51 protein-coding genes and 1 rRNA gene (1 of these 52 running past the window's edge) are annotated in these 57,671 nt (G+C 42.8%); 22 read left to right on the top strand and 30 right to left on the bottom strand.

What is annotated here, in order from left to right; genetic code table 11:
- Positions 1–1,669: the 5' portion of a ferrous iron transporter B gene (locus FTU39_RS08320; RefSeq protein ID WP_131260988.1), read on the bottom strand. The gene continues 188 nt to the left of window position 1, outside the view; the window shows 1,669 of its 1,857 coding nt (coding positions 1–1,669); its start codon is at positions 1,667–1,669; the stop codon falls past the left edge of the window.
- Positions 1,666–1,926, bottom strand: coding sequence for a FeoA family protein (locus FTU39_RS08315; protein WP_004975713.1), 261 nt, complete (start codon positions 1,924–1,926; stop codon positions 1,666–1,668). Before FTU39_RS08315 ends, FTU39_RS08320 begins: the two co-directional genes overlap by 4 nt.
- Before the next feature lie 185 nt (positions 1,927–2,111).
- On the opposite strand from FTU39_RS08315, the gene xerD reads away from it, so the two are divergent.
- The 4 genes from xerD (at position 2,112) to thrC (ending at position 6,696) form a co-directional block, all read left to right on the top strand.
- The gene (gene xerD / locus FTU39_RS08310; protein ID WP_004975712.1) at positions 2,112–3,029 is read left to right on the top strand and encodes a site-specific tyrosine recombinase XerD; all 918 of its coding nucleotides are present in this window, start codon (positions 2,112–2,114) and stop codon (positions 3,027–3,029) included.
- A 150-nt stretch (positions 3,030–3,179) separates the two neighbouring features.
- Complete coding sequence (locus FTU39_RS08305) at positions 3,180–3,995, top strand: DsbC family protein (protein ID WP_004975709.1); 816 nt, start codon at positions 3,180–3,182, stop codon at positions 3,993–3,995.
- A gap of 199 nt (positions 3,996–4,194) precedes the next feature.
- On the top strand, positions 4,195–5,499 hold the full coding sequence (locus tag FTU39_RS08300) for a homoserine dehydrogenase (RefSeq protein ID WP_004975708.1): 1,305 nt from the start codon (positions 4,195–4,197) through the stop codon (positions 5,497–5,499).
- Positions 5,500–5,556: 57 nt separating this feature from the next.
- Entirely contained in the window at positions 5,557–6,696 is a 1,140-nt protein-coding gene (gene thrC / locus FTU39_RS08295; protein WP_004975706.1) for a threonine synthase, read from the top strand.
- A gap of 120 nt (positions 6,697–6,816) precedes the next feature.
- Here thrC and FTU39_RS08290 read toward each other — a convergent pair whose 3' ends face one another.
- Complete coding sequence (locus FTU39_RS08290; protein ID WP_131260992.1) at positions 6,817–7,908, bottom strand: serine hydrolase; 1,092 nt, start codon at positions 7,906–7,908, stop codon at positions 6,817–6,819.
- 216 nt (positions 7,909–8,124) lie between these two features.
- On the opposite strand from FTU39_RS08290, the gene FTU39_RS08285 reads away from it, so the two are divergent.
- The 3 genes from FTU39_RS08285 to FTU39_RS08275 all read left to right on the top strand — a co-directional run bounded on the left by FTU39_RS08285 (position 8,125) and on the right by FTU39_RS08275 (position 11,866).
- Positions 8,125–8,760 carry a response regulator gene (locus FTU39_RS08285; RefSeq protein ID WP_004975702.1) on the top strand — a complete coding sequence of 212 codons (636 nt, stop codon included), beginning with the start codon at positions 8,125–8,127 and terminating at the stop codon, positions 8,758–8,760.
- A 40-nt stretch (positions 8,761–8,800) separates the two neighbouring features.
- Positions 8,801–10,363, top strand: a complete 1,563-nt coding sequence (locus tag FTU39_RS08280; protein ID WP_004975700.1) for a PAS domain-containing sensor histidine kinase — start codon at positions 8,801–8,803, stop codon at positions 10,361–10,363.
- A gap of 69 nt (positions 10,364–10,432) precedes the next feature.
- Positions 10,433–11,866, top strand: a complete 1,434-nt coding sequence (locus FTU39_RS08275) for a sigma-54 dependent transcriptional regulator (protein WP_178318308.1) — start codon at positions 10,433–10,435, stop codon at positions 11,864–11,866.
- Positions 11,867–11,915: 49 nt separating this feature from the next.
- Here FTU39_RS08275 and FTU39_RS08270 read toward each other — a convergent pair whose 3' ends face one another.
- The 4 genes from FTU39_RS08270 to lptF all read right to left on the bottom strand — a co-directional run bounded on the left by FTU39_RS08270 (position 11,916) and on the right by lptF (position 16,969).
- Positions 11,916–13,079: a S41 family peptidase gene (locus FTU39_RS08270; protein ID WP_004975690.1), complete on the bottom strand. Its 1,164-nt coding sequence runs from the start codon at positions 13,077–13,079 to the stop codon at positions 11,916–11,918.
- 24 nt (positions 13,080–13,103) lie between these two features.
- Positions 13,104–14,651, bottom strand: a complete 1,548-nt coding sequence (gene gpmI, locus FTU39_RS08265) for a 2,3-bisphosphoglycerate-independent phosphoglycerate mutase (protein ID WP_180051996.1) — start codon at positions 14,649–14,651, stop codon at positions 13,104–13,106.
- 145 nt (positions 14,652–14,796) lie between these two features.
- Positions 14,797–15,867 carry an LPS export ABC transporter permease LptG gene (gene lptG / locus FTU39_RS08260; RefSeq protein ID WP_004975683.1) on the bottom strand — a complete coding sequence of 357 codons (1,071 nt, stop codon included), beginning with the start codon at positions 15,865–15,867 and terminating at the stop codon, positions 14,797–14,799.
- Between the two features lies 1 nt (position 15,868).
- Positions 15,869–16,969: an LPS export ABC transporter permease LptF gene (gene lptF / locus FTU39_RS08255; RefSeq protein ID WP_004975682.1), complete on the bottom strand. Its 1,101-nt coding sequence runs from the start codon at positions 16,967–16,969 to the stop codon at positions 15,869–15,871.
- Positions 16,970–17,127: 158 nt separating this feature from the next.
- On the opposite strand from lptF, the gene FTU39_RS08250 reads away from it, so the two are divergent.
- The 4 genes from FTU39_RS08250 to FTU39_RS08235 all read left to right on the top strand — a co-directional run bounded on the left by FTU39_RS08250 (position 17,128) and on the right by FTU39_RS08235 (position 20,012).
- Positions 17,128–18,576, top strand: a complete 1,449-nt coding sequence (locus tag FTU39_RS08250) for a leucyl aminopeptidase (RefSeq protein ID WP_180052005.1) — start codon at positions 17,128–17,130, stop codon at positions 18,574–18,576.
- Entirely contained in the window at positions 18,569–18,979 is a 411-nt protein-coding gene (locus tag FTU39_RS08245; protein WP_180051995.1) for a DNA polymerase III subunit chi, read from the top strand. The genes FTU39_RS08250 and FTU39_RS08245 overlap by 8 nt, the downstream gene beginning before the upstream one ends.
- Positions 18,980–19,027: 48 nt before the next feature.
- A complete protein-coding gene (locus FTU39_RS08240; RefSeq protein WP_004975677.1) occupies positions 19,028–19,648 on the top strand; it encodes a hypothetical protein in 621 nt (206 codons plus the stop codon).
- Positions 19,649–19,793: 145 nt separating this feature from the next.
- The gene (locus FTU39_RS08235) at positions 19,794–20,012 is read left to right on the top strand and encodes a hypothetical protein (RefSeq protein WP_096901968.1); all 219 of its coding nucleotides are present in this window, start codon (positions 19,794–19,796) and stop codon (positions 20,010–20,012) included.
- A 108-nt stretch (positions 20,013–20,120) separates the two neighbouring features.
- On the opposite strand, the gene FTU39_RS08230 is transcribed toward FTU39_RS08235, so the two are convergent.
- The 7 genes from FTU39_RS08230 to glnK all read right to left on the bottom strand — a co-directional run bounded on the left by FTU39_RS08230 (position 20,121) and on the right by glnK (position 26,322).
- Entirely contained in the window at positions 20,121–20,666 is a 546-nt protein-coding gene (locus FTU39_RS08230) for a VTT domain-containing protein (RefSeq protein ID WP_004975673.1), read from the bottom strand.
- A gap of 123 nt (positions 20,667–20,789) precedes the next feature.
- Positions 20,790–21,449: a riboflavin synthase gene (locus tag FTU39_RS08225; protein WP_104852910.1), complete on the bottom strand. Its 660-nt coding sequence runs from the start codon at positions 21,447–21,449 to the stop codon at positions 20,790–20,792.
- A 34-nt stretch (positions 21,450–21,483) separates the two neighbouring features.
- Positions 21,484–22,776, bottom strand: coding sequence for a DNA adenine methylase (locus FTU39_RS08220; RefSeq protein ID WP_004975669.1), 1,293 nt, complete (start codon positions 22,774–22,776; stop codon positions 21,484–21,486).
- Positions 22,773–23,876 carry a bifunctional diaminohydroxyphosphoribosylaminopyrimidine deaminase/5-amino-6-(5-phosphoribosylamino)uracil reductase RibD gene (ribD, locus tag FTU39_RS08215; protein WP_154321290.1) on the bottom strand — a complete coding sequence of 368 codons (1,104 nt, stop codon included), beginning with the start codon at positions 23,874–23,876 and terminating at the stop codon, positions 22,773–22,775. The genes FTU39_RS08220 and ribD overlap by 4 nt, the downstream gene beginning before the upstream one ends.
- A 36-nt stretch (positions 23,877–23,912) precedes the next feature.
- Complete coding sequence (nrdR, locus tag FTU39_RS08210) at positions 23,913–24,371, bottom strand: transcriptional regulator NrdR (RefSeq protein ID WP_096902237.1); 459 nt, start codon at positions 24,369–24,371, stop codon at positions 23,913–23,915.
- 139 nt (positions 24,372–24,510) lie between these two features.
- Positions 24,511–25,920, bottom strand: coding sequence for an ammonium transporter (locus FTU39_RS08205; RefSeq protein ID WP_167845702.1), 1,410 nt, complete (start codon positions 25,918–25,920; stop codon positions 24,511–24,513).
- Positions 25,921–25,983: 63 nt separating this feature from the next.
- A complete protein-coding gene (glnK, locus tag FTU39_RS08200) occupies positions 25,984–26,322 on the bottom strand; it encodes a P-II family nitrogen regulator (RefSeq protein WP_004650081.1) in 339 nt (112 codons plus the stop codon).
- A 276-nt stretch (positions 26,323–26,598) separates the two neighbouring features.
- On the opposite strand from glnK, the gene FTU39_RS08195 reads away from it, so the two are divergent.
- Complete coding sequence (locus FTU39_RS08195; RefSeq protein ID WP_096902239.1) at positions 26,599–26,826, top strand: accessory factor UbiK family protein; 228 nt, start codon at positions 26,599–26,601, stop codon at positions 26,824–26,826.
- A 72-nt stretch (positions 26,827–26,898) separates the two neighbouring features.
- Positions 26,899–28,386: a YifB family Mg chelatase-like AAA ATPase gene (locus FTU39_RS08190; RefSeq protein ID WP_180051994.1), complete on the top strand. Its 1,488-nt coding sequence runs from the start codon at positions 26,899–26,901 to the stop codon at positions 28,384–28,386.
- A gap of 154 nt (positions 28,387–28,540) precedes the next feature.
- Here FTU39_RS08190 and FTU39_RS08185 read toward each other — a convergent pair whose 3' ends face one another.
- Complete coding sequence (locus FTU39_RS08185; protein ID WP_373686609.1) at positions 28,541–29,296, bottom strand: TorF family putative porin; 756 nt, start codon at positions 29,294–29,296, stop codon at positions 28,541–28,543.
- Between the two features lie 473 nt (positions 29,297–29,769).
- On the opposite strand from FTU39_RS08185, the gene FTU39_RS08180 reads away from it, so the two are divergent.
- Positions 29,770–29,961 (top strand): hypothetical protein, encoded by a 192-nt coding sequence (locus FTU39_RS08180; protein WP_179989575.1) that lies wholly within the window; start codon positions 29,770–29,772, stop codon positions 29,959–29,961.
- Between the two features lie 489 nt (positions 29,962–30,450).
- A complete protein-coding gene (locus FTU39_RS08175) occupies positions 30,451–31,773 on the top strand; it encodes an OprD family outer membrane porin (RefSeq protein ID WP_180051992.1) in 1,323 nt (440 codons plus the stop codon).
- 98 nt (positions 31,774–31,871) lie between these two features.
- Here the strand turns inward: FTU39_RS08175 and ppa are convergent, their stop codons facing one another.
- Together ppa and FTU39_RS08165 are read right to left on the bottom strand one after the other, a co-directional pair.
- A complete protein-coding gene (ppa, locus tag FTU39_RS08170; RefSeq protein ID WP_004975651.1) occupies positions 31,872–32,408 on the bottom strand; it encodes an inorganic diphosphatase in 537 nt (178 codons plus the stop codon).
- Positions 32,409–32,532: 124 nt separating this feature from the next.
- Positions 32,533–32,931, bottom strand: coding sequence for an MAPEG family protein (locus FTU39_RS08165; RefSeq protein WP_096902243.1), 399 nt, complete (start codon positions 32,929–32,931; stop codon positions 32,533–32,535).
- Between the two features lie 104 nt (positions 32,932–33,035).
- Between FTU39_RS08165 and FTU39_RS08160 the strand changes: the two genes are divergently transcribed.
- Positions 33,036–33,416: a hypothetical protein gene (locus FTU39_RS08160; protein ID WP_180051991.1), complete on the top strand. Its 381-nt coding sequence runs from the start codon at positions 33,036–33,038 to the stop codon at positions 33,414–33,416.
- A gap of 99 nt (positions 33,417–33,515) precedes the next feature.
- On the opposite strand, the gene FTU39_RS08155 is transcribed toward FTU39_RS08160, so the two are convergent.
- The 7 genes from FTU39_RS08155 to FTU39_RS08125 all read right to left on the bottom strand — a co-directional run bounded on the left by FTU39_RS08155 (position 33,516) and on the right by FTU39_RS08125 (position 42,322).
- On the bottom strand, positions 33,516–35,192 hold the full coding sequence (locus tag FTU39_RS08155; RefSeq protein WP_180051990.1) for an AMP-binding protein: 1,677 nt from the start codon (positions 35,190–35,192) through the stop codon (positions 33,516–33,518).
- Positions 35,193–35,340: 148 nt separating this feature from the next.
- Positions 35,341–37,560, bottom strand: coding sequence for a DNA topoisomerase IV subunit A (gene parC, locus FTU39_RS08150; RefSeq protein WP_180051989.1), 2,220 nt, complete (start codon positions 37,558–37,560; stop codon positions 35,341–35,343).
- Positions 37,561–37,734: 174 nt separating this feature from the next.
- On the bottom strand, positions 37,735–39,054 hold the full coding sequence (locus FTU39_RS08145) for an MFS transporter (RefSeq protein ID WP_104852902.1): 1,320 nt from the start codon (positions 39,052–39,054) through the stop codon (positions 37,735–37,737).
- Positions 39,055–39,210: 156 nt separating this feature from the next.
- Complete coding sequence (locus FTU39_RS08140) at positions 39,211–39,855, bottom strand: trimeric intracellular cation channel family protein (RefSeq protein ID WP_004975638.1); 645 nt, start codon at positions 39,853–39,855, stop codon at positions 39,211–39,213.
- A gap of 65 nt (positions 39,856–39,920) precedes the next feature.
- On the bottom strand, positions 39,921–40,388 hold the full coding sequence (locus FTU39_RS08135; protein ID WP_004975636.1) for a YchJ family protein: 468 nt from the start codon (positions 40,386–40,388) through the stop codon (positions 39,921–39,923).
- 141 nt (positions 40,389–40,529) lie between these two features.
- A complete protein-coding gene (locus tag FTU39_RS08130) occupies positions 40,530–42,113 on the bottom strand; it encodes a TerC family protein (protein ID WP_178318297.1) in 1,584 nt (527 codons plus the stop codon).
- Positions 42,110–42,322, bottom strand: coding sequence for a hypothetical protein (locus tag FTU39_RS08125; protein ID WP_165492541.1), 213 nt, complete (start codon positions 42,320–42,322; stop codon positions 42,110–42,112). Before FTU39_RS08125 ends, FTU39_RS08130 begins: the two co-directional genes overlap by 4 nt.
- A 124-nt stretch (positions 42,323–42,446) precedes the next feature.
- On the opposite strand from FTU39_RS08125, the gene FTU39_RS08120 reads away from it, so the two are divergent.
- Positions 42,447–43,067 (top strand): TIGR00730 family Rossman fold protein, encoded by a 621-nt coding sequence (locus FTU39_RS08120; RefSeq protein WP_096902251.1) that lies wholly within the window; start codon positions 42,447–42,449, stop codon positions 43,065–43,067.
- Between the two features lie 151 nt (positions 43,068–43,218).
- On the opposite strand, the gene FTU39_RS08115 is transcribed toward FTU39_RS08120, so the two are convergent.
- On the bottom strand, positions 43,219–45,105 hold the full coding sequence (locus FTU39_RS08115) for a choice-of-anchor I family protein (RefSeq protein WP_180051988.1): 1,887 nt from the start codon (positions 45,103–45,105) through the stop codon (positions 43,219–43,221).
- A 183-nt stretch (positions 45,106–45,288) separates the two neighbouring features.
- Here FTU39_RS08115 and mdtD point away from each other — a divergent pair, with 183 nt between their 5' ends.
- From mdtD to FTU39_RS08090, 5 genes are all read left to right on the top strand, one after another.
- Positions 45,289–46,680, top strand: coding sequence for a multidrug transporter subunit MdtD (mdtD, locus tag FTU39_RS08110; RefSeq protein WP_180051987.1), 1,392 nt, complete (start codon positions 45,289–45,291; stop codon positions 46,678–46,680).
- Between the two features lie 79 nt (positions 46,681–46,759).
- Positions 46,760–47,551: a GH25 family lysozyme gene (locus FTU39_RS08105; protein WP_179997336.1), complete on the top strand. Its 792-nt coding sequence runs from the start codon at positions 46,760–46,762 to the stop codon at positions 47,549–47,551.
- Positions 47,552–47,585: 34 nt separating this feature from the next.
- Positions 47,586–48,596 (top strand): MBL fold metallo-hydrolase, encoded by a 1,011-nt coding sequence (locus FTU39_RS08100; RefSeq protein ID WP_179993468.1) that lies wholly within the window; start codon positions 47,586–47,588, stop codon positions 48,594–48,596.
- A 45-nt stretch (positions 48,597–48,641) separates the two neighbouring features.
- Positions 48,642–49,697: a DNA polymerase IV gene (gene dinB, locus FTU39_RS08095; protein ID WP_180051986.1), complete on the top strand. Its 1,056-nt coding sequence runs from the start codon at positions 48,642–48,644 to the stop codon at positions 49,695–49,697.
- Between the two features lie 463 nt (positions 49,698–50,160).
- A complete protein-coding gene (locus FTU39_RS08090; protein ID WP_179994878.1) occupies positions 50,161–50,532 on the top strand; it encodes a RidA family protein in 372 nt (123 codons plus the stop codon).
- Between the two features lie 97 nt (positions 50,533–50,629).
- Here FTU39_RS08090 and FTU39_RS08085 read toward each other — a convergent pair whose 3' ends face one another.
- The 5 genes from FTU39_RS08085 to rrf all read right to left on the bottom strand — a co-directional run bounded on the left by FTU39_RS08085 (position 50,630) and on the right by rrf (position 57,462).
- Entirely contained in the window at positions 50,630–51,172 is a 543-nt protein-coding gene (locus FTU39_RS08085) for a DUF2726 domain-containing protein (RefSeq protein ID WP_180050123.1), read from the bottom strand.
- A gap of 342 nt (positions 51,173–51,514) precedes the next feature.
- Positions 51,515–53,887, bottom strand: coding sequence for a YgiQ family radical SAM protein (locus FTU39_RS08080; RefSeq protein ID WP_180051985.1), 2,373 nt, complete (start codon positions 53,885–53,887; stop codon positions 51,515–51,517).
- 194 nt (positions 53,888–54,081) lie between these two features.
- Positions 54,082–55,290 carry an MFS transporter gene (locus tag FTU39_RS08075; RefSeq protein WP_131261665.1) on the bottom strand — a complete coding sequence of 403 codons (1,209 nt, stop codon included), beginning with the start codon at positions 55,288–55,290 and terminating at the stop codon, positions 54,082–54,084.
- Positions 55,291–55,713: 423 nt separating this feature from the next.
- Positions 55,714–57,063 carry an MFS transporter gene (locus tag FTU39_RS08070; RefSeq protein WP_096902259.1) on the bottom strand — a complete coding sequence of 450 codons (1,350 nt, stop codon included), beginning with the start codon at positions 57,061–57,063 and terminating at the stop codon, positions 55,714–55,716.
- Positions 57,064–57,347: 284 nt separating this feature from the next.
- A 5S ribosomal RNA gene (gene rrf / locus FTU39_RS08065) occupies positions 57,348–57,462 on the bottom strand.
- Positions 57,463–57,671: the final 209 nt, after the last annotated feature.

The raw sequence follows: 57,671 nt of genomic DNA, 5'->3' as shown, positions 1-57,671 counted from the left end.
ACCAGCCCAGTTCACCACCACCACTAATTAAAGCAGCCAAACCTTGGGACATGGCATCTTCATCCACTGCAGATAAGGCATAGACTGTGCCTAATGCAGCCACCACCACTTCACGCGCTGCCATCGCAGGAATCAAGGCAATCACGATCTGCCAGTTAAAGCCCACAGGAGCAAAAATTGGCTGTAATACATGCCCCAGCATCCCTGCAAAACTATAGTCAATTGCAGGCATGGTCGCGCCTTCAGGCGGCTGCGGGAACGTACACAAGAACCACAATAAAATCGACAGTGCAAAAATAATGCCACCGACACGCTTTAAGAAAATTTTGGCGCGATCTAGCAAACCAATCCAAACACTTTTTAGGTCTGGAAAACGGTAACTTGGTAGCTCCATCAACAAGACATGCTCAGATTTATCTTTTTGCAAAAATTTAAGCACAAAAGATACGCCCAAGGCACTCACAATGCCTGCCATATACAGACCGAACAAGACCAGACCTTGTAAATTAAACATGCCCCATACGGTTTGATTGGGAATGAATGCTGCGATGAGTAAGGCATATACAGGCAAGCGCGCAGAACAAGTCATTAACGGCGCAACCATAATCGTGGTTAAACGATCACGTGGGTCAGCAATACTACGTGTTGCCATAATGCCCGGCACTGCACAGGCAAAACTAGACAGCAATGGAATAAAGGCACGACCACTCAAACCTGCGCTAAACATCAGCTTATCGAGCAAGAATGCGGCACGTGGCAAATAACCCGATTCCTCTAAAATTAAAATAAACAGGAACAGAATTAAAATTTGCGGCAAGAACACCACCACACCGCCTGCGCCCGCAATAATGCCATCCACAATCAAGCTGTTCAGCAAGGGATGGCTAATGTTTTCGCCAATCACTTCACCTAGCCAGCCAAATAAACTTTCGATGCCATCCATAAACGGTGCAGCCCAAGCAAATACCGCTTGGAAGACAACAAACATCATCACCGCAAGGCTGACTAAACCGAATACAGGATGTAAAAAAATTTTATCGAGGAAGTCGGAGCGTTTGTCTTCTTGATCTACAAAGTGCACCACATCATGCAAAATGGTTTGAATCCGTTGATGCTGACTGCCTGTTAAGCCTGTCAATTCTGTCTGCGGAACAGCAAATTTGCCCTGATCTAAGGCATGCATTAAGTTTTGAATACCTGAATCACGCACTGCCACGGTTTCCACCACAGGTACACCCAAACGCTCAGACAATTTTTGCGTGTTGATTTGCATGCCACGACGACGCGCCTCATCCATCATGTTGAGTACCAACAAAATCGGACGACCCAGTGCAATCATTTCCAAAACCAAGCCCAAATGCAATTTCAGGTTGGTGGCATCCACGACACAAAGAAAGGCATCTTGCTGACCTTCTTCGGCTATTTTGCCTTGTACCACATCTCGAGTAATGGCTTCGTCGGGACTGGTGGCTTCTAAACTATAAGTTCCAGGCAAATCCAACACCCGCACCGCCTGTCCCGAAGGCAAGGTGAATTGCCCGACTTTACGCTCTACGGTCACGCCTGCGTAGTTGCCAACTTTTTGACGTGTCCCTGTCAAATGGTTAAATAAAGATGTTTTACCGCAGTTTGGATTCCCTACAAGTGCGATACGTAAGGCATCGCTCATGCGGACACCCCTTGTTCAATTTCAATGCGTTCAGCTTCTACTTTGCGCAAAGCAAAACGGGTAAATCCCACTTGAATCAAGATTGGATCACCACCAAAAATACCTTTGGTAATCACCTGCACCTGCGTACCCGGCACAAAACCCAGTGTTTCTAAGCGGTTTGCCACTAAGTCACTAAGGGATGTTCCACCATCGGCGGTACGTAATACCTGACGGATGATGGCTGTTTGTTTTGCTTTAAGTTCTGACAAACGCACCGTGAAATTCCTATACCATTTTGCATATTATAACATGCAAATGAGAACAATTAACAAATAAGGTCGACTTACATTTAAATGCTTTATATCACATCGACAGCCTTGCTGAATTGGATTAGAGTAGAAAATAACGCTGCTTATTATCGAATTTCTCAATTAATTTTGTGATTTCGTCTGTGATTCCTATGCTGAACAAAAAACCTCGTATTCCTGCTGCAATACAAATTCCAGAAGCTTTGAGCTTTTTGGAAGGCTATCGCAACGATTTAATCGCGCAAAGTGTCAGCCCGCATACCCGCAATGCCTATCTGTCCGATTTAATTCAATGCAGTGACTATGTCAGCAAACCCATGCCTGAATGGAATCATGACGATATTTCAGATGTACTCATCGAACTCACCAAACAACAAAAAAGCCCCCGCTCTATTGCACGCTGCCTGTCTGCACTACGTTCTTTTTATAAATTTTTAAGAGAGCACAAACTGCGCTCTGACAACCCTGTTGCTGCGCATAAAACCCCAAAATTAGGTCGTGCCTTACCCAAAGATTTATCTGAAGCCGATGTTGAAGCCTTAATTCACGCTCCTGACATCAACACTGCACTCGGATTACGAGATCGTGCCATGCTTGAAGTCTTATATGCTTGCGGTTTACGAGTGACGGAATTGCTGAATTTACGTTTAGAATTAATCAACCTAAAACAAGGCTATTTACGAATTGTAGGTAAAGGCAATAAAGAGCGTTTGGTGCCTATGGGACAAGTCGCTTGTGAATGGATAGAAAAATATTTAACCGAGTCGCGTCCGCAACTGTATAAAAGTGCCACCGATTATCTATTTTTAACGGTGCATGGCGGCATTATGAGCCGACAAAATTTTTGGTATGCCATTAAACGCTATGCCCTGCAAGCAGGCATTCAAGCCGAGTTATCGCCACACACGTTAAGACATGCCTTTGCCACACACTTACTCAATCATGGGGCAGATTTACGTGTGGTACAAATGCTGCTCGGGCACAGCGATTTATCCACTACACAAATTTATACCCACGTTGCACAAATCCGTATGCAGCAATTGCATGCCCAACATCATCCACGGGCTTAAAAAAACAAAAACGACGTAGAAGCATAGGGTCTGTTGACACTTCATCTATGAACGTAAGCCATTTATGAAATGGCAACAGACCCTAACGATCACGAATATTTTTTGTTATGCTAACGCTCTATTTTTTATGCCAACAAGAAAGGGTTGTTTATGACATTTACCCGCTCGACACTTTTGATTGCCTGTTCACTGGCAAGTGCTTTTGCAATCACCGCATGTTCAAATGCAAACAATGAAGATAAAAAGCAAACCACACTCACCGCCAGTGCGCCTGCAACGGGTGAAGCATCAACCCTAATTGAACGCAATGCACAACAGCGTTTAAGTACAACCTTGCAGCAACATTTTAAAACTGCAGGTATCAACGCCAAAATTACCGACATTAAAGCCACTGAAGTTCCAAATTTATTTTGGGTGAGTCTTGAAGGCATGTCATCGGTCTATGCCACCAGTGATGGCAAATACATTATTCAGGGCGATGTGATCCGTTTAGGTGACAAAGAACTGCATAACGTCAGTGAAAACCTGCAAGCAGGCGTGAACAAGAAAATTTTTGCTGAATTAAAACAGGAAGATTTATTGGTATTCCCTGCCAAAGGCAAAACCAAACACGTCATTTATGTATTTACCGATGTCAGCTGTCCATATTGCCATCGTCTACATGAACAAATGGATGAAATGAATGGTAAAGGCATTGAAGTCCGTTACATTGCTTGGCCGCGTGGTGAACAGCACATGCCTGCTATGGAAGCAATTTGGTGTAGCGAAGATCGTCACGCTGCCTTTAATCAGGTCATGAATGGCGCACAAATTGCACCTGCCAACTGTAAAAACCCTGTTCGTGCTCAGTATCAATTGGGCTTAAATATGGGCGTCAATGGCACACCTGCGATTTATAATGCCGAAGGCGTATATTTAGGCGGCTATCTGTCTACCGCTGAATTGATCAAGCGCTTAGACAAATAAAAATAGCGGATCTGTGGATGCTGCATCATCCCAATACACCAAGACGTAGCATCTATGAAGCCAATATAAATAACGATTTTTTATGCGTTATTTTACTTTTTTTTATACTGTGAAGATAAGTGAGATCTGCCCTAGAGTCAGCGCGTTTTTTTAGCTATGATCTAGGCTTGCTTAAAGTTATTAAAATATGGAGTGTGACGTGAAACCAGTTCGTCTGGCAATCCTCGGTCTTGGTACTGTGGGTGGTGGTGCCCTTAAACTATTAAAAGAAAATGCTGCTGAGATTAGACGTCGCACCGGTCGTGAAATTGAAATCACTTATGTGGGAACACGTCGTCCGCGTCCTGACCTAAACTTGCCTGAATCGGTCAAGCAAAGCTCCGACTTGATGGACATTGTCCGTCAACCCGATGTAGACGTGGTGGTTGAAGTGATGGGCGGTATTCACCCTGCTTATGACGTGATCATGGAAGCCATGAAGCACGGCAAACAAGTAGTGACAGCCAACAAAGCCCTACTTGCAGAACACGGCAATGAGCTATTTAAAGCAGCTGAAGACAATGCCGTACAAATTGCCTATGAAGCTGCGGTTGCAGGTGGTATTCCAATTATTAAAGTCATCCGTGAAGGTTTGGCTGCCAACAAAATTGAATGGTTGGCAGGCATCATCAACGGTACAGGCAACTTCATTTTAAGTGAAATGCGTGAAAAAGGTCGTGCATTTGAAGACGTACTGAAAGAAGCACAAGAATTAGGCTATGCCGAAGCCGATCCGACTTTTGACGTCGAAGGTATTGATGCTGCACACAAACTGACTATTTTGGCTTCATGTGCATTTGGTATTCCGCTACAGTTTGACAAAGTCTTTACCGAAGGTATTGGCAAAGTGACCGCGCAAGATGTGAAATATGCCGAAGAACTCGGTTTCCGCATCAAACACTTGGGTATTGCCCGTCGTACCGACAAAGGCATTGAACTGCGTGTTCACCCAACTTTAATTCCTGAAGAAGAATTGATTGCCAATGTTAATGGCGTGAAAAACGCGGTCTTGGTACAAGCCAATGCGGTTGGTCCAACGCTCTATTATGGCGCAGGTGCAGGTGCAGGCCCAACAGCCTCTGCAGTAGTTGCAGATGTCGTTGATATTGTCCGTGACATTTCTTATACCGAAGATGGCGCAGGTACAATTCCGCAATTGGCATTTGAAGCCTTAACCGACTTGCCAATTTTAAGCCGTGAAGAAATGACCACGGGTTACTACATTCGCATTAATGCCGAAGACCAAACTGGCGTACTTGCTGATGTAACCACTATTTTAAGCCGTGCGGGAATCAGTATTGATGCCATCATGCAGCAATCACGCTTAAAAGACCTTATTCCTATCGTGATTCTGACTGACCCAGTCCTAGAATCGAAAATGGATGAAGCGTTACAACAAATTCAAGCATTGCCAACCATTCATGGCGAAATTGTACGAATTCGTTTAGAATCGCTTGATAATTAATCGGGTGAAGGGGAGTATTTCCCCTTGCCAAGCTCTACACACAATTGGAACATCATCATGTCGAATGCCAATCGTTATACTGGTTTAGTTGACCGTTATCGTGACCGTTTACCAGTGTCTGCAACCACACGTGCAATCTCTCTAGGCGAAGGAAACACGCCACTGATTAAGCTTGAGAATATTCCACGCATTATTGGTAAAGATGTTGAAATTTATGTGAAGTATGAAGGCTTAAACCCGACAGGTTCATTTAAAGACCGTGGTATGACCATGGCAGTTACTAAAGCAGTTGAAGAAGGTTCAAAAGCCATTATCTGTGCATCTACAGGTAATACTTCTGCTGCTGCTGCTGCCTATGCTGCACGTGCAGGCATCAAAGCATTCGTTTTAATTCCTGAAGGCAAAATTGCCATGGGTAAAATGGCACAAGCGATGATGTACGGTGCCATCACCATGCAAATCCGCGGTAACTTTGACGATGGTATGCGTCTAGTTAAAGAAGTTGCTGACCAAGCACCTGTGACCATTGTGAACTCGATCAACCCTTACCGCCTACAAGGTCAAAAGACCATTGCGTATGAAATTGTAGATGAGTTAGGTCGTGCACCAGATTACCACTGCTTACCTGTAGGTAACGCAGGTAACATTACTGCACACTGGATGGGTTATACCGAAGCGGTTGCCAACCAATCTGCCGATCAATTCGAGCAAGTGGTCTATGACGCAGCAACGGACAAATTCACAGGTCCAAACCCTGAAGGCCGCCCAATCATGGTGGGTTATCAAGCGTCTGGCGCTGCGCCATTCTTACGTGGTGCGCCTGTAGAAAACCCTGAAACTGTTGCAACTGCAATTCGTATTGGTAACCCACAAAGCTGGAACCATGCCAAAGCCGTTGTACGCGATTCAGAAGGTTGGTTTGATGAGCTAACTGATGCTGAAATCTTAGAAGCACAACGCATGCTTTCAATGTATGAAGGCGTATTTGTTGAGCCTGCATCTGCTGCGTCTATTGGTGGTGCAATGCGCGACATCAAAGCAGGTAAAATCAAAGAAGGTTCTGTGATTGTATGTACCGTAACAGGTAACGGTCTGAAAGATCCTGACACTGCAATGAAACAATGTGCAGATGCGGTGATGCTCTCTATTGATGCTACAATGCAACAAGTAAAAGACTCTATCCTTTCAAACATGTAAGTTTTGAATCGTGATCAAAAAAACCTGCATTAGCAGGTTTTTTTGTATTTGGAATCATGCAACTTTAACGGAAGTTGAGTCATACGATTGATAACTCAACGCTCCAAGCTGAATGTGCTCTTAAATACGTTTAGGTAACTGGCTTGCCCAACTCATTAAGCGAGTTGCATCATTGGTACGTGCTTGTGAAGTATCTGCACCCAAAAGCACCACCACTGCAGGACGGTTATTCAAAGTGGTATGCATCACCACACAACGCCCTGCTTCATTGATATAGCCTGTTTTAGACAGATTAATATTCCAACCACCATTACGTACCAGTGCATTGGTATTGTTAGATTTTAAAACACGATAACCCAAGTTAAAGTCATAGGTTGGCGTGGTTGAGAATTGGCGAATCAAACCATATTGCGAAGCGGTGCTGACCAAAATACCCAAATCACGCGCAGAAGATACATTACGTGGGTCTAAGCCTGTTGCTTCGGTAAAACGGGTAGAATGCATGCCCAATTCACGCGCTTTAGCATTCATTGCGGCTACAAAGGCATTTTTCCCACCTGGATAAGTACGTGCCAACGCTGCTGCTGCAGGATTTTCAGATTTCATTAATGCAAACAGTAACGCTTCGGCACGGTTTAACTTGTCGCCCACACGCAAAGTTGAGCTTGAGTTTTTACCTGCTGCACCTGCAAAATCAATCGATTGCAAAGTGATTTGTTCAGACATATTCAAACGTGCATCAGAAGTCACCACGGCAGTCATCACCTTGGTCACAGATGCAATAGGTAATGCCACATTGGTATTTTTGCTATACAGCACTTCACCTGTTTGCGCATCCATCACCAAAGCCGCACGTGCATTAACTGATGGTTGGTTGCTATAAGCAGAGGTATCTAAAATACGGACTGTTTTAGGCGCAGTGGAAGCAGGTGCAACACCATTGCTACTACGCACTGTAGTGGTAATTTTCGTTGAACCTGGCGGAGTAGGTTCAGCAACATAGCTCTCTGGCGCAGCCTGAGCGCTCGCACTGGTACTTTCCAGATCACCATTTAAGAATTGATCGGCTTGCTCCGAAGACCAACTTAAGGTCGCCTGACCGTCGCTCCCAGAGGAAGGATTGATGACAAGTTCAGCAAAACTGACAGAACTTAGGCTGAACATCATAGATGCGACCAGCACATGCATGAACGACTTCTTAGAATTTTTCACGACTGCTTACTCAACTCAGGGAGGTAAGATACATTTGCGTATTACCTCAAATATGCCTTACATTTAAAAATACAACAATGAATCGTTTTTGACACCATAATTGTGCAGAACTTTTCATTCTAGATTAAGAATAGCATTGCTAATTTTGTCGTTTCATTGCAAGCTAATTTTGCTTTATGTAACAAAAAAGATGATTTTTTCAAAGGGAGAGTGTAGGTGATCACAGTTTTAGTAGTCGACGATCATGAATTGGTACGTACTGGGATTTGCCGTATGCTCGAAGACCATGCCGATGTGCAGGTGATTGGACAAGCTGAATCGGGTGAAGAAGCGATTACCTTAGTGCGTCAGCATCATCCCAATGTGGTGTTGTTAGATGTGAACATGCCTGGGATTGGAGGCGTAGAAACCACACGTCGTCTATTGCAAACTGCACCAGACACTAAGGTCTTGGCGGTGAGTGGTTTGGCAGAAGAACCCTACCCTTCTTTATTGCTGAAAGCAGGTGCAAAAGGCTATATCACCAAAGGCGCACCTGTCAGTGAAATGGTACGTGCCATTAAAAAAGTCATGCAGGGCGGTAAATACTTCAGTGCCGACATTGCCGAACAACTGGCAAGTTCATACTTATCTGACACACAACAATCGCCTTTTGATAGTCTTTCAGAACGTGAAATGCAAGTGGCGATGATGGTGGTGAATTGTATTAGCGCACAGGAAATTGCCGATAAGTTGTTTGTCAGTGTAAAAACCGTAAATACCTATCGTTACCGTATTTTTGAAAAATTAAATATTGATAGTGATGTCAAACTGACTCACCTTGCCATTCGTTATGGACTGATTAAACCCTAAATTTTCAACGCTGTTGATGCACAAATAAGACCTTTACGATATGCCAGATTTAAAACAACATTCTGAGTTAAATCAGTATCATCTTGGCATGTGGTATGGTACTTACCGACTGCTGATTGCCTTTTGTTTGCTGCTGATTACCCTACTCACCTTTCAGCAGCTTGGCACACAATATCAGCACCCGGGTTTATATCTATACACCTTGGTCTGCTATTTTATTTTTAGCTGCCTGCAACTGATCAGCTATAAATATATTCCTTTTAAAAGCACGCAACAACTGACCCTGTTTTTTGCAGTCGATATTATCGCGCTCAGTAGCCTGACTTTTGCCAGCGATGGCCCTAATTTATATTTAAGTCTGCTGTTTGCGATCACGATTTTTGCAGCATCACTCTTGCTGCAAAAGCGTAAAGCCTTAGCCATTACCCTCATCGCGATGATTATGGTGATTTACCAACACTTTGTTGGGAGTTTGCTGGACTTTTCATCGCTAAATAATATTGGTCAAAGTGCGCTATTGGCATTTTTATTTTGGGTGGTTTATGGCAGTGGACGTATTGCAGTACGGCGTTTCCAAATTTTAGAAAATCTAAATTTTTCGCAATCTTTGGAATTAAACCGCCTACAAAATATCAACCGTTATATTTTAGAACAAACCGAAATGGGCTATTTGGTTTTAGATGAAAATTGCTATGTCGTCCTCAGCAACCCTGCAGCCTGTCATCTGTTGGGGATTCATCCTAAATATGCGCACGCGACCTATCCATTGTATAAAATTCAGCCCGATTTATTTGATCTGTTCAAATTTGATCAATTGCAAGATGGAGAAAAATTTCAATTCGAGTCGCAACTAAGTCATTTTCATGTGCATATTCAGGTACAAAAACTCAAAGTGCCACATCAAACGCTGACTTTATTGGCGCTGCAGGATGGACGTAAAATCAATCAGCAAGTCCAGCAACTCAAATTAGCCGCCTTAGGACAACTCTCTGCCAGTATTGCGCACGAAATTCGCAACCCGTTGGCAGCCATTGTACAAGCCAACAATTTATTTACAGGCAGTGATGCTGCACAGCAACAATTGCTGTCGGACATGATCAGCAAACAAGCGACACGGATTGATAAGATTATTCACGACACGCTGAGTATGGTCAAAAATAAACAAACCACGCCTGTCGCGATTCAGCTCAATCAATTTTTGCCACAATTCATTCAGGAAGATTTACCTGATGCAGCGAGTCAAATTCAGCTTACACTGACCGAACCACTGAGCATCCAGTTTGATGAATCACAGTTTCGCCAAGTGCTGATTAACCTGATTCGTAACGCCATTCGACACAATGCTGCACAGCAGCCCATTGAGATTACGGTCTACCCGCAAACAACTTATATTTATATTGATGTGCGGGATTTTGGTGCAGGTGTCGCCAGTCAAGATCTCCTCTATCTGTTCCAGCCATTTTTCAGTACCGAAATCAATGGAACTGGTTTAGGATTGTATCTATCGCATAGTTTTTGCGAGGCGAATCAAGCCAAGCTGAGCTATGTAGAACAAGAACAAGGCGCATGTTTCAGGATGAAATGTCTACGTGCCATTGAATAAACGCGATTGATATTGGATCAATCTTGTTGCTGTGGTTTTGATTTAATTTTGTGTGGTTTTGGGGAAAATATGCACGCTGTTCAACCTTTGGTTTTATTGGTCGATGACGAAGAAGACCTTTGTACCCTCATGCAGATGACTTTGGCACGTATGGGGATTCAAACCCATGTCGCGTATCGTTTAGTGCAAGCCAAGCAGTTATTAGCAGAACATCAGTACGATGCTTGCTTAACCGACTTAAACCTGCCCGATGGCAATGGCTTGCAACTGGTTGAATGGATTTCCGAACAATATCCGAATGTGCCTGTTGCCGTATTGACCGCTTACGGCAATATGGATATTGCGATTGCTGCTTTAAAAGCAGGTGCATTTGACTTTGTCAGCAAGCCTGTCAATCAAATACATTTACAGCAACTCCTTGAAAAAGCACTGAATAAACCTTTCGACACCACCGATCATCACAGCCAAGATCAGCTTGAATATAAAATGTTGATTGGGCAATCTTTGCCTATTCAGCAATTGCGCAGCACCATCAAAAAAATTGCGCGCTCGCAAGCGCCTGTATTTATTACAGGCGAATCAGGTACGGGGAAAGAAGTTGTCGCCAATTTGGTTCACCGTTTAAGTAACCGCAACGAAGGACCATTTATTGCAATTAACTGTGGTGCAATCCCCACCGAACTCATGGAAAGCGAGCTATTTGGACACAAAAAAGGTAGCTTTACAGGAGCGACTCAAGACAAACAAGGTCTGATTCAATCTGCACATGGTGGCAGCTTATTTTTAGATGAAATTGCCGAACTGCCACTGAGCATGCAAGTCAAACTGCTGCGTGCCGTTCAGGAAAAGCGCATCCGTCCTGTGGGTTCAGATAGTGAAATTGATGTCGATTTTCGTGTGATCAGCGCCAGTCATCAGGACTTAGAAAGTTTGGTTCAGCAAGGACGTTTCCGTCAGGATTTATTCTTCCGTATTCACGTGATGGATTTGGTCTTGCCTGCCTTGCGTGAACGTGGACAAGATATTCTGTTATTGGCAGACCACTTCATTCAAAAAGTTGCACAAGAATGGGACATTCCTGCCAAACAACTGACACCTCGTGCCCAGCAATTTTTATTAGAACAGTACTATCCGGGTAATGTGCGTGAGTTACGCAATATTATTGAACGTGCCATTACCCTGAGTGATGATGATGTTATTGATCTCAAACACTTACAAACCGCACCCTTGCGCCAATTCAGTATGAGCAATACAGCAACCACTGAATCACAACCTACAGCAGAAACACCACAGCAGATCGTGACAGATGTATTGCTGACAGGACGCAAACTGCCTGAAGAAGGTTTAGAAGCCTACTTGGAAAAAGTAGAAAAAGACATTTTACTGAATGCGCTGCACCTGACCCACTGGAACCGTACGTTGGCAGCAAAAAAATTGGGCATGTCTTTCCGTTCTTTGCGCTATCGTCTGAAAAAGTTTGGATTAGATACTGAAGATGAGTAAACGCTAAACAATGAAGACTGTCTAAAAATACGTGTTACTCAGATGAGACTTAACGGCGGCTCAGCAGTAAATCTGCCACATGCTCAAGATAAGCCTCTTCTTTCATTTCAGGACTTTGAATATATTGCTGATTCGGCTGAATCCCAACCCCTTCAATCATTTGCTCGCGTGGGGTGTAATAATGCGAAACCGTCATTTGTAAGGCAGCACCATCGCTAAGTGGGAACAGCTTTTGCACCACCCCCTTGCCATAACTTTTTTCGCCCATCACCCAAGCGCGTGAATGGTCTTTTAAAGCACCGGTAAAGACTTCTGCCGCAGATGCAGAGCGATGATTAATCAGTACTCCGACTTTTAAATTTTGAAATTCAAAGCTAGGTAACGCCTGAAATTGTTGATCGCCTTCAGAACGACTTTTGGTCGATACAATCACACCCTGATTTAAAAATAAATCGGCAGATTCCACCGCAGCAGACAGTAAGCCTCCTGGGTTATTACGCAGATCAATCAATACGGCTTTTAAGCGTGGCGTGCTATGTTCTTCAATTAAGCGTTTAATTTCATTGGCGGTGTCTTGCTGAAACACACGTACTTTTAACAACAAGACCTGATTAGAAAGCATCTGCGCCTGAATATCGGTTTCTACTTTTTTGTTGCGTACCAACATAATTTCAGGCTGATTGGCTGCACGTTGTACGCTTACAGTCGATCCCACTGAGCCTGTGAGCAGGTTATTGACCTGATCTGCACTCAGCTTTTTCAGTTCTTGGTTATCAATTTTAAATAGGCTGTCGCCATTCTTCAGCCCTTGTTTAGCCGAGTCGGCATTGGCACTTAAATTTTGAATGACCCAATGTTGCTGGGCAGCGTCATAGCGCAAAGTAAAATCAACCGAGGCCAAGTCGCCTTCGGTATATTGTAAAAGTTGTTTATATTCTTCAGCAGTTAAATAGCGTGAATAACGGTCTAAACCGCTCACCAAGCCACGAATGGCTTGCTGAAACAAGGCATCATCACTTTTTTCAGTCACATAGTTGTCTTTGACAATGCCATAGATTTGTACAAATTCCTGTATCGACTCTACAGGCACATCGACATAGTCCTGTTGTAGTGTAGGGCCATCTAACTCCCAATCTGGCGCAGCCCAAACACTCGAATGACTGGCACACAACACGCTTGCCAACACAACCGCATAAATTTTGTGAGCCGTCATTCCATCATCTACCTGTATCGAGGGTTATGCCTGTAAGCGAATTAAGTTGCGACCTTGCATATCTGCTGGCACTGGCAATTGCATCAAATTCAATAAAGTTGGTGCAACATCTGCCAACACACCACCTTCCAAAATGGTGGCCTGAGTTGGGCCTACATAAATGAATGGCACCAATTCAGTGGTGTGCTGAGTATGTACCTGACCACTGTCATAGTCTTGCATTTGCTCGACGTTACCATGATCAGCTGTAATAATCATGTGACCTTGTTTCGCCATCACCGCTTCATAAACGCGACCTAAGCAGGTATCTACCGCTTCAACTGCTTTGACAGCTGCATCAAACACACCAGTATGACCAACCATATCGCCATTGGCATAGTTCACCACCAACAAGTCATATTCACCTGAGTTAATGGCTGCAACCAGTTCATCAGTCACTTCATAAGCGCTCATTTCAGGTTTTAAGTCATAGGTTGCTACATTTGGCGATGGGATCAGGATGCGTTTTTCACCCGGATATTCATCTTCACGGCCACCACTAAAGAAGAACGTCACGTGTGCGTATTTTTCAGTTTCAGCAATACGCAATTGCGTTTTGCCCAAGTCTGATAAATATTCACCAATGGAGTTTTTCAAATCTTCTGGCATGTACGCCACTGGTGCAGCAATGCTGGCTTGATAACGGGTTAGCATCACAAATTTAGACAATTGCGGCACAACTTTACGTTCAAAACCAGCAAAGTCTTGTTCCACAAAAGCTTTGATCAATTCACGCGCACGGTCAGCACGGAAGTTCATAAACACCACGCTGTCGCCATCTTGAATTTTGGCAATTTCACCAATACAGGTGGCTTTCACAAACTCATCACTTTCCTCTGCCGCATAAGCCGCTGCCAAGCCTTCTACCGCGGTTGCCGCAGTACGTACTGCCTCACCTTCGGTAAGTAAACGATAGGCTTGTTCTACACGATCCCAACGGTTGTCACGATCCATCGCATAGTAACGACCAATCAGGCTGGCAATACGACCTTGATTTGGATATTGTGCAAATAATGCGTCCAGTTTTTCCAAAGAAGGCTGCGCGCTTTTTGGTGGCGTATCACGGCCATCTAAAAAGGCATGTAGATAAACTTTTGCACCACGTTTTAATGCCAATTCTGCCATCGCCACGATATGATCTTCATGCGAATGCACACCGCCTTCAGACAATAAACCAAGCAGATGCACTGCACCGTTGGCTGCTTTGGCTTTTTCTACCGCATCGACCAACACTTCATGTTCAAAGAAAGCGCCTGTACGAATGTCTTTGGTAATACGGGTAAAGTCTTGGTACAACACACGTCCTGCACCCAAGTTCATGTGACCAACTTCAGAGTTACCCATTTGACCATCTGGCAAGCCCACATCTTCACCTGAACCAGAGATCAAACCATGCGGATGCTTTTCCTGCATAGCAGTCAAATTTGGTCGTTTCGCTGCTAAAAACGCGTTGTCTTCGACCGCTTCGCGATGACCCACACCATCCATAATCACCAATACGTGAGGGATTTTGCCAGCAGTTGCATCCGCCATAATCAATACTCTTTTTCGTCTACAAATTAATCATGCTATCTTAACGAATTTTGCGTCAAGACTCTATGTTCAGAAGATGGTTTCCGCCACTGATTCAGATAGGTTTACCCAATCATACGGAAAAAGCAGCAGCATCGGCCCGCACTTAACGCGCACGATGCAGTAAGTAACCGCCGATGACAAACATCAGAATAATAGGAATAAATACGAACCACGCAGGCGATGGTGCATAGACCAAGCTGGCATAGCCCAAGAAATCCTGTAAATAAAAGAAGGTTAAGCCGACAAATAAAGCAATCACCAAACGGAAACCCATAGATTGCTGACGTAACGGCCCAAAAATAAAGGAGCAAGCAATCACCACCAAAGCAATCAGCGCAAAGGGTGCACCAAGTTTTTGCCAGAACGCCAGTTGGTAGGTTTTGGGTACTTGGCTGTATTCATGCATATAACTCATGAAACTGACCAATTGACTTGGGGATAAATCTTCAGGGTCGATGGTGACCATGTGCACATATTTCGGTTGCAATGCTAAAGCCAAAGCCTGTTCGCTGTTTTTAGCTAAAGTCGCGTTGCCCGCCTGCAAAATATCCATCTGTTCAGTTTGATTGAGCAACCAACTACCGTCTTTAACAAACTGTCCCTGATCTGCAGACAATGTACCACGCAAGCGATAATTATCATCAAAATCGACCACCTGCACATTTTTGAGCTGCCCTTGGGCATTGGCGTAGTCAATATAAATAAAACGATTGCCTTCACGTGACCAATAGCCACGAACTTCACCCAGCTCAGCGACGCTACGGTGACTTTTAACACTTTTGGCTTGTTCATTGGTGTATGGAATCACCCATTCACTGAGCACAAAAGACAGCAGTACCAACACCATGGCGGAACGAATCACCCATCCCACAATACGCCACAGGCTAATCCCTGCAGAACGCATCACAATCAATTCGCTGTTGGATGCCAACGTACCCAAGCCTAACACTGCGCCAATCAGGGCAGAAATCGGCAAAATTTCATAGAGATAATTTGGCGCACCCCACAATACATACAGCAATGCCTGCCATGCACTATAGTTTTCATTGAGTGAACCCAATTCGCCCAAATAGGTAAACAACACCTGCAAACCAGACAAAATTGCCGTTGCACCAAACATAGCCAGTGCTGTGGTCTTGGTGACGTGTTTTGCAACTATACGACGTGCCAACATCTTAAGACCTCACTCGCTGAATTTGCTGCTTAATTTTAGGTGCTAGTTTTTGTTTACGTGAGAACAAGGCTGCCGCAATCGCATAAGCCAACAACACCAACGGATAAGCAATCATGCCCATTTCTTGTTTGCTGATACGGGTTTTAACCGCCATGAGCGCCACAATCAAACTGGCGAAAATTAACAAGGCAGGAAACAGTTTTAAATAACGCCCCTGACGCGGACTAACTTCTGACAATGCCACGGCTAAAAACAACGCCACCACAATCGCAAAAGGCACAAAAATACGCCATCCCAGTTCACTTGCGACCACAGGGTCTGCACGGTTTTTCCAAAGTTGCGAGGTGGTTAAGGCTTCTACTTCGGCACTTTCAAATTTAGCTTCTTTGTCATTCTCTAAACGTAAACGATAACTTTGGAATTCTGCCTGTGAATATTTGGCTGTGCCCGGAAATATTTCATAACGACGCCCTTCGACCAAATCCACCACATTGGCAGGATCATTTTCCAGCTCTACCCGTGTCGCTTCTTTTGCCAGAATCATGACATCAGGACGACCTGCTTTTTCTGCACGTTGATAAAAGAAAATATCTTTCAGGTTTTTACGATCTTCGGACAGATCGCCTGCGTAAATGGTATATGGCCCTGAAGAAATAAATTCTTTGGGTCGCACCAAATCAAAACCTGTGCGTACTGCCTGACTGGTGGTCAATGCTTCAAACTGACGCAGTCCCCACGGTGATGCCCACAGCATTAAAAAGCCTTGGACAATTAGAAATACCAGCGTCATTGGCACCAATAAACGTGCCAATTGATGCCGACTCACGCCACTGCTGTTGAGCACTGCCATTTCATGGTCGACATATAAACGACCAAATACCAACATCAAGCCAATAAAGAAACCCAAAGGTAAGATCAGCGTCAAAAATTCAGGCAAGCGATAGCCAATGATGCTGAATAAAATACTCGCATCCAAACGCCCTTGTGCCGCCACGCCAAAATACTTGATCAAGCGACCACCCATCATGATCAAAGTCAGTAAGGCAATCACAACCAAGGATGTCGACACAACTTGCTTGACCAAATAACGCCGAATAATCAAATTATTTCTTCCAAAATGTGAGGGAATCCAATTCGCGTTAGTTTACCTGAATGTTGAAAATATAAAACCTATCGCCTTGTTATACATTGAAACTCGACGCATAAAAATGTTTCAATGGTTGCATAGTTTGCACATTTAGATAGGCATAAAATCCAGTGATTAAATTTAGCTTAAGTCCCGCATTCCAAGAACACAGCGCGAGTGAATCTTTGTCAATTTTAGTGGCTGCAGAACAGGTGCCACAGGCAACTGCTGCTTATCAAATCAAGGATTTAGACAGCATTATTCAAGCGACACAATTTAAAGCAGGCTTTAATGAAAGTTTAAGTTTGGTGGCTAGCGTTGCTGAATGCGCCAATAGCAACCTGATCGGTTTGGGTAAAACCGAAGAATTACCAGCCGCAAAGCTGGCAAAAATTGCACAAAGCATTATCAAATCTTCACAAAAAAAATTTAAACAGATCAGCATTGACTTGTCTGCCCTGCCTAGCGAGCTGCATTATGTATTTGCACTCAGCCTGACCCAAGCAGCCTATGCTTTTGATGAATACAAAAGCAAAAAGAATGAATTTCAGCTTGAACAAATCCATTTCATTGCCAATAACAGCCCACTCAGCGCAGATCAACTTCAATTGATTGAAGCCATGCAATCGGGGCAAAACATGGCACGCGACTTGGGCAACCGTCCGGGCAACATTTGTTTCCCTGAATATTTGGCAGAACAAGCCCAAGCACTTGCGGCAGAATATCCAGACCTACTCAAAGTCACCATTTTAGATGAAGCAGAAATAGCGGAATTGGGCATGGGTGCTTTCCTTGCAGTCAGTCAGGGTTCAGACCGTCCAGGACGCATCATTAGCCTCGAATACCAAGCACAGCGTGATGAAGCACCTGTGGTATTGGTTGGTAAAGGCATCACCTTTGATACAGGCGGCATTTCACTCAAACCCGGCTTAGGGATGGATGAAATGAAATTTGATATGTGTGGTTCTGCTTCAGTTTTAGGCACCATGCGCGCGCTGTGTGAAGCACGTTTACCTATCCATGTGGTCGGCACGATTGCCGCTGCAGAAAATATGCCGTCAGGCAAAGCCACTCGCCCGGGTGATATTGTGACCAGTATGAGCGGCCAAACCATCGAAATTTTAAATACCGATGCCGAAGGTCGTTTGGTGCTGTGCGATACCCTAACCTATGTGAAACGCTTCAACCCTGCTTTGGTGATTGATATTGCGACTTTAACAGGCGCTTGCGTGGTTGCACTCGGTTCGGTACTGACAGGCATGTTTACCCCAGATGACCAACTTGCGGCGGAATTGGATGCTGCGGGACACACTGCATTTGACCGTGTATGGCGTATGCCCGTGATTGACGATTACCAAGAACAACTGGATTCACCATTTGCCGATATTGGCAATATTGGTGGGCCTAAAGCAGGTTCAGTTACTGCAGCATGCTTCTTGCAACGCTTTACCCGTGACTATCGCTGGGCGCATCTAGACATTGCAGGCACTGCATGGAATTCAGGCAGCAATAAAGGCGCAACAGGTCGTCCTGTACCATTATTGATGCAGTTCCTCGCGCAACGTGCAAGCAATAATGGCTAAAGTCAGCTTTTATTTGTTTGAAAAAAGTCCAGAGCGGCAGGTGGAAAGCACTTGCCGCTTATGCCGCAAAATTTTGCGGCAACAGGCCGCCCGCATTTGGCTGCATTGCCCTGACCCAGAGTTACAGCAAATATTGGATGAACATCTGTGGAGTTTTGATGCCAGTAGTTTTATTCCGCATGGTATTAACCAAAAACAGGCTAGCGTATGTATTTCTGCCGAACTACCGCAGCAATCAGACTGGATTGTGTTTAATTTTAACAGTCAGGCACTTGAAGCCTATGCAAAATTTAGTCACATTATTGAGATTATTGAAAATCACGAAGCAGCTAAAGTGCTTGGACGTGAAAAATTTAAACAATATCGACGTTTGGGCATAGAACCACAGACGTTTAAGCTTTAATTTTAAAACGTTTTTTTAAAAATACTGCTCAAAATAAGGAGAGATGCGGTGACTTTAAATGTCGGCTCAGATTTTAAACAGCGCTGGTTAACCGCGCCTCAGGCTGTGCGCCAGACATTTATGGATGATCTGCATCGAATTTGTGAGGTCTTGCAACCTGAAACGCAATTACACAACTGGATTGCAGAAGATCAGCGCGCTCAGCAACAATCACAGGAAAAAATTGAACAAGCCTATGCTGACCTGAAAGCACGTTTGATTGAAGAAGCACGGCAACGTCGCCAATTGGCACTCGAACTCAAATTAGAACAGCAACGTGCAGAACAAGCCGCTTATGCTGCACAGCTACAGCAAGATGAAGCGCAACGCTTTGCAGAACAAACTCAAGCACTTGAGCTGATGCGTCAAAGTCTGGATCAGGAAATTTCAAACTATACTGCACGTTATGAGCAAAATCCTGAATTACCTGCAGTGACTTTTAATCAAGCCGCAACTGCGGTAAGTGATGATCAAATTGTTTCTGAACTTGAAAGTGTACGTTTGCGTTTAGAGCTAGAAGCCGAAACTCAAATTGAGCAGGCGGTAACGATCTTTCGTGCGCGACTACATGCTGCAGCCCAAGAAGAAATTGACTATATCTTAAAAAATTCAAATTTTTCTAAAGAATAATTTTACTTTTTATCCCCAATTAGCCCAAAGTCTTAAACCCAATGTCATCAAAATGAAATAATTTTGTCACATGATAATCATCCAGAAAAAGTTGAATTCTCAACTTTTATCTCCTTTAAATGACTTTTGTAATCATGGGTTTCAAATGGATATCTTGACGAAAATTTCAGGCAAAATCGACCATCTTAATGCGGGCGAACAGTGGAGTATTCGTGCTCAGGATTTATGGATCAGTCGTGCAGATTTCCAATCATTAAGCATGTACTTGTCTAAAGAAGCGGAAAAGGGTGAGTTTTCAATTCAAAGTAACGATACTTTTAGCCCGCGCTTGGGTGGCACAGAATTAATTGTCACCAAACACTAAAACTGAACAATATCAAAAGTCCACACGGTGGGCTTTTTTTGTGGCCATCAATCCACTTTTTTAGTTATCGCGGTGGATTTAGAAGAAGAAAATAGAAAAATGAGGAATTTAAATCCAATCACCCAACCAAGACAAAATATTACCCAAGCCATAACCTATTGCCATTAAAGAAAAAATCCATACGGCAGCACCCACCACATTATAAAAACTAAAGGTCGCCAAAGGCATGTGCCCTGACCCTGCAGCAAATGGTGCAAATGAACGAACAAACGGTATAAAACGCGCCATTAAAATAGTTTTGCCACCATGTTTCATAAAATAATGGTTGGTTTTGACAATATATTCAGGTTTGAAATAACGTGAATGTTGATGAAAATACTTCACCCCTAGAATTCGTCCAGTGTAATAGTTGACGCTATATCCCAAGACCGCAGCGACAAAAAGTAAAATCCCCATATAGTGCAAATGCACCACATCGGTGGTGGAACACAAGGCACCAATTGCGATCAGCAAACTATCGCCTGGTAAAAAGAACATGAACACAGAACCTGTTTCTGCAAAAATAATCAGAAACAAAATGGCATAGATCCACAGACCATAATTATCGAGTAATAATGGCAGCCAGTGTTCCAAATTCATTAAAAAATCAATCATCTACATTAAACCAAAGGGGTGTTTATGATGAAAAAAACATCTTTATCTTTTTAATTATCCCTAAAAACAAAAAAACAGTCTAATTTTTCAATCAGACTGTTTAAATTTCATTCGGCTCTGTGCTTATTTTAAAAAGCCATTTTCAGCCAAGAATTCCATGCTAATTTTAGATTGCTGCGTAGTTTCTGCAGCTTTATCACCCAAGAGCAAACGCTCAATATAACGCGCCAAGACATCCACTTCTAAATTGACCTTGCTGCCAACTTTCCATGTGCCAATATTGGTACGCTCTGCCGTGTGTGGAATTAAATTCAGACTGATAACACTGCCGCGTAAATGGTTAATGGTCAGGCTGATGCCATCGACGGTCACCGAACCTTTTTCTGCCAAATATTTGGCAATTTCTGCAGGTGCAGTCACTTCATAGTAAATTGAACGTGCATCTTCACGTACCAGCGTAATTTCACCGACTGCATCAACATGGCCACTTACGATATGTCCACCAAAACGTGTGGTCGGCAACATGGCTTTTTCGACATTGACAGGCTGACCCACTTTCCATGTGCCTAAAGTGGTACGGTTCAAACTTTCACGGGACACATCTGCGGCATACCAATTGTCGCCCCACTCGATCACAGTCAGGCAAATACCATTGGTGGCAATTGAATCCCCCAAATGCACATCTGACATATCTAAATCGGTCTGAATACGCAAACGTACATCACCGCCCACACTTTGCAGGCTTTCTACTTTACCTAAACTTTCAATAATGCCTGTAAACATAATCTTTTCTCTCATTCACTGAGGATTTGTGGATTTACCACAACGCCAATTGGGTACTCACACCTGAGGTATCTACACCACCCAATTCTGCAAAATGGTAAAGTTGCCCTAACAACTGGCGAATAGGTGGGCCTGACTTGGCATGCGTATCGGTAATCACAATAAATTCCAGCACGCGCGCACGCTCGGACTGACGCTGTTTACTCACGCGATAACGCGGAACATCTTGCGTCAATAACGTCACTCGACCGCGTTTTAAATTGGCTTGCAACAAGTCTGTGGCACTAATATTACCATCGGTAGAATAACTGGTCAGAATAAAACGTGCATTAATGGTGTCCAATAAGGTTTCATACGCCTCTTTGGCGTACTTAGATGAGTTGTATGGACTTGGACGTTCTTTGCGCCATGCACGGTCAATACCACTTTTAAAGCCTTTGGTGTCTGGGGTTGGTAAATCGACCTGATCCCACAAGGTTAAGGCATTTAAGACATGATAGTTACTGCTATAAGCATGTTGATTATACGGTGGGTCTAAATAAGCCACATCCACCTCAAAACCACTCATTTGATTGGCAAGATGCTGTGCATCGACACACCACATTTCTGCAGCAGGTTTATTTGGTTCACCAATGTCACAAAAACGACTTGGCGTGAGCCACAATAATGATTCTATTCGTTCGAGTGCAGTTTGAGTTTTGCCACCCCAGCCGTGGTGGAAGCTTTTAAACACCCCACTGGTATTACTGACAAAACTGGCAGAGTACAACAACGGCGCCAACAATGCCGACATCTCAACATCATCAATGGCACCCTGCGCTTGCCACGTAGCAATTTGCTGACGAATCGCATCTATGCGCATACCGTTACGACGTTTAAAGAATAAACGGTCACGACTTGGGTCATAAATTTCGTCATTGCGCGGACACAAATTATGCGTCACCCAGCCTTTGACTTCAGGCAAACGGTTCAAATAATCAATGGCTTTTTGATAGCCGCCTAATTCTTTAAACGCAGGTGCTTCAGTGCAGGCCAAAATCGCATGGTTTAAGGCATGGCTGTACGGTTCCCAGTCATTGGCAATCACCCGATAACCATTTTGACGCGCCAAACGTGATACCACTCCTGAACCTGCAAAAAAATCGGCAAAAATTGGTGCACGACCATTTTTAGGATGTAGCGTTCCTGTCTGTTCAAGTGCTTCTAAAATCAGATGCAGTAAACGGCGTTTATTGCCCAAATAAGGCACTAACTGATGGAATAAGTATTCATCAGTGGTGCGTGCCGCATGACGACGTTTGTGATAAACCGTTGACTCTGAACTCATAGTGTCTCTTGAGAAGGAATTAACCTAAGGCGCACGTCATCACCCAATTGAGTGACATCGCAAAGTTTAAATCGAAGTTGCTCTGCCATCTGTTCAAATTCTGCATTAAACATGGCACGAGCCGAGCGCCCTAACAATGTAGGTGCCACATAGCTGATCACTTCATCAACCCAACCTTCCTGTAAGAAAGCGGTCGATAAGGTTGCACCCGCTTCAACCAACACATCATAAATTTGATGTTGCTGTACCAATTGGGCAAGTAAGGTGGCTAAAGGTTGCGGTTCCAATTGTAACACGCCCAAAGCAGCCAACTCTGCACGATACGGTCCCATCACCATCACCGTTTCAGGCTGCTGCAAAATTTGTGCGCTCAAAGGCAAACGACCTTGGCGATCTAAAATAATCCGTTTGGGTTGTACTACGCTGTGGATGTCATCTACACCCTCTAAGTGGCGTACATTAAGCAGACAGTCATCGGCCAGTAACGTGTCGATCCCCGTTAATACTGCAGCAGAAATTGCCCGCCAATGCTGCACATCGGCACGTGCAGCCGTGCCTGTGATCCATTTGGATTCACCCGAAGCCATTGCCGTACGACCATCCAAACTAGAAGCAATTTTTAAACGCACATAAGGCATGCCTGTAGCCATGGCTTTTAAAAAGCCTGCATTTAACTGCGCTGCTTCAGCTTCTGCCACGCCCACGCTAACCTGAATACCTGCATCCTGTAAAATCTGAACGCCTTTACCTGCCACCAATGGATTCGGGTCTGGACAAGCCACAACCACTTTAGCCACGCCTGCATCGACCAAGGCTTTGGCACATGGTGGTGTGCGCCCATAGTGTGCACAAGGTTCCAAAGTCACATAAGCAGTTGCACCCTGCGCTTGTTCAGCGGCCTGACGCAAAGCAAAGACTTCGGCATGTGGCTGTCCTGCACGAGGATGGAAACCTTCGCCCAATAATTGGGCATCTTTAACAATAACGCAGCCCACGTTCGGATTTGGCTTAGTGCTGTATTGCCCCAAACGTGCCAGTTCAATGGCACGACGCATCCAAAAAAGATCATCGGGTTGCGCGTCAGTATTGAGTTCAATCATGGATGGTTGCTGTGGAATAGATGATGGCATTGCGCTTTATTGCTCACGCGACTGCATTTGTTCAATTTGGCGACGGAATGCTTCGACATCCTGAAAGTCTTGATACACCGAGGCAAAACGTACATAAGCAACATGATCCAATGCAAATAAAGCCTGCATAACAACCTCACCAATGGTACGTGATTTCACATCACGCTCTCCCAAACGGCGAATTTGTAATTGGATGTCGCTGAGTACCGTTTCAATTTGCTCTTGGGTCACGGGACGTTTTTGCAAAGCATGCATTAACGAACGACGTAACTTGGCTTCATCGAAAGGCTCACTTTTACCATCGGATTTAATCACCCGTGGCATAACCACTTCATAACTTTCAAAGGTGGTAAAGCGTTCACCACAGCCAATACACTCACGACGTCGGCGAATTTGGCAGCCTTCTGCCGCCAAACGTGAGTCAATCACTTTACTGTCTGCAGTGTTGCAAAATGGACAATGCATAGCGGTTTAATTGCACAAATTTGAATGAAAATGCAGTGTAGCAAAAATTCCAAACTTTGTAGAGTTTTACGCAACATATAGAAAAAAAACAGCCCCGAAGGGCTGTTTTACACAATATATTGATTATGTACTGTCTAGATTATTCTACACGTTCACCATGTTGGCTTAAGTCGAGTCCCATACGCTCATCTTCTGCAGCCACACGAATACCAATGGTTAGATCAATTACTTTTAAGATGATGAAAGTCAGTACAGCAGAGTAAGCAATGGTCGCTAACACACCTTCAACTTGCACCCAAAGTTGGCTCATCAAGTTGCTTGGTGCAGCATCGCCCATAATAAACTCGCTGGCAAAGAAGGCTGTTAAAATTGCACCAACAATACCACCTACACCATGTAGTCCAAAGGCATCTAGAGAGTCATCAGCTTTCAGGGCGCGTTTTAAGGCAGTAATACCCCAGAAACATACCACACCACCAATTAAACCCATCGCTAATGCACCACCAACAGTCACAAAACCTGCTGCTGGAGTAATCACCACCAAACCTGCTACAGCACCCGATGCAGCACCTAATACAGAACCTTTACCACGTACCAGTTTTTCTGCTACAAGCCATGCAATTGCTGCGGCTGCGGCTGCCACTTGAGTCACAACTAAGGCATAACCCGCTGCACCATTGGCACCTAAAGCAGAACCACCGTTGAAACCAAACCAGCCCACCCAGAGTAAACTTGCACCCAGTACAGTCAAAGTCAGGTTGTGCGGAGCCATAGATTCACGGCCCAAGCCCATACGTTTGCCCAACATGTATGCAGCAACTAAACCTGCAACACCCGAGTTAATATGAACAACAGTACCACCAGCAAAGTCGAGAGCACCATCATTGCCTAACCAACCACCACCCCATACCCAGTGGGTAATTGGTGCGTAGACCACGACCACCCAAATCGCGATAAAGGCAACAAAGGCACCAAACTTCATTCGTTCTGCAATTGAACCACTGATAATTGCCACAGTAATGATGGCAAAGGTCATTTGAAATATCACAAATAGAATTTCAGGAATACTGCCACTGAGCGCATCGGTACCAATGCCTGCCAGCATGACTTTGTCTAGACCACCAATAAAGGCATTACCTTCACCAAAAGCCAAACTATAGCCCACTGCCACCCAGGCAATACTGACCACGGCTGCTGCTACAAAGCTATAAGCCATAGTATTGAGTACGTTTTTCTTGCGTACCATACCGCCATAAAATAGTGCCAAACCAGGAATGGTCATGAGTAAAACTAAAGCAGTCGAAACTAAAATCCAAGCGGTATCGCCTGTATCTAATACAGCTTCAGGTTCAGCAGCTTCGGGCGTGCTGACTTCTGCTACAGCTGCAACTTCTGTTGCATTTGTTGTTTCGATAGGAGATGTTTCGGCAGTTTCAAGCACTGCAACATCTGAAGTTGGTGCGGTGGCTGTTACGGCTTCTTCAGCCCAAGCAACAGAACCACCAAGAAGTGCGCCTGATAGACTCAGCGCGAGTAGCATTTTTTTCATTTGTGTCCCCCGACCTTTGTTTTTGTGAGTTATTAGGTACTCAGCAAACTTCGTGCCATTTTCTTAAACAGCGTCTGCACCCGTTTCACCTGTACGAATACGGATGACTTGTTCGAGGTTAGTCACAAAGATTTTGCCATCACCAATCTTGCCTGTACTAGCAACACGAGTGATTGACTCAATCACCGAATCCACCATTTCATCGCTAATTGCGATTTCAATTTTAACTTTAGGCAAAAAGTCAACGACGTATTCAGCGCCACGATAAAGTTCGGTATGACCTTTTTGGCGACCGAAGCCTTTGACTTCTGTTACGGTGATCCCTTGAACACCAATTTCAGATAATGCTTCACGCACATCATCTAATTTAAAGGGTTTTACAATTGCAGTTACGAGCTTCATGTGTGTTTTCCTTCGGCTTAATTCACCAGTAAGGTTTTATGTTCAAATTCCATGCCAAAGTTCTAAGGTCGGGGGAAATTAGAAACCGTGACATGAGTTTTCTTTATACCTTATTTTATACATTTATATGGTTGTGATCTTCAAAAAATAGACATATTTACTAGAAGATTTACGATTTTACTCATCGAATAAATCCATATTTCGTCTGAAATGCTATAGTCTATTCAAGACCAGTGCTACACTGCCTCCATTTTCTCCATCTTTGTGGAAACAACAATGATTGAAACTTTATTACAAGCCATTTTGGAACAAGTTGAACAACCTAAAAAAGATTTAGAACATAATTTACGTGCTTTGCTCAATGAAGCGGTCACCAAAATGGATTTGGTCTCGCAAGATGAGCTAGACCGCCAACGTACTGCGCTCAATAATGCCAACTTACGTTTAAATGAATTGTTAAAACAGGTTGAAGCACTGGAACAGAAAATTCAACTCAAAAAATAAGCACCAATTGAGTGCATAAAAACAAAAAACAAACATTATAAAAATAACGCACCAAAACGGATCATCATAAAAATGTCTTTTGCCAAAGTGTATACGCGGGGGCTGCTCGGCTTGCACGCCCCTGCAATTGAAGTTGAAGTCCATCTGAGTCAAGGTTTACCTTCTTTAACCATTGTCGGTCTAGCCGAAGCTGCCGTGCGTGAAAGTAAAGATCGGGTACGCTCTGCCATTATTAACAGTGGTTTTCAATTTCCGACCAAACGTCTGACCATTAATTTAGCGCCTGCCGACTTGCCCAAAGATGGTTCGCGTTTGGACTTAGCCATTGCTTTAGGCATTTTAATTGCTTCGGGACAATTGCCCGAACAAAGCACTGAAAGTTTAGAGTTTATTGGAGAATTGGCTTTAGATGGTCAATTGCGTCCCACCACAGGCACACTCAGTATTGCGATTGCCTGCCAACAGGCACAGCATTGTTTGGTTTTACCTGAACAAAATGCACAAGAAGCTGCTCAATTGCCTGACTTTGAAGTCTTTGCCGCCACACATTTAAAACAAGTTTGCGAACATTTGGCACAAAGCCAGCCTTTAAATAAAGTCACCGCGACTGCCCAACCACAGTTATCACATTCCGCCTTTGATTTAGTCGATGTTAAAGGACAGTTGCGCCCACGACGTGCTTTGGAAATTGCGGCTGCAGGTGGACATTCATTGCTATTCAAAGGCCCACCCGGTACAGGCAAAACCTTATTGGCATCTAGGCTTTCCAGTATTTTACCGCCATTGAATATGCAGGAAAATTTAGAGGTTGCCAGTATCTATTCAGTGGCCAATAGCCCGCATACGTTTGGACAGCGTCCTTTTCGCGCCCCACATCATACCGCTTCTGCTGTAGCCTTGGTCGGTGGAGGCTCATATCCCAAACCCGGTGAAATTACCTTGGCGCATTTAGGCGTTTTATTTTTAGATGAATTACCTGAATTTGATAAAAAAGTGTTAGAAGTGCTGCGCCAACCTTTAGAGTCCAAAGAAATTGTGATTTCCCGCGCTTCTCGGCAAATTACCTTTCCAGCCAACTTTCAACTAATTGCCGCCATGAATCCCTGTCCTTGTGGTTATGCTTTTAATCAGGATGTGCGCTGCCAATGTTCTGCAGAAAGTATTAAACGCTATCAAAACCGTATTTCAGGGCCGTTATTGGATCGTATCGACTTACACATTGATGTACCACCTCTGCAAGCACATGAATTACAGGACACCCGACCAGTGGAAAATTCTGAAACCGTGCGAAGCCGTGTCATTCAAGCATATACACGACAATTGCAACGCCAAGAGTGTCTCAACATGGCGCTCAGCCCCAAACAATTAGAACTATTTGCACACTTAGATAATACTGCCCAAAATATTTTAGCCATTGCGCAGCAGCGTTTGAACTTATCGGCGCGTGCGTATCATCGGGTGTTACGAGTGGCACGCACCATTGCAGATTTAGCCCAAAGTGAACAGATTCAAAGTCCACATTTGAGTGAAGCACTGTCTTATCGTGCCCATGAAGCCTGATTGAAAGTCTAATTAAGAGTTCGATTAAGAATCTGATTAAAAGTCTAAGAGATGAAAATAGCCCATTGCCATGCCTGTACAATGGGCGAGTTGTTTTTATTGTTTTAAGTTTCACTCCTAACTGGAGCTTTTATTTATCGTCGTAGCCGTATCTTTAGAAGGCTTTAGTTAAAGTAAATACAGCTCCTGTTTCAACGCCACGCTTTGCCGCATGCGAAAAACCATCGGTATCAATATCAGTTCCTACAGCAGCCAATTCAGCAGATAAACCTTCAACTGAAGCAAAGTTATAGCTTACACCGACTTTCCAATCTACATAGCTGTCTTTTCCACCGCCAAAATCAAAGTCATCTGCTTGGGTGTAACCTAATCCAGCAACCCCAGAAAAGCCGGTACTTCCAATGGGTGCGGTATAAGTGGCATTGAAATACCAAGCATCGGTGTCACCACCTAAGAAATCATTACTGTAGTTAATGGCTGTTAATAAGCTGGCATCTTTAAACAAAACATCACTAAAACCTAATTTTGCATAAGCTTCGAGCCAGTTTAAATCGCTCTCACTTGGGTAGGCGTAATACCAAAAACCCACATCCAAAATGGGTTTGCTGGCAAAATAATCTAGGCTTGTGGTATAGCCCATATAAGGGTCAAGCTCTAAATGTGCCGTACCACCAAAATCGACATTGGAACCCCACACGCCTGCATACACGCCAGAATCATGGCTCAACGCAAAACCCGCTTGCACCGCAGGATCACTCATTGTTTGTGTCATGCCACGAAAACGATAATCACTGGTCATTGCCGCAGTACCACTAAAAGACAATGCTGAAGTTGATTCTGATGCCATGCTTAGACCAGATGCTGCCATCATCGCTGCTGCAAAAAGTGTTTTAAATCCCATGTTCATGATTATTCCCCCTGCATCTGATGAGATGCTTGTGTCTATTGTTGTTTAACTCACATGGAGGATTGCAAACCGTGTGCCAACATTCAAAAAAACAAGATTTTTCATACTCAGAATAGGCTCACAACCACATATAAATAATTGTTATTTATATTTATTTTTAAATTAATAAATTTCTTTTTTTTATCACTGTGACCTATAAGATACTTTTTTTTATTCTTTTTAGGTAGATGTTTAAGTCATATTTACTGTGCAGATACCGAATACATTGCAACATTTTTGATGTGCCTGACTTAGAACTCCATTTTAAACTACCTAAAAAAGTGCAATAACATTTATTCCCACATCTTTGCATATACTAAAAACTGGGACAAAGTCATTACTCATATGCTTATAGCCCCTTGCCCATTAAGGGCAAACAGCATGTTTGGCCTAGAAAAAATATTTTTGAATGCGAATAATTTTTTTGCACCAAGAACATGCATATCATTCAAATTGTTAAACCGAATAGCCAATGTGAGATTTCAGCAGCATTGTGGCAGGCCGATGCAATCTCTTCTGAAGTTATTACACTTAAAAATTTAGCGAAGAGAGAAATACTAATTGGGTCAAATTCATCAAAAACAGCGCAAATAAAACACCGTATTTCACATGAAACACCTCATAGCTAAAAACTATTACTCACCCCATAAACACGATTCTATTTTTTATACTTTTAGTTCAAATAAAAACCAAAATATCCAACTTTATCTATTTTTAAATTTAAAACCGCACTTATGAGTAAATACTTAAGAAGATGAAATAAACATAAAATTTTAGGTTTTTACTTACTTATTTCGCCATAAATTCTTAACTTAAACTACTGAAATATTAAACAAAGCTGATTTTATGGCTAAAATTTACAAAAAACTTAAAGCATTGCTCCCAAGTCATCCATTCTAGCTGTTCAGCTCATTTAAAATTATGTTCATGTTTTTACTAAAAATTAAAATAATTATTAAACTTTTTAAAATTCAATATTTTTAATGACCCTACAGTTTATCGAAAAAATGCTTAACTTTAGTGTCATAAGCCCCTTAAAAATGATATTTTCGCGCCTAAATAGCGATACAATTCGGCTACGTTTCAACTACACATTTACTGCATGAGGCTGTCTCCCAATGCTGCAATCTAAAAAATTAACACTAGCGTTGCTCATCAACGCAGCGCTTGTTTCAACTGCATTTGCTAGCGAACAAAGTGAATCTAAAGGCTTTGTAGAAGACGCAAACGGTTCGGTTTTATTCCGTACAGGTTTTTTACATCGTGATAAAAAAGATGGTCTCACTAATGACACCAGTTCCGCTGCCCAAACAGCAATTGTCAATCTAAATTCAGGTTTTAGCAAAGGTATAATAGGTTTTGGTGTGGGTGTTGTTGGTGATGCCTCATTCAAGCTAGGTGAAAATGCCCATTCAGGTAATGGTATGATTCCAACCCATAATGATGGCTCAGCTTATGACCATTGGGCACGTGGTGGTGCTTATGTCAAAGCACGTATCTCGAATACCACGGTAACTTATGGTACTCAAGTACTCGATTTACCAGTACTTGCTAGCAACACTGCCCGTTTAGTACCTGAATATTTTGAAGGTGTTTTAGCGACTAGCCGTGAAATTGATGGCCTAGAGTTAACTGCTGGTAAATTCACTAAAAATCAATATTCTGACCAAATCAACTCAGATGGTAATGAGTTAGACCGTGCTGTGGTATGGGGCGCGAAATATACATTTAATGATGACTTAAAAGCATCTTATTACGGTATTGATGTTAAAGATAAATTAGATCGTCACTATGCCAATGTAAACTATAACTACGGCTTAAAAGATGGTGCTGCGCTTAACTTTGATCTAAGCGGCTACCACACAGAATTCTCTAAAGATGCTTCAACTTATTCAGCAACAGGTACGATTGCGAATCCTGTCTATGGCGTACCAAAAGCAGAGAAAAATACAGTTGCTGGAACAGAGAAAACCAATGACATTTGGGCAATCTCTACCTCATATAGCAAAGATGTACACAATGTGATGTTGGCTTACCAACAAAACTTTGGTGATGTAGGCTATGACTACGGCGGTAACGCAGATGGTGCACAATCTATTTATCTACCTAACTCATATTTGTCTGATTTTGTAGGTAATGATGAAAAATCTTTAGGCTTACAATACAACTATAACTTTAAAAATCATGGTCTTCCTGGTCTAAACTGGACAACTGCTTTTGTTTACGGTTGGGACATTGATGTTCGTAACCAACCAAAAGATGGTCAAGAACGTGAATTCTTTAACCAAGTAAAATACACCGTTCAATCAGGTTTTGCGAAAGACGCGAGCCTTCGCGTACGTCACTCATATTACCGTGCAAATGATAGCTACAAATCTATTTATATGAATGATACCAATGAATGGCGTATCTGGTTAGATATTCCAGTGAAATTATTCTAATTTCTCGGAATAGCAAACCCAATAAAAAAACCTGCACAGAATATGTGCAGGTTTTTTACATTTCAGCTTTCATTTGAACGCTGAACAGGCCACGCAAATTATGGATTTGCAGCTTTGTAGCCTTCAATTGAGTTCAATACTTCTTGTTTTGCAACATCAGCACCTTCCCAACCACTTAACTTCACCCATTTGCCTGGCTCTAAGTCTTTATAGTGCTGGAAGAAGTGTTCAATTTGGCTGATCAATAATGGTGGAAGATCCGTATATTCTTGAACATCTTTATAAATTGGGGTTAATTTTTCGTGCGGAACGGCAACCAATTTCGCATCAATACCACCATCATCTTCCATGTTCAATTTACCCACTGGGCGGCAACGAATCACAGAACCTGGCTCTACTGGGTGTGGAGTCACAACCAATACGTCTAGCGGATCACCATCCAATGAAAGTGTATTTGGTACATAACCGTAGTTCGCTGGGTAGAACATTGCTGTACCCATGAAACGGTCTACAAATAATGCATCAGAATCTTTGTCAATTTCGTATTTGATTGGCGCTGCATTGGCAGGAATTTCAATGATCACATAGATGTCATTTGGTGCATCTTTACCCGCAGGGATATTGCTGTAGCTCATAGCATCACTCTTAAACAAGTTAAATCTTTTTAAAACCGCGTCAATTATAACGGTTTTCTGTCCTGAATTACTGCGCGATTATACATCTGCAAGGCAAAAATACATATTTTCAGACATGACTTGATCAGGTCAGTTTAATCACCATCAGCAAAATACAAATTGGACAAAGTAAAGACAGCATCCAAACAATTGAACGCAGCGTCGCCCAATTGGCTAAATAACAAATTCCATAAATAATGCGCAGCACAATATAAGCAATACCAAACATCATCACCACCACTTGTGGGATGACCATATATTCCGCCATGAGCACTGCAGCAATAAATAAAGGCAGGCTTTCAAAACTGTTTTGCTGTACGGCGTTAGCACGTGCAGCAAAACCTGTGGTTTTGGCTAAAAATTCACGTGGATTTTGGTTATCTTCACGTTTAAAGCCGCCTGCCATTTTTGCGACAACAGCAAAGACATACGGCAATAAGCAAGCAATTATAATTAGATAAACAATTCCACTTATGCTTTGCATCAATTTTTTCTCATAAACTGTATTGAGAACTTATCATAACATGGCATTTCTTGAATAAATTTTGTTAAATAGCATGTTTTAAGCAATTATATAAAGGATCCATTATGGTCAGCCCAGATCAAAAGGAAATGTTAGATGTACTTGAAAAGCAGCGCCAACATCAACTGCGAGTGGATCGTGTTTTAAAAATTGTGTTGCCTATTGTGGCATTTTTATTGATGGTAATTTGCGCCAACATGAACGTATGGTCGACCATTTTTACCTTCATTGTGCTTTGGGTGGCGTTTTATGCGGTAGGGATTAAGCGCTTACCGCTCTGGCACTGGATTATTGTGATTGTGGTGTATTGCTTAATTGATAATATTTTAAGTTATGGCAGTTTTAATCAATCAGGTTTTAGCCGCCAATTTGGTGCGATGTTTATTTTCTTGGGCATTGTGGGTGTTGGGCGTCGTTACTTTGACCGTTGGCTGATGAAAGAGTAATACTTTTGCCTTTGTTGAACAAGAAACAATCTATTTTCTATAGCATATAAAAAATGCCCCTGAGTTTTCAGGGGCATTTTTATTTCAGAGCAGAATGAATTACGCAGTCTTACGCAAATCTTTACGCAAAATTTTACCTACGTTTGATTTTGGCAATTCATCCATAAACTCCACATAACGTGGGCGTTTATAGCCAGTTAAGTTCTCTTTAGCGAATGCCAATACTTCTTCTGTCGTCAATGAAGGGTCTTTCTTCACTACAAACAGTTTAGGCACTTCACCTGATTTTTCATCAGGTACACCAATGGCAGCCACTTCTAAAACTTTAGGATGTTTAGACACAACTTCTTCAATTTCAGATGGGTAAACGTTAAAGCCAGACACCAAAATCATGTCTTTTTTACGGTCTACAATTTTCACATAGCCGCGTGAATCCATAACACCAATGTCACCTGTACGGAAGAAACCATTAATCATCACTTTGTCAGTTTCATCTGGACGGTTCCAATAGCCTTTCATGACTTGTGGACCACGGATTGAAATTTCACCTTGCTCACCCAGTGCAACTTCATTGCCGTCATCATCCAAAATAGCCACTTCAGTTAATGGTAATGGAATACCAATTGTGCCAGTGAATTCTTCAGATGCAGGCGGGTTTGCCGTTGCAACTGGCGAAGTTTCAGACAAGCCATAACCTTCAATGATGTTAGTGCCTGTCACTTTTTTCCATGCTTCAGCAGTCGATGGTAATACGGCCATACCACCACCCATCGCCATTTTCAATTTGCTGTGATCAAGCTGTTTAAACTCTTCATTGTTCACGAGCGCATTGAATAAAGTATTCACCGCAGGGAAGAAAGTTGGTTGATATTTGCGTAATTCTTTCATCACCGCAGGTAAGTCACGCGGGTTTGGAATTAAGACGTTTGCCTGACCTTTGTACATGCCGTAAAGCGCACACACCATGAATGCAAAGATGTGATACAGCGGCAATGCACAGAAAATACGGTCATCTGGCTGACCATCTTGTGCACCGAATTTACTCTGGAAAATACCATCACATTGCAGCATGTTTGCCACAAGGTTGCGGTGTGTTAATTCTGCACCCTTAGATACACCTGTTGTACCACCCGTGTATTGCAACACAGCCGTATCACTTAAAGTTAAGCTTGGGCGTTTGTAGTTGCTTGGGCTTACTTTAGACATTGCTGCGTTAAATTTAACGTGACCCGGAATGTTCCATGCAGGAATTTGCTTACGCACTGAACGTAAAACAAAATTCACCAACGTGCCTTTTAATGCACCTAGCATATCGCCCACAGAAGCAACAACAACATGCTTCACAGGGGTTTTACCAATAATCGCCTGATAAACGGATGCAAAGTTTTCAATAATCACTAAAACTTCAGAACCAGAGTCATTTAATTGATGCTCTAACTCACGCGAAGTATAAAGTGGATTCACGTTCACCAAAACTAAACCTGCGCGGAACACCCCCAGTGCAACCACAGGATATTGAAGTACGTTCGGCATCATCACCGCAACACGCGAGCCAGGTGCCAAACCTAAACTTTGTAAATAAGTTGCAAATTTACGGCTAGCTTCTTCTAGTTCACTAAAGCTTAAAACCTTATCCATAAAGATAAAGGCATCACGTGAACCAAATTTTTGGAAATTACGTTCAAAAATGTCTACGAGTGACGTATTTTCTGCAGGCAGTTCTACAGTTTCTGGAATCCCTGTCTTTTGGTATTCAGCAAACCAAATCTTTTCCATAATGCCAATTTCTCCAATCAATAATCCTTAGTTTTAAACTGTTTTTCTCAATACAGGACGTCGTTCTTTGCTTGTTTATGTCCCGTATTGCATCCATTTTCACGAATATAAACCATATATAACGTATTTTGCTTAAAAAACGCTAGTATTATCTTTGAATTAACAGTTTATTTGCTTTTTGGTAACCGCGTGGTAAGAGATGACCTTTCGTGCCGCGCTTCGCCACATACTTCAGCAAATCGTCGCCTTTGAGTTTGAGTTGTTGCTGTCCTGCAAATACTTGAATTGCTTCATCTAAACTTAAAGGCAACATAGACACCAACTGATCTTTTTCCTCAAGTTGTATCAATTTATTACCTTTACCTTTATTCAAAATTGGCAATTCTGACAGCTCAATCACCAGTAAACGCCCTGCTGAACTGAGCAGTGCAACATGACTCGCGTGTTCAATCATTTGCAAGTTCATCACTGTCGATTGTTCAGGCAAAGACAGGAATGCTTTACCTGCTTTGGCACTGGTATCTAACTGTTTGGCCTGCGTTTTAAAGCCGTAACCTTTGCTGCTGGCTGCTAAAATTTCAGCTTCATCATCGGCAATCAGCAATTGTTTAAAGCCAACACCACTGGCAGGAGCAAGTTTTGAACTTAATGGTTCGCCCAAGCCACGTGCCGAAGGCAGGCTATTAATTGGCAACGCATAACTGCGTCCCGTATCATCTAAAATATAGACGCGCTGATTGGATTTGCCTTGTGCATGACTGAGATATTGATCACCCGCACGGAAGTTTAGATTTTCCGCATCGACCTCATGCCCTTTGGCACAACGAATCCAGCCTGCTTCAGACAACACCACCGTTACAGGGTCGGCAGGTAGCATATCTTGTTCATTAATCGCAGTCGCTTCGGCACGCAATACAATTGGTGAACGACGATCATCACCAAACTTTTTCGCGTCTTCTTTCAACTCACTGATAATTAAATTTTTCAATGATTCAGGATTCGCCAATTGTTCACGAATAATGGCAGCGCGTGCTTCTAATTCTTCTTGTTCACGACGAATTTCCATTTCTTCAAGCTTAGCCAAATGACGCAGCTTTAATTCCAAAATGGCTTCAGCCTGAATTTCATCAATACCAAAATGCGCCATCAACTCGGCTTTAGGATGATCTTCTTCACGAATAATCCGAATCACGGTATCAATATCTAAATAGGCAATCAGCAAACCTGCCAAAATGTGCAATCGCTTTTCGATTTTATTGAGATGATATTGCAAACGGCGTGTGACGGTATTTTTTCGAATCTCAATCCATTCCAGCAAAATACGACGAATCGATTTCACCTGCGGACGACCATCTGCGCCAATCATGTTCATATTGACACGATAGCTCGATTCTAAATCGGTCGTGGCAAACAAGTGACTCATCACCGCTTCGGCATCAATACGGTTGGAACGCAGTACAATCACCAAACGGGTTGGGTTTTGATGGTCAGATTCATCACGCACATCGCTCACCAACGGCAGTTTTTTCGCCTGCATTTGATCGGCAATTTGGGTAATGATTTTTGAACCCGAAACCTGATACGGCAATTCGGTAATTACGATTTCATTTTTTTCGATGCTGTACACCGCACGCATACGGTAACTACCACGACCTGTACTTTGCATTTTCAGCAATTCTTCAGGCGGGGTAATAATTTCAGCTTTAGTCGGTAAATCTGGTGCAGGAATATATTCTGCGACTTTTTCATCGGTTAAATTTGGGTTGCGAATCAGGGCAATTGTGCCTTTCACCACTTCACGCAAGTTATGCGGTGGAATATCGGTCGCCATCCCCACGGCAATACCTGTGGTGCCGTTAAGCAAAATATTCGGTACACGCGCAGGCAAATTGACAGGTTCTTTTAATGAGCCATCAAAGTTATCTTGCCAATCACAAGTACCTTGCCCCAATTCCGCCAAAAGTACTTCACTATATTGCGATAGTTTGGCTTCGGTATAACGCATGGCGGCAAAGGATTTAGGATCATCGGGTGACCCCCAGTTGCCCTGCCCTTCAATAAATGGGTAACGATAACTGAACGGCTGCGCCATCAACACCATAGCTTCATAACAAGCAGAATCACCATGTGGATGGTATTTACCCAATACATCCCCTACGGTACGGGCCGATTTTTTCGGTTTGCCGCTGTGCTTGAGTCCAAGCTCACTCATGGCGTACACAATACGGCGTTGTACAGGTTTCAAACCATCGCTGATATGGGGTAATGCACGATCCATAATCACGTACATGGCATAGTTAAGGTATGCACGTTCAGTAAATTCTGCTACGGAACGGTTTTCTGTTGCATGATGCGCAAGGCTTGTCATAAAACCTGTCGTCCTAAATCATTTGTTTTTGTATCAATCGGCTTATGCTATGCCGCAGCAGCATCCTGCACAAGGGCTAGTAAGGATGCTCTGCGACAATTTGTGTCTTATGCCGTAAAAATATTCATTTTATAAAAAACAGCAATGCAAAATATACGATGGCTGGTGGTTATTTTACAAACCTATCGACTCTAAAGTTCTGCCTTTGGTTTCTTCACCCAACACCACAATCACCAAGGCAACGGCCAATAAAACCGCTGTAAACATCATAAAGACATAACTAAAGCCATTTTGCATAACCATCATGTGTGTGACCACCATCGGGGCGATAATACCGCCCATGCGTCCAATGGCCGAGGCCCAACCTGAACCAAAAGCACGAATATTGGTTGGATATTGTTCAGGAGTATAAGTGTATAGCACACCCCATGCGCCCAAGTTGAAGAACGACATCAAACAACCCCAGAACATGATCATCGCTACACTGTCGGCCTGACCAAAGAAATAAGCCGATACGGCACACATGCCAATAAAACCAGCTAGTGTGGCTTTGCGCCCTAATTTTTCGACCAGCCAAGCAGCTGCAATATAACCGGGCAATTGCGCCAAAATCATGCCCAACACATATTCAAATGACTGTACGATGCTGTAGCCTTGCTGCACCAACAGACTAGGCAACCAAGTGAAAATGCCATAATAGGAATAGACAATGCCAAACCAAATCAGCCACAGCATTAAACTACGGCGTGCAAATGGCCCCGACCATAATTGGGTAAAAGAGATATGCTGTTTAGCGGCAACAGGCTGAACTTCAATCTGTTCAATGACTTCTACCCCACATTGACGCTCAAACTTTTGTACCAGTGCATGTGCTTCGGCAATACGACCACGATTGATCAGATATGGGATAGATTCAGGGACTTTTTTCCAGATAACCAAGGCATATAAGGCAGGCAAACCACCGATTAAAAATGCTGTATGCCAATCAAATTTTGGAATCACAAAATAAGAAACCAATGCCGCACATAACCACCCCAAGCCCCAAAAACTTTCCAGCAATACAATAAAGCGCCCACGCACATGCGCAGGAATGTATTCACTGACCAACGTCACCGCTACGGGAAGCTGCCCGCCCAAACCTAAACCGACAATAAAGCGAAAGACCAGTAACCAAGTTAAATTCGGTGCAAAGGCACAAGCGGCAGTAGCTAGACTGTAAATCACCAAGGTGGTGGCAAATACAGTTTTACGTCCAATTTTATCGGCCAGACCACCTGAAAAGACTGCCCCAATGGCCATTCCGACAAAGCCAATTGACACCACCATGCCTTTTTCGGCAGGGGTCATGCTCCAGTCTTCTGCCATTTTTGCCAAAATAAAGGAGATCAGTCCTGTATCCATGGCATCAAACATCCAGCCCAGACCAATCACCACCAGTAGGCTATAGTGGAATTTTCCAATGGGTAGACGTTGCACACGCGAAACTAAATCCATAACACACTCTTTAAGTTGGCTAAAAGGATATGGGCTAAAACACAACTGCTGTTGTATTTTTATACTATGAATTGACAGGATGTGGATAGCATTAAAAAACCGATCTGGTGATCGGTTCGCTTCTATTTAGATATTCAATACAATTCTTATAACCAATTAGGTTTCATCTTTAGAGGATGCTGAATGTTCATCATCGTCCTGATAAATAAATTTAGGCATTTCTAAGCCAAAATAAATCGCAATCAAACGCAAAGTAAAACCAAAAACAAGTGTTGAGATCACGGTCAATTCAAGCGACAAACCGATTTCGATACACAACCAATAGCAAATCACGGACACAAAAGAAATACTGGCATATAGCTCACGGCGGAACACTAAAGGCACATCGTTACACAGAATATCACGCAGAATCCCACCTGACACACCTGTTAAGACGCCTGCAACGGCAGACACCACAAAGCCATGCCCCATTTCCAAAGCAATTTGACAACCAATAATAGTGAAGCCAATTAAGCCTAAAGCATCGAGCACCAAGAAAATGGAACGTAAATGACGCATCCATTTGGCAATTAAAATGGTGATAAAAGCTGCAATACAGGTCAGCACCAAATATTCAGGATGTTTGACCCAAGTCAGTGGATAATGCCCTAATAACACATCTCGCACCGAACCACCACCCAATGCGGTGACACAGGCAATTAAGGTGACACCAAACCAATCCATGCTACGACGCCCTGCAGACAATGCGCCTGTCATCGCTTCTGCGGTAATCGCGATTAAGTAAATGACCAACAACAACATGGACTTGCCCTTCTTTCACTAGGCCAATAGATGCGCGTTATAATAAGCGAAAAACCAAGATAAAGTTATAAAAATTGCGCACAACATTGCTTAAATTTTTTACCCGAACCACAAATACACGGCTGTTTCATAGTCGGCTGTTGCCCTGTGGTCGGATCTAGAAAATACCAACGGGCCTGATGTTGCACAAAATGGGAAATTTCATGGTGAATTTGCGTCTGCTTGGCATCGTGGTAATGGGCTTTAAATTCAACTTGGGCATGGCTTTTATCTAGCTTTTCATTGCTATTCAGCACTTCGAGCTTTAACCATTGATTCGACTTGCTCCAATCTGCAATTGCGTCAACATCCAAACTTGCCTGTTGTCCTAGCGCAGTAGTTTGCACAATATAATCAATTTGTTGCAAGGCAAAAGCGCTATAGCGTGAACGCATGAGTTGGCTCGCGGTTTCTGCATGTGCCTGCCCCACATGTAAAGGTTGGCAGCAGTATTGATAATCGCCTTGCCCGCACGGACATGCCAAGTGATGCATAGAAAATTCCAGAAATTTAAATCAATAATAGGGTCTGTTGACACTTCGTCTATATTTGCAATGGCAACAGCCCCAAAACAGCCTGACAATGCAGGCTATTTTAGCGGAAGCACAAGACTGAAATGCAGTTTGGCGTTCAGTTTATGATGCGCTTGAAGATTCCTGCTGAATCAAATGCACTTTTTCAATTTTATGTCCATCCATGGTCACAATTTCAAAAACATAACCATCGGAAAGCAATTTCTCACCATTTTCAGGCAAACGTCCCAAATGGAATAAAATATAGCCTGATAAAGTTGAATATTGCTCGCTTTCATCCACCAAATCACGACCTAATAATAAAGATACGTGACGAATATCAATGGAACCATCTAGCAATAATGTGCCATCTTCCAAACTTTCAGCACTGGCTTCGAGAGCATCTTCATCAGGGAATTCGCCTGCAATTGCTTCCAGAATATCAATAGGTGTGGCAACGCCTTCAATCGAGCCATATTCATTCAGCACAATCGCCATTTGCAGCGGTGCTTGACGCAATTGCTCCATCACCATCAAAACTTGGGCATTTTCATGCACAATCACGGGTTCACGCAAATGTGTTTCAAAGTCCAGTACACCTGTTTCAATGTATTGATTCATGACTTTATGGGTTAAGACAATGCCTGAGATATTGTCCAGTTCACCACGTGCCACAATCACTCGTGAATGGGTCATACTTAATAATTGGCTGCGAATTGAAGCATCATCTTCGTCTAAATCAATCCATTCCAATTCAGGGCGTGGCGTCATCACCGACTTTACAGGACGCTCAGATAAGCCCAACACTCCTTGTACCATCACGCTGTGATAGACGCCATTTTCAGCATCAAAGACTTCATCGGCAAAGGCGCGGGTAGCTAAAACATCTTCATTGATATGACTGCTTTCTGCCGTATTTTGACTTTTGCCACCTAACATCCGCATCACAGCCGAAGCAGTACGGTAGCGTAAATCGGTGGTGGTCACGGTTTTTTCCTGATTTCTGCGGATGGTTTGGTTCAGGAATTCAATCATCACCGAGAAACCGATGGCGGCATATAAATAGCCTTTTGGAATGTGATAACCAAAACCTTCCACCACCAATGAGAAACCAATCATCATCAGGAAGCACAGGCATAGAATCACCACGGTAGGATGCTTATTGACAAAGTCCATGAGCGCCTTAGACGCCCACAACATAATGCCTATCGCAATGATCACCGCAATCATCATGACCGATAAATGCTGCACCATGCCCACAGCAGTAATCACGCTGTCGAGTGAGAACACTGCATCTAGCACTACAATCTGCACAATCACCATCCAGAAAGTCGCATGCACAGGGTTTTCTTCTTTTAGTGCAGGTTTGCCTTCAATGCGTTCGCGCAGTTCCATGGTGCCTTTAAACAACAGGAACACACCACCAAACAGTAAAATCAGGTCACGTCCAGAGAAAGGATGTTCAAAAATATGAAACAGTGGTTGGGTCAGAGTGACGACCCACGCGATAGAGGCGAGTAAAATCAGGCGCATCCCCAAGGCGAGAAGCAAGCCCACCACCCGTGCCGTATTGCGTTGTTCTGGCGGTAACTTTTCTGCCAAAATGGCAATAAACACCAAGTTATCAATACCTAATACAATTTCGAGTACGATCAGGGTCAATAACCCAACCCACGCAGCGGGGTCAGACATCCATTCAAAGATCATGCACTCTTCTCCTGAATATCATGGGTCAAACGTGCCACACGGCGATGACACTGAAAAGATAAGTTTGCTTGCTCTGGTTGGCACAGCATGTAATTTAAAAATATTCGTTCGGTGCGACTACTGCCACTGTCCATGACGATTCTATAGTTGTCAGACAAGCTTTGAGTATAGGAAAGTTTGCGCTCAGATTCATCCCCTTTTTGCGACATCATCCACGTCAATGCAGCACTTTCACAAATCTTTGCAAATTGAACACTGCATACTGACGGGTTTGTCATATTTGAGCACTAAGCTAGAGCCAACAAAAAGAACATGCTATGGTGAAGAAAATAAATGAATAGCGAATTAAGAATGACCCAATATATCAATAATCCATCTCCTCAAACCTCTCAACCTTTGGTGGCACTGTACTGTGGTTCGCGCTCTGGCAATAACCCGATTTATCAGGAAAAAGCAGTACAACTGGCAAGAAAACTGGCCGAGCAAGGCTTTGGTATGGTCTACGGCGGTGCGAGTATTGGATTAATGGGTTTGGTTGCCGACACCGTTGTGCAACATGGTGGGCAAGCGGTGGGAGTAATTCCTGAATTTATGCTGGATTATGAAATTGCCCACAGTAATTTAACCGAGTTACACGTAGTCAAAAGCATGCATGAGCGTAAAGCGATGATGGCAGATCGCGCCAGTGCTTTTGTGGCGTTGCCAGGCGGCTTGGGTACTTTTGAAGAGATTTTGGAAATTGCCACTTGGGGGCAATTGAATCAGCACCAAAAACCGATGATTTTATATAATGTAAATGGCTTTTATGATGCGCTGATTCAGCAGTTAGATCATGCGGTACACGAAGGTTTTTTACCACCACAGCACCGCGCTAAACTGATCGTGTGTAACCACTCCCATAAAATTATTAATGCCTTGAAGAATTTGGATTCTCCACGTCATTTTGTGGGTTGAACTTTTTTAGCTACATGAAATAGCAATAAAAATGAAAGTGAAAGCGAGTCGGTGACTCGCTTTTTTTAATTCACTGTTCATTGGTTTTTACAGCACAAAAAAGAGAACACCAAAGTGCCCTCTTTAATAGATTTCTAATTTTGCAATGCTGTTAGTTAAACTTGATTTGGTACACAGCAGTAGTTCCACTGACTTCATTACCCACAACTAACAGTGGCTTGCCGTTAGGCGAGTCTTTGGCTGCAATAAAGATCAAACCTTCGGGACCGAGATTTGAATTTTCAACGGTAACCTCATTACCTTCTGCATCGAAAGATGTACGGGTTTCACCAAACTTACGATCATTAAAATACTCAACAAAAGATGCTTGTGTCGGTTGGGTAATGTCGTACACCATAATGCCACCCATACGCTCCAACCCAATAAAGGCAAAAGTTTTTTGACCAATTTTACCTAAAGCAATGCCTTCAGGCTCAGGGCCTTTATTGTCACTACGATCATCTATACTTAATTTTTCATGATTGGTATTAAAGTATTCTGGAAATAATTCAGCAGCTTTACGTTCAAAGTCATTTTTTGAGTCCCAAACAATTTTTTTGGTTTTAGGATCTACAATACTGAACGAGCGGCCACCATAAGCATATAGTTTGTCATAGGTCATGAAACCATCGCTGTCTAGCACAGGCTCACCATTTGTATCTTTCTTGTAACCTTGCGTCCAAGTAATCGTCAAACGACCCAATTGTGAATCTTTAATTAAATTATCTGCACAAACTTCATTGGCATCTGTAGTGGTACATGCTTTAAATACGTTTGAATCAAGCTTTGCGCCTTTAACCCCTGACTTTAATAGACGTAAATGCGCTGCATAATCGCCATTGGTACTGAAGCCTTTATTATTGAATAAGTGTTTAACACGAATTTCTTCTGCATAACCCTGAGTTATTTCATCCGTACCAAAATATAAGTCTTCATCAACCAACCATTCACGCGCATCACCTTCATTGGCAGTGACCAAGTAGCTTTGTCCATTGGCTTGATATTGCGCAATTGCATCTGGCATATACATGCCATATAAGCCTAGCCAAGCTTGAATATTAATCATCCCCTCATTTTTAGCACAGGCTGTAATCGTTTTACCGTTATAGTCTTGCTTACCAACAACACAATCACGATCACCTGCATCTAAAGCATTTGCAGCTAAGCCAAAGTTTTTATAACCCAATGGGAAAATATCGACCACTTGGTCTTGAATCAAATCAATTACAGCAATAGCATTGTTTTCTTGTAGACTTGCCCAAGCAGTTTTACCATCGTCACTCACCGCAATATATTCAGGCTCTAAATCTTGTGCGACAGTCGCATTTGGCCCAAAAATACGCACGCCCGCATCAAGCAATTCCTGCTTACGTGTATTCCATGCCTGAAAATCTGCAGTTTTTACAGTAGGCTTGTTGATGTCAGTTAGATTAATAATACTGATTGAACCTTCTGGATCAATCTTATAACCTTCATTTGGCTCACCTTCATTGGCAACCAAGACTTTTTTGCCATCTGGAGTAAAAGTCAACATATCAGGCAATGCACCGACTTCAACTTTGCTGATAAAGCTCAGGTCTTTGGCTTTAAAAAATGCCACGATGCCTTTATCAGTTTTAGGTGTTGCCTGAACAGCTAAAGCGACAATACCTTGATGTACCGCAACACTATTGACTTCAGAATTCGCCAAATGAGTCTTGGCATCCAAGCTGTTCAGCTTAACAGGTGCACTTGGGTTGCTTAAATCCAGTACATCGACCACGCCATTTTTCGCATTGACTACAAATAAACTTTTACTTTCAGCATCATAAGCAGAAATTTCCGCAGCACTCGCACCAAAAACTTGTGCATCGTATTCCCCTAAACGCTCCAAACTAATTGTTGTAGGTGTTGCTTCAACAACTTCTTCTTTTACAGGAATAGGATCATTATTATCATTACAGCCCACCATCCCCACAGACAATAAAGCCAACATTAATGCAGAAATTTTCGTTTTCATAAATTACTCATCATTTTTCTAAATGCACCCAACTTACAAACTCAAAGTGAATAATCGGTGACAAATAGATGACAATTTCATTGCATTTCCTTGAATTTTCAAACACTTTTCATGTTTTTATAGATGCAGTCCGCTAGATTGCAAAATGGTTTAAACTAGACCAAATGTCCATTTTGCCGAGTTATGAACCAAACACCGACCCATCAAGCCCTGCATCCTGAATACCGTCTTTTGGTATTTCTGGTTTCAATTGGCTTTTTTATGCAGGCGCTCGACACCACCATTGTGAATACAGCAATCCCTGCAATGGCGAATAGCCTGCAGGAAGACCCGCTGCGGATGCACAGTGTTGTGGTGGCGTATGTGCTCTCGGTGGCAGCGTGTATTCCATTAAGTGGATGGTTGGCAGATCGTTTTGGGGTACGCAATACCTATTTTGCAGCGATTATCATTTTTACCCTTGCCTCTTTGGGTTGTGCTGCAGCAGCGAGTCTGAATGAATTACTGTTTTATCGGGTGATTCAAGGTATTGGTGGCGCATTGCTCTTGCCTGTCGGGCGCTTGGCGATGTTAAAAATCATTCCACGTACCCAGTTTTTATCTGCCATGAGCCTGATGAGTCTGGCAGGGTTGATTGGCCCCTTAATTGGCCCAACTCTGGGTGGCTGGTTGGTCGAAGTCGCCACGTGGCACTGGATTTTCCTGATCAATATTCCTATGGGCATCTTGGGCTGTTGGATTTGTATCAAAGCCATGCCGAATGTGACTGAAACTGAAGTTAAAAACTTTGATTTTCTCGGGTTTATCCTATTAGTTGTGGCGATGGCGGGCTTATCTTTAGGCATCGAAAATTTTGCCAACCCACAACATAATCTGCTTTGGAATTTAGCGTTAATCTTGGCTGGCGGTATTGCCGCAGCATGCTATGCCCACCATGCCCATACTCATCAAAATGCCTTATTTCGCAGCGATTTATTTAAAAATCGCTTATATGCCATTGGTATTTTAGGTAACTTTTTTGCCCGCTTCGGGGGCAATGCCATGCCTTTTATCATGCCAATCATGCTACAGGTGGCTTTTGGTTTTGAACCGTTTCTCACGGGTTTGATGATGATTCCGACTGTGCTCGGTTCTTTGGTATCTAAACCAATTATTCGGCCTTTAATTCAACGTTTTGGCTATCGGCAGTTTTTACCGACCAATACGTTATTGGTCGGTGCCTGTATTGCCAGTTTTTCGCTGACCACTGCTGAAACTGCGACTTGGTTACGTGCCTTACATTTTTTTATATTTGGGGTGCTTAATTCATTGCAGTTTGTGGGTATGAATACCTTTACGCTCAAAGATTTACCTCAACAAGATGCCAGCAGCGGCAATAGTTTTTTATCCATGATTATGATGCTGTCGATGAGTATTGGCGTGGCATTGGCAGGTACTTTGGTGAATATGTTTAGTGCCTATTACGGCGCAGAACAGTTAGTCAGTGCCTTTCATGCCACTTTAATTTGTTTGGGTGTATTAAATATTTTGGCATTTTTAGTGTTTTGGAGTATCCCCAAACACACGGCTGTTTAAAACGCCATTACCGAAAGCGCATGGTGCTACACCGCACTGCGCGTTATGATATGACTTTGCTCCGCGAAGCTTTTTCAACATGCGCAAACCACCAAATCGAGCTAAAAACTCAGCTTTTACACCGCACTATCGTATGACCATTGCGGTGCTTGGCAGTGCTGTTTTGGCGGTTTTATTGTATTTGGATGTGTTGCGCCAACAACCTGCGGCAGCCGAAGAATATCCAATTCAAGGCTTTGACGTGTCACATCATCAAGGCGATGTTCAGTGGCAAAAAATTTCCCCACAAAAATATGCCTTTGTCTATTTAAAAGCCACCGAAGGAGGCGATTTTAAAGATCATAAATTTCAGGATAACTGGCTCAAAGCCCGTGAACATGGCTTTTTGGTCGGCGCCTATCATTTTTATCGCTTATGCCGTGATGGAGCAATTCAGGCAGAAAACTTTATTGCGACTGTTCCAAAAAAATCTGACAGTTTGCCACCTGTAATTGACTTAGAATATGACAGCAACTGCATCAACACTTACACCAAAGAACAGTTACTGCGCGAAATTCAAATCATGCATGATGCGCTATATCAACATTATGAAAAACAACCGATTTTTTATGTATCTAAAGCCTTTTACAATATGGTATTAACTGAAAGCTTTAAGCAAACACCACTTTGGGTCAGAGAATATCAGGGTAAACCACAACTGGCAGGTCAGCCAAAATGGTTATTTTGGCAACATACCAATCAGGGTCAAATAAAAGGTATTCACACCCCAGTCGACCTAAATGTTTTTTATGGCAATACCAAACAATGGCAGCATTTTTTAACAGACAACGCAATTCAACCCACAAGACTTGAACCGAACCAGAAAAAATAACAAGATAGCTGCATCACAATAAAAAAGTACCGTCATGAAAATTATGAAAGGGCTGCTTTGGGCTGCTCTTACGCTCAGCATTTGTGCAGGATTCGCACTGCTTTACCTATTACAACCCGCAGGCAAACTAGAACAATTTTCCGCATGGCAATATTCAACAAAAACCGCAAATGCCAACTTAAAAGTACATTATTTTGGCGTATCTACCCTATTGTTTGATGATGGTGAAAACCAAATTCTGATTGATGGATTTTTTAGTCGCCCCTCTCTTGCACAAGTCATGTGGAACAAGTTAGACAGCCAACCAGCCTTATTGCACAAGTTGATTCAACAGCATCAATTACAACGCACACGTGCGATTTTGATCACCCATTCGCATTATGATCACACGCTAGATTTGCCATTTTTGGCGCAGCAACTCAAACACAGTCAAATCATCGGTTCAGAAAGTAGTTTGAACATTGCCCGTGGTGCCGCAATTCCTGAATCTCGATTAAGCCTTGTCAATCCTGCCCAACCAATACAGATTGGAAAGTTTAAGATTACGGCTATTCCATCACAGCATACCCCTGCCACCGCTGTGAATAATGATTTAGGTGAACAAATTCAACAACCATTGTCCTTACCTGCCCGTTTTTATGAATTTAAAGAAGGCGGCAGTTTTGATTATTACATTCAGCATCCTGAACAGAACATTTTAGTCAAAGCCAGTACAGGCGCGATTTCTAAACAATTACAACACTTGCAGGTAGATACTTTATTTTTAGGGATTGCACAGCTCTCTAAACAATCGGTTGCTTTTCAACAGCATTATTTAGATGAAACTGTGGAAACGTTGCGCCCTCGTGTCGTGATTCCAATTCATTGGGATAATTTTTTCCAGCCTTTAGCGCGCCCTTTAGAGTTTTTGCCCCGCATTGCCGACCATAGCCCACGGAGTTTACAGCGTTTGATCGACTATGCAGAACAGCAATCGACACAGGTGATTTTGCTGAATAGCAACACGCCTTATCCGCTTGCTCCGATGCTACAACCGACTTCCTAAACATGCGATACTGTTGAAATCTAAACGCTTCATCTAGTTTGTGCCATGCGGAAAATCATTCATATTGATATGGATGCCTTTTATGCCTCTGTTGAGCTGCGCAGTCGTCCTGAATTGCAGCATTTACCTGTGGTGATTGCTTCGCATCATCCTCGTGCTGTGATTGCTGCGGCATCTTACCCTGCGCGTGAGTTTGGTTTACGTTCTGCCATGTCGATGGCACAAGCCCGCAAACGCTGCCCGCAGGTGGTGGTGCTCGAGCCTAATTTTGCGCTCTATCGTGAGGTTTCCGCACAAATTCATCAGATTTTTCAGCGTTATACACCACTTATTGAACCCTTGTCTTTAGATGAAGCTTATTTAGATGTCACCGAAAATTTACAAGGTATTCCAAGCGCAACTGAAGTCGCAATGCGGATTCGGGCAGATATTTTTCAAAGTACAGGTTTAACGGCCTCGGCAGGTGTCGCACCGAATAAATTTTTAGCCAAAATTGCTTCGGACTGGCATAAACCCAATGGCATTTGCGTGATTAAACCCAGTCAAGTGCAGCAGTTTATTCAGGACTTACCCTTAAAGAAAATTCCAGGCGTAGGTAAAGTCACGCAGGAAAAATTAAAAAGCTTGAATTTAAATACCTTGGGCGATTTGCAACACATTGAAGAAAACCTGTTGATTCATCATTTTGGCAAATATGGAAAACGCCTGTTTTTATTTGCCCAAGGGATTGATGAACGTCCTGTGCAGGCAGAACGTGAGCGCCAGCAAATTTCCAAAGAAATCACCTTTGATGATGACTTAAACTTAGCCGAATGTGCAGCTTACTGGTCTAGCTTGATTGATCAGGTTTGGCATAGTTTAGTGAAAAAACAATATGTTGCACGTGGCGTATCGGCCAAATTGAAACTCAAAAATTTTCAGGTCTTACAACATAGCAAAAGTTTTAAACAGCCTCTTGAAACTAAAAATGATCTTGAAAAAGTCCTGCAGCTTTTGCTTCACGAAATGCATATTCCCGCACAGGATCAATTCCGTTTAATTGGGGTCGGTCTGTATCAACTCAGCCCTGCCGATGAGCAAGCACAACTATCTTTGCTGTAAATATCACAACTCATAAATATCACGGATATTAAAGCTATAAACTCGCAGCACGGCATGACAGCCTGCCAAAGCAATGCTTACCGATGAATACTAAAGCTATTTTTGTATAAATTTCAGCCAAAAGAATAAAAATAAGACAATTTACCCTTCACAGTTGTGCTTTTTAGAGTAATCTATGCGCGCGATGTATTTATCCGTACATACGCTGAGATGTCAAAAATCACCATTACTTTTGGCATACTTGTCCTGTGATTGGCGTGACGATCAAATCCGAAGATTACAGGACAACTCTGCGCTTGGCACTTCGCCGCTTTGATACACCGTCTCTCTTTTCCTCGTATTTTCCATTCAACTACTTTTTATTTTAAGTAGACTGCTGCCTGCATATTTTCCACGTGCTTGCCTGCCTCTATAATACCTCACGCTTTTTATACCCAATCGCTTGGCGCGAGGATCACACCCAATGGCTGTTCAACGTCTACATATCCAAAAACGTTATTCTGAAATTGCAATTTCGGGAAATTTAGTCCATTTGGCAGGGCAACTGGCAGAAGACACACAACAAGATATTGAGGGGCAAACCCAACAAACACTTGCCCTGATTGATCGTTTATTGGCAGATGCGGGTACAGATAAAAGCCACATCATGTCGGTAATGATTTTTCTAAAAGACATTGAGCGCGATTATGCCGCAATGAATCAAGTTTGGGATGCTTGGGTGGCAGATATACAAGCTTTACCGCGTACCTGCGTAGAAGCCAAGTTATATCGTCCTGACGTTTTAGTTGAGATGACTGTGGTTGCAGTCAAACCTGAAGAGCAACCCAACGTATAACAGATGTGATTGGATCAGGAACATGCCCAAAAAAATCAGCATGTCATGGCGACATGCTGATTCATATTGTCTATCTAGTGACTTTAGCGGCAAGCGTTTAGCCCAATACCTTCACTTTATGGCGTACAGAATGCGCTAAAAAATCATACTTTTTTAAGGCAGTATCCAAATCTTCTAAATCTGCATAAGATGACGATGACTGCCCAAAAGCTTCGCGTAATTCGTGATATTCAGGCACATCTTCATAACGCAGCACTTTATAACCCGCCAAACGCAGCAATTCATCTTGGTATTGTGCATTGCGGCTACGTTTCAACATCAACAAATCATCTAAAGCCACAATTGCAACAACTTGATGATTGGCATCCAACACCACAAAATCGGCAATCATATTGCGGTATTTATGTCGAGTACGTGAAAATTTCGTGGTCAGCAAGGCATCAAAAGACACATGCGCCAAGATGATATGTTGAGGTAAAATTTCCTGCAAACGTGTATACGTCAGCTGTTCATTTAAGTTAAAAATTGCACGTTGCTTTAGTGCACTGTCCTGAGGTTTTTCTCTATTTTCCAAGCCCTTAACCGCCATCAAGAGAAAGAAAATCAGTATCAAAACCCCAATCAAAATATAAATGGTCATAATTCAATCCTTAAAATCATTTTTTATAGTTGTTTCGGCTTCATGCCGATTTTTTCATCAAATCAGTATATAACACGCTTTTATATTTAAACGTTCCATTTAAGAAACTACATGAAACATTGACAAAACCATCATAGAAACAGAAATTTTGTTTCACAAGCCCGCCTTTTGTCTAAGCGCTGTAGCGTCTAAGCATATTTTTATCCTTAGATTGAAATACTGTATAGCATGCTCAAAAAACAAAGCAATGCTTAACAGATTCGATTGTCGGACAATTCCGATGAAATGAAAAGCAAACAAAAAAGGCGCCGCAGCGCCTTTGATGGAGCTTAATTTGAAGTACTAAGCTTTCGATTTTGGCTTAGATTTCTTGTGTGAAAATGGACATTTTTCACCTGTTTCACGTGGCGGCAAGCCTGTGTGCTGGGTCAAAATTTGTCCTTTCTTCGGACGATTACTGTTCTGAGCACGATTGCCACTTTGCCCCGTACGTTTTTGTGAATCACCCGCGACAGTCGAGTTTTTCTTACGTGCCGTTTGATACTGTCCATCTGTGCCTTGCGGCTGATAGGTTGGAATCAGGTGCTGTTTAGAGTTTCCGATTAAATCTGCACGTCCCATTTCTTTTAAGGCTTCACGCAACAACGGCCAGTTGTTTGGATCATGGTAACGTAAGAAAGCTTTATGCAAACGACGACGTTTTTCGCCTTTGACAATATCCACATTTTCGGTATAACGCGCCACTTTGGCCAGTGGGTTTTTACCCGTGTAATACATGGTCGAAGCGGTTGCCATTGGCGATGGATAGAAGGTCTGCACCTGATCGGCACGGAAACCATTCTTTTTCAGCCACAACGCCAAATTCATCATGTCGTAATCGGTCGTTCCTGGGTGCGCAGCAATAAAATACGGAATTAAATATTGCTCTTTGCCCGCCTCTTTACTGAAACGATCAAACATTTGTTTAAAACGGTCATAGGTACCAATACCAGGTTTCATCATCTTAGATAATGGACCTTTTTCGGTATGCTCTGGTGCAATTTTTAAATAACCGCCCACATGATGCGTCACCAATTCATGTACATATTCAGGGTTCAACACAGCCAAGTCATACCGCAAACCTGAACCAATCAGAATTTTTTTGATGCCTTTCAGTTCACGCGCTTTACGATATAACTGTGTTAAAGGCGCATGATCGGTATGTAAGTTTTGACATACGCCCGGGAATACACAGGAAGGTTTACGACAATTCTTTTCAATTTCAGGATCTTTACAATGCAAACGGTACATATTTGCAGTCGGGCCACCTAAGTCTGAAATAATACCGGTAAAGCCAGGTGCAGTATCCCGAATTTTTTCCACTTCACGCAAAATGGATTCTTCAGAACGGTTTTGGATAATTCGGCCTTCGTGTTCGGTAATCGAACAGAAAGTACAGCCACCAAAACAACCACGCATGATATTGACCGAAAACTTGATCATATCAAAAGCAGGGAAACGTGCATTGCCATAAGATGGATGCGGCAAACGTGCATACGGTAAATCGAATACATAGTCCATTTCTTCCGTAGTCAACGGAATAGGCGGTGCATTCAACCACACATCACGTTCACCATGCTTTTGCACCAAAGCACGCGCATTGCCCGGGTTAGTTTCTAAATGCAAAATACGGTTAGCATGCGCATACAGCACAGGATCGTTCACCACTTCCTCAAAAGAAGGCAAACGAATCACTGCCAATTCACGTGGGGGTAATTTGTGTTTAATTGCTTTTGAAGCAGGGTGCAATTGCACAATCTGGGTATCCGCATCTAGCTGATCACCTTCACGCACAATTGGATTGCTGACCACATCTTTCTGGAAATTTTGATATTGCGCGAGGTTGTTGCCCTTGTCTTTTTCAATCTCACAACCGTCTAAATCTTCGGTCATCACATAAGGGTTGATGATTGGATCAACACGGCCCACGCTGTCTACATCATTAGATGCAATTTCAACAAATTTGGCTTTAGACGCGCGGTTATGTTTATTAATAATAAATGCTGTACCACGTACATCTGTAATTTCGTGGATTTTTTCGCCTTTGGCCAAACGGTGCATCACTTCAATAATCGAACGCTCACCATTGCCGTACATCAATAAGTCGGCTTTAGAATCCATTAAAATTGAGCGACGAACTTTGTCAGACCAATAGTCATAATGTGCAATACGACGCAACGAGCCTTCAATCCCGCCAAGTAAAACAGGCACATCTGGAAAGGCTTCACGACAACGCTGACAATATACCGTAGCCGCACGGTCAGGACGTTTATTCGGCTGATTGTCTGGTGAATAAGCATCATCAGAACGGATTTTACGGTCTGCAGTATAGCGGTTGATCATCGAGTCCATATTGCCCGCGGTAACACCCCAAGCAATGGTCGGCTTCCCTAGTACCCGAAAAGATTCCACATTGGTCCAGTCTGGTTGGGCGATGATCCCGACACGAAAGCCCTGCGCCTCAAGCACACGACCAATCACGCCCGATACAAAAGAGGGATGATCAATATAAGCATCACCACAAACCAAAATAAAATCGCAGGCATCCCAACCAAGCTGATCCATTTCTTCGCGTGACATCGGCAAAAATGGCGCAGGCTCAAAACATGACGCCCAATATTTGTCGTAATCAAACAACGCTTTGGGTGCGGTCTGAGCAGTATAAGCAGTAGACATGGCTTGCAATTCTCGGCTGGGAAGTGGAAGATCAAAAGTCGATCAAAGATGAAAGCCGACTATTTTAGCATGAATTCCATTCATCTTGCTTGATTAAAAAACACACAAAATCAGCAAACTATTTTTATATCCTAAGTTGGTATCTGAATAAGAAAAGCATAAAGGGATAAGCCTAAAGCAATAATCCTGAATGCTTATCGCAGCGCTGTTGGTTTAATCTTTAAACGCCACGCACCATAAAGCGCCACACCCAAGACTGCAGTCATCACCCATGTCAGACCAGACCAGCCCCATTGTTCCCAAATCAGACCGCTACCACTACCGAGCAAACTCGAACCCATGTAGTAACTAAATAAATATAATGATGATCCCACTGCACGATACTGCAGTGCTTGAATCGACACCCAACTACTGGCAGTAGAATGTGCGGCAAAAAAAGCAAAGGTAAATAGCACCAATGCAGCCAATACGACGGCTAAATGTGCAATCGACATCAACCATAATGCGATCAACATTAGGACAATCACCATAGGCAACACACGTTCACGTCCAATACGATTGCCCCAGCTTGCCGCACGCGGTGAACTATAAATACCCGCCAAATAGGCAATTGAAATCACCCCAATCCAAACTTGGGAAAGCTCAAATGGTTTAGCTAGTAAATAATAGCTGATGTAATTGAAAACACTGACGAAACAGCCCATCAGCAAAAAGCCCTGTAAAAACAGGATTCTTAATTTACGGTCTGCCAAATTGGCAACAAAAGCATCTCTAAACCGCGAGAAGCGAATCGGATACGCTGTAAAATTTTTCGATGCAGGAAGTAACATATAAAAGGTGATTGCAATTAGTAAATTCAAACCACCAATAATTAGGGTTGCCGCTTGCCAAGATATAAAATCGACCAAGACCCCAGCAATTAAACGTCCACCCATGCCACCAATGGCCGTACCCGAAATATACAGCCCCATAGCAAAACCAATATCTTGCTGTCGAATTTCTTCACCAATATAGGTCATGGCGACCGCAGCTACACCACTCACAGCAATGCCAATAAAAATTCGTGTGGTTAAAAAGAATGACCAGATTGGAAGTAAGGCACTCAGAATTAATAAAATGGCAGCTAAAAATAAAGCCAAAACCATAATAGGTTTACGCCCAAAACGATCTGAAATAAAACCTGTGAAAAGCAAACCTATCGCCAAAGCCACAGTAGAAAATGACAGCGGGAAACTACTTTGGGTTGGTGTAACCGTAAAAAAATCGGCCAAAATTGGCATCATCGGTTGCACACAGTACAAGGTCGAAAAAGAAGCGAAACCCGCTAGAAACAACGAAAAAAGAATGGCTTTAAACGGCTTAGTACCATACTGAACATGAGATGCTGCAGCTAAATCAGACATATTTACTCCAATCACGCAATCAGTATACGCCTGTTTATGGACAAAAATAAGCTCGGTATTTTATCGTTTGCTCAAAAACAGCGTCAGTATCATTCATCACTTTGTCAGTTTTTGCTTACATGCATTGAAGCAAAATGAGGCTAGGCAGTATTTTGAGCTTACGGTATTCTTTAAAGCATAAGGAGACAGGATGTTTCCCAAACAGAAAACAACAATAATAGGTTTGAGCACCAGGATCGTGAGGTACGACAGGAGTTATACCTAAACACGAAATACAAAGAAACCCCGTCAGGATGATGGGGTTTCTTTTTATCTGTGTCTTGAGTATATAACTTTATCTATCATCACTTTCTATTTACACACCCCATAATCAAAAAGTCCCCAAACAAGGTTGAGGACTTTTGAACTTAGCACATTACAAGTTTAAGCTTTGGCAGCAACTGCTTTGCCTGCTTTAATTTGCTCAGCTTCATCTTCACTCATAATCAAGGCAACCGCAATTGCAGTGATCAACACTGGCAAACCTACTGCCATAAAGTTGAAGTGTGCAGGTAAATTCATACCCAATAAGCCGCCAATTAAAATTGGACCCACAATCGCACCCATACGACCAATGGCAGATGACCAGCCAATACCTGTTGAGCGTACCGCAAGTGGGTAATATTGTGCCACATAGCTATACAACAACATTTGTGAACCAATAGATGCTGCACCCGCCAAGAATACTAAGATGTAAAGCAAGAATTGATTAGATTGGAAGCCCATGAGGCTCATCACCAATGCACCCATGATTCCCAAGAACATCAATACAGGTTTTAAGTGGAAACGGTCTGCTAAAATACCACCACCCACGATACCAACGACTGCACCTACGTTCATCACCATCATGAACATTAAGCTGTTGTCCATAGAATAGCCTGCCGCCATCATCAGTTTTGGCAACCAGCTGCTGAGTGCATACATGGTTAATAGACAAGTAAAGAACGCTAACCAGAACAATAAAGTATTCACTGCACGACCGCGTTTGAACAAGCTCACCACGTTAGCAGCTTCAGGCACACCAACCTGATACAATTCAAAAGTGGTGTCTTCGGTAATTTTTAAATCTGGTGCTAAACGCGCTACGATTGGACGGGCTTGATCTTGCTTATTTTCTTTGACAATAAAGGTTAAAGATTCTGGCAAGAATTTCCAAATCACAGGCAATAAAAACAATGGGATACCCGCAATAAAGAACATGATTTCCCAGCCAAAACTTGGGGTAAACCATGAGCCAAGTAAGGCTGCCATTACACCACCTACAGCATAACCACTAAACATAGTAGTCACTAAGGTGCTACGCATGGTTTTAGGTGCATATTCAGAAGTTAAGGCCACAAGGTTTGGCATTACACCACCAATGCCTAAACCCGCTAAGAAACGTAAAATTGCAAACTCAGTTGGATTAGAAGCAAAGCCACCTGCAAAGGTTAAACCACTAAACAGAACGATACAGATCATGATGACTTTCTTACGACCAATTTTATCGGCCAAAGAACCAAAAATCATCGCACCAAACATCATACCTGCCAATGCAGTACTCGCGAGCATCCCCGCCTGAACAGCACTCAAGCCCCACTCATCCATCAATAAGGGTAAAACGACCCCATTAATTGCCAAGTCATAGCCATCAAATAAAATGATCAGTAGACACCATGCCACGACATTGAAATGAAATGGTTTGAATTTTGCGTGATCGATGACATCATTCACGTTAATTGCTTGATGTGCCATTCCTCACCTCCTGTGAGTTTGTGTTTCAGTAAGCTTGAATAGCAATTTTTACAGTGAAGACTTTCATTTTTATCAGTCATCCATGTCCACTTTTGCCATTCAAGTAGATTGTGTAACTTTCACACAAAACACAAAAAATAAAAATTCAACATTAGTCTAAAACATTTTATTAATTATGGGTTTATTGTTATTTTAAACACAATAAAATGTGATTATTCTTCTTAATATTTTCTTTTCCACATAAAAAAACACCCCCAACGCTAGTTGAGGGTGTTCGAATAATGAGCTGGCGATGACTTACTCTCACATGGGTAACCCCACACTACCATCAGCGCGAAGAGGTTTCACTTCTGAGTTCGGGAAGGGATCAGGTGGTTCACTCTTGCTATGGTCGCCAGCACAACTGTTTACGGAGACTTGCATTGGTCTTATTCACGACTGTGATGCACTGCGTTTTCCGAATCTGTAACAGATTGGGCTGTATTGGGTCTGAATTTTATTGTTTAGCGTTAACTAAATCAAGATCAGTCTGAATTGACTGATTGGATTTGAATCGATTGAGCATTCAACCCCAACTGTTTGGGTGTTGTATAGTCAAGCCTCACGAG

It is taken from the genome of Acinetobacter sp. YH12099 (assembly GCF_013419195.1).
Taxonomy (GTDB): Bacteria; Pseudomonadota; Gammaproteobacteria; order Pseudomonadales; family Moraxellaceae; genus Acinetobacter; species Acinetobacter towneri.
The sequence above is the reverse complement of the archived record's forward strand: the minus strand, read 5'-3'. Positions and strand labels throughout refer to the sequence as shown.

What these genes read in the sequence shown, in the direction of transcription:
- FTU39_RS08270 (WP_004975690.1), bottom strand. Translation starts at nt 13,079, where the DNA reads ATGACGGCTCACAAAATTTATGCGGTTGTGTTGGCAAGCGTGTTGTGT.
- FTU39_RS08070 (WP_096902259.1), bottom strand. Translation starts at nt 57,063, where the DNA reads ATGGCACATCAAGCAATTAACGTGAATGATGTCATCGATCACGCAAAA.
- FTU39_RS08275 (WP_178318308.1), top strand. Translation starts at nt 10,433, where the DNA reads ATGCACGCTGTTCAACCTTTGGTTTTATTGGTCGATGACGAAGAAGAC.
- FTU39_RS08130 (WP_178318297.1), bottom strand. Translation starts at nt 42,113, where the DNA reads ATGATCTTTGAATGGATGTCTGACCCCGCTGCGTGGGTTGGGTTATTG.
- FTU39_RS08080 (WP_180051985.1), bottom strand. Translation starts at nt 53,887, where the DNA reads ATGTCTACTGCTTATACTGCTCAGACCGCACCCAAAGCGTTGTTTGAT.
- FTU39_RS08085 (WP_180050123.1), bottom strand. Translation starts at nt 51,172, where the DNA reads ATGACCATTTATATTTTGATTGGGGTTTTGATACTGATTTTCTTTCTC.
- FTU39_RS08180 (WP_179989575.1), top strand. Translation starts at nt 29,770, where the DNA reads ATGCATATCATTCAAATTGTTAAACCGAATAGCCAATGTGAGATTTCA.
- FTU39_RS08160 (WP_180051991.1), top strand. Translation starts at nt 33,036, where the DNA reads ATGGTCAGCCCAGATCAAAAGGAAATGTTAGATGTACTTGAAAAGCAG.
- mdtD (WP_180051987.1), top strand. Translation starts at nt 45,289, where the DNA reads ATGAACCAAACACCGACCCATCAAGCCCTGCATCCTGAATACCGTCTT.
- FTU39_RS08245 (WP_180051995.1), top strand. Translation starts at nt 18,569, where the DNA reads ATGGCTAAAGTCAGCTTTTATTTGTTTGAAAAAAGTCCAGAGCGGCAG.
- FTU39_RS08230 (WP_004975673.1), bottom strand. Translation starts at nt 20,666, where the DNA reads ATGATTGATTTTTTAATGAATTTGGAACACTGGCTGCCATTATTACTC.
- nrdR (WP_096902237.1), bottom strand. Translation starts at nt 24,371, where the DNA reads ATGCATTGTCCATTTTGCAACACTGCAGACAGTAAAGTGATTGACTCA.
- FTU39_RS08165 (WP_096902243.1), bottom strand. Translation starts at nt 32,931, where the DNA reads ATGCAAAGCATAAGTGGAATTGTTTATCTAATTATAATTGCTTGCTTA.
- ppa (WP_004975651.1), bottom strand. Translation starts at nt 32,408, where the DNA reads ATGAGCTACAGCAATATCCCTGCGGGTAAAGATGCACCAAATGACATC.
- glnK (WP_004650081.1), bottom strand. Translation starts at nt 26,322, where the DNA reads ATGAAGCTCGTAACTGCAATTGTAAAACCCTTTAAATTAGATGATGTG.
- xerD (WP_004975712.1), top strand. Translation starts at nt 2,112, where the DNA reads ATGCTGAACAAAAAACCTCGTATTCCTGCTGCAATACAAATTCCAGAA.
- FTU39_RS08125 (WP_165492541.1), bottom strand. Translation starts at nt 42,322, where the DNA reads ATGTCGCAAAAAGGGGATGAATCTGAGCGCAAACTTTCCTATACTCAA.
- FTU39_RS08105 (WP_179997336.1), top strand. Translation starts at nt 46,760, where the DNA reads ATGCGCAAACCACCAAATCGAGCTAAAAACTCAGCTTTTACACCGCAC.
- FTU39_RS08090 (WP_179994878.1), top strand. Translation starts at nt 50,161, where the DNA reads ATGGCTGTTCAACGTCTACATATCCAAAAACGTTATTCTGAAATTGCA.
- FTU39_RS08305 (WP_004975709.1), top strand. Translation starts at nt 3,180, where the DNA reads ATGACATTTACCCGCTCGACACTTTTGATTGCCTGTTCACTGGCAAGT.
- FTU39_RS08100 (WP_179993468.1), top strand. Translation starts at nt 47,586, where the DNA reads ATGAAAATTATGAAAGGGCTGCTTTGGGCTGCTCTTACGCTCAGCATT.
- FTU39_RS08075 (WP_131261665.1), bottom strand. Translation starts at nt 55,290, where the DNA reads ATGTCTGATTTAGCTGCAGCATCTCATGTTCAGTATGGTACTAAGCCG.
- dinB (WP_180051986.1), top strand. Translation starts at nt 48,642, where the DNA reads ATGCGGAAAATCATTCATATTGATATGGATGCCTTTTATGCCTCTGTT.
- lptG (WP_004975683.1), bottom strand. Translation starts at nt 15,867, where the DNA reads ATGTTGGCACGTCGTATAGTTGCAAAACACGTCACCAAGACCACAGCA.
- FTU39_RS08280 (WP_004975700.1), top strand. Translation starts at nt 8,801, where the DNA reads ATGCCAGATTTAAAACAACATTCTGAGTTAAATCAGTATCATCTTGGC.
- FTU39_RS08205 (WP_167845702.1), bottom strand. Translation starts at nt 25,920, where the DNA reads ATGAAAAAAATGCTACTCGCGCTGAGTCTATCAGGCGCACTTCTTGGT.
- gpmI (WP_180051996.1), bottom strand. Translation starts at nt 14,651, where the DNA reads ATGGCGGATGCAACTGCTGGCAAAATCCCTCACGTATTGGTGATTATG.
- FTU39_RS08220 (WP_004975669.1), bottom strand. Translation starts at nt 22,776, where the DNA reads ATGAGTTCAGAGTCAACGGTTTATCACAAACGTCGTCATGCGGCACGC.
- parC (WP_180051989.1), bottom strand. Translation starts at nt 37,560, where the DNA reads ATGACAAGCCTTGCGCATCATGCAACAGAAAACCGTTCCGTAGCAGAA.
- ribD (WP_154321290.1), bottom strand. Translation starts at nt 23,876, where the DNA reads ATGATTGAACTCAATACTGACGCGCAACCCGATGATCTTTTTTGGATG.
- FTU39_RS08235 (WP_096901968.1), top strand. Translation starts at nt 19,794, where the DNA reads ATGGATATCTTGACGAAAATTTCAGGCAAAATCGACCATCTTAATGCG.
- FTU39_RS08225 (WP_104852910.1), bottom strand. Translation starts at nt 21,449, where the DNA reads ATGTTTACAGGCATTATTGAAAGTTTAGGTAAAGTAGAAAGCCTGCAA.
- FTU39_RS08190 (WP_180051994.1), top strand. Translation starts at nt 26,899, where the DNA reads ATGTCTTTTGCCAAAGTGTATACGCGGGGGCTGCTCGGCTTGCACGCC.
- FTU39_RS08155 (WP_180051990.1), bottom strand. Translation starts at nt 35,192, where the DNA reads ATGGAAAAGATTTGGTTTGCTGAATACCAAAAGACAGGGATTCCAGAA.
- FTU39_RS08140 (WP_004975638.1), bottom strand. Translation starts at nt 39,855, where the DNA reads ATGTTGTTGTTGGTCATTTACTTAATCGCGATTACCGCAGAAGCGATG.
- FTU39_RS08195 (WP_096902239.1), top strand. Translation starts at nt 26,599, where the DNA reads ATGATTGAAACTTTATTACAAGCCATTTTGGAACAAGTTGAACAACCT.
- FTU39_RS08135 (WP_004975636.1), bottom strand. Translation starts at nt 40,388, where the DNA reads ATGCATCACTTGGCATGTCCGTGCGGGCAAGGCGATTATCAATACTGC.
- FTU39_RS08115 (WP_180051988.1), bottom strand. Translation starts at nt 45,105, where the DNA reads ATGAAAACGAAAATTTCTGCATTAATGTTGGCTTTATTGTCTGTGGGG.
- thrC (WP_004975706.1), top strand. Translation starts at nt 5,557, where the DNA reads ATGTCGAATGCCAATCGTTATACTGGTTTAGTTGACCGTTATCGTGAC.
- FTU39_RS08175 (WP_180051992.1), top strand. Translation starts at nt 30,451, where the DNA reads ATGCTGCAATCTAAAAAATTAACACTAGCGTTGCTCATCAACGCAGCG.
- FTU39_RS08120 (WP_096902251.1), top strand. Translation starts at nt 42,447, where the DNA reads ATGAATAGCGAATTAAGAATGACCCAATATATCAATAATCCATCTCCT.
- FTU39_RS08145 (WP_104852902.1), bottom strand. Translation starts at nt 39,054, where the DNA reads ATGGATTTAGTTTCGCGTGTGCAACGTCTACCCATTGGAAAATTCCAC.